This is a genomic window from Lactobacillus sp. ESL0680 (assembly GCF_029392855.1).
Classification (GTDB): domain Bacteria; phylum Bacillota; class Bacilli; order Lactobacillales; family Lactobacillaceae; genus Lactobacillus.
On the sequence record NZ_CP113945.1, the window covers coordinates 1,153,124 to 1,210,794 of the forward strand.

57 protein-coding genes, 1 tRNA gene, 1 riboswitch and 1 other annotated feature (2 of these 60 running past the window's edge) are annotated in these 57,671 nt (G+C 39.3%); of the genes, 9 read left to right on the forward strand and 49 right to left on the reverse strand.

Features of this window, described 5'->3' with window-relative positions:
* The 30 genes from OZX58_RS05440 to OZX58_RS05585 form a co-directional block, all read right to left on the reverse strand.
* Positions 1-1,224 carry the start of an SLAP domain-containing protein gene (locus OZX58_RS05440; protein WP_277140578.1) on the reverse strand. It extends 5,082 nt beyond the left edge of the window, so only the first 1,224 of its 6,306 coding nucleotides appear in the window; its start codon is at positions 1,222-1,224; its stop codon lies off the left edge, out of view.
* Positions 1,225-1,751: 527 nt separating this feature from the next.
* Positions 1,752-3,314 carry a HAMP domain-containing histidine kinase gene (locus tag OZX58_RS05445; RefSeq protein ID WP_277140579.1) on the reverse strand — a complete coding sequence of 521 codons (1,563 nt, stop codon included), beginning with the start codon at positions 3,312-3,314 and terminating at the stop codon, positions 1,752-1,754.
* Entirely contained in the window at positions 3,292-4,005 is a 714-nt protein-coding gene (locus tag OZX58_RS05450) for a response regulator transcription factor (RefSeq protein WP_277131508.1), read from the reverse strand. Before OZX58_RS05450 ends, OZX58_RS05445 begins: the two co-directional genes overlap by 23 nt.
* A gap of 154 nt (positions 4,006-4,159) precedes the next feature.
* Positions 4,160-4,720, reverse strand: coding sequence for a DUF177 domain-containing protein (locus OZX58_RS05455; protein WP_277140580.1), 561 nt, complete (start codon positions 4,718-4,720; stop codon positions 4,160-4,162).
* 2 nt (positions 4,721-4,722) lie between these two features.
* Positions 4,723-5,877, reverse strand: a complete 1,155-nt coding sequence (locus OZX58_RS05460; protein ID WP_277140581.1) for a nucleotidyltransferase — start codon at positions 5,875-5,877, stop codon at positions 4,723-4,725.
* A gap of 6 nt (positions 5,878-5,883) precedes the next feature.
* Entirely contained in the window at positions 5,884-6,231 is a 348-nt protein-coding gene (rsfS, locus tag OZX58_RS05465; RefSeq protein ID WP_277140582.1) for a ribosome silencing factor, read from the reverse strand.
* Positions 6,232-6,241: 10 nt separating this feature from the next.
* Positions 6,242-6,841 (reverse strand): bis(5'-nucleosyl)-tetraphosphatase (symmetrical) YqeK, encoded by a 600-nt coding sequence (gene yqeK / locus OZX58_RS05470; protein WP_277140583.1) that lies wholly within the window; start codon positions 6,839-6,841, stop codon positions 6,242-6,244.
* Entirely contained in the window at positions 6,834-7,472 is a 639-nt protein-coding gene (locus OZX58_RS05475) for a nicotinate-nucleotide adenylyltransferase (protein WP_277140584.1), read from the reverse strand. The genes yqeK and OZX58_RS05475 overlap by 8 nt, the downstream gene beginning before the upstream one ends.
* 9 nt (positions 7,473-7,481) lie before the next feature.
* Positions 7,482-8,594, reverse strand: a complete 1,113-nt coding sequence (gene yqeH / locus OZX58_RS05480) for a ribosome biogenesis GTPase YqeH (RefSeq protein WP_277140585.1) — start codon at positions 8,592-8,594, stop codon at positions 7,482-7,484.
* Positions 8,587-9,111 carry a YqeG family HAD IIIA-type phosphatase gene (locus OZX58_RS05485; protein ID WP_277140586.1) on the reverse strand — a complete coding sequence of 175 codons (525 nt, stop codon included), beginning with the start codon at positions 9,109-9,111 and terminating at the stop codon, positions 8,587-8,589. Before OZX58_RS05485 ends, yqeH begins: the two co-directional genes overlap by 8 nt.
* A 105-nt stretch (positions 9,112-9,216) precedes the next feature.
* The gene (gene rplT / locus OZX58_RS05490; protein WP_277131488.1) at positions 9,217-9,573 is read right to left on the reverse strand and encodes a 50S ribosomal protein L20; all 357 of its coding nucleotides are present in this window, start codon (positions 9,571-9,573) and stop codon (positions 9,217-9,219) included.
* 44 nt (positions 9,574-9,617) lie between these two features.
* Positions 9,618-9,818 carry a 50S ribosomal protein L35 gene (gene rpmI, locus OZX58_RS05495; RefSeq protein ID WP_122018520.1) on the reverse strand — a complete coding sequence of 67 codons (201 nt, stop codon included), beginning with the start codon at positions 9,816-9,818 and terminating at the stop codon, positions 9,618-9,620.
* Positions 9,819-9,846: 28 nt separating this feature from the next.
* Positions 9,847-10,371: a translation initiation factor IF-3 gene (gene infC / locus OZX58_RS05500; RefSeq protein WP_277131516.1), complete on the reverse strand. Its 525-nt coding sequence runs from the start codon at positions 10,369-10,371 to the stop codon at positions 9,847-9,849.
* 23 nt (positions 10,372-10,394) lie between these two features.
* Positions 10,395-10,506 (reverse strand) — a sequence feature (ribosomal protein L20 leader region).
* Positions 10,507-10,636: 130 nt separating this feature from the next.
* Positions 10,637-11,290 carry an amino acid ABC transporter permease gene (locus OZX58_RS05505; protein ID WP_277140587.1) on the reverse strand — a complete coding sequence of 218 codons (654 nt, stop codon included), beginning with the start codon at positions 11,288-11,290 and terminating at the stop codon, positions 10,637-10,639.
* Between the two features lie 14 nt (positions 11,291-11,304).
* Positions 11,305-11,943: an amino acid ABC transporter permease gene (locus tag OZX58_RS05510; protein WP_277140588.1), complete on the reverse strand. Its 639-nt coding sequence runs from the start codon at positions 11,941-11,943 to the stop codon at positions 11,305-11,307.
* On the reverse strand, positions 11,940-12,755 hold the full coding sequence (locus OZX58_RS05515; RefSeq protein ID WP_277140589.1) for a transporter substrate-binding domain-containing protein: 816 nt from the start codon (positions 12,753-12,755) through the stop codon (positions 11,940-11,942). Before OZX58_RS05515 ends, OZX58_RS05510 begins: the two co-directional genes overlap by 4 nt.
* A 12-nt stretch (positions 12,756-12,767) precedes the next feature.
* Positions 12,768-13,505: an amino acid ABC transporter ATP-binding protein gene (locus OZX58_RS05520; protein WP_277131478.1), complete on the reverse strand. Its 738-nt coding sequence runs from the start codon at positions 13,503-13,505 to the stop codon at positions 12,768-12,770.
* A 182-nt stretch (positions 13,506-13,687) separates the two neighbouring features.
* Positions 13,688-15,619 carry a threonine--tRNA ligase gene (gene thrS / locus OZX58_RS05525; protein WP_277140590.1) on the reverse strand — a complete coding sequence of 644 codons (1,932 nt, stop codon included), beginning with the start codon at positions 15,617-15,619 and terminating at the stop codon, positions 13,688-13,690.
* A gap of 295 nt (positions 15,620-15,914) precedes the next feature.
* Positions 15,915-16,814, reverse strand: a complete 900-nt coding sequence (gene dnaI / locus OZX58_RS05530) for a primosomal protein DnaI (protein WP_277140591.1) — start codon at positions 16,812-16,814, stop codon at positions 15,915-15,917.
* Between the two features lie 8 nt (positions 16,815-16,822).
* Positions 16,823-18,172: a DnaD domain protein gene (locus tag OZX58_RS05535; protein WP_277141759.1), complete on the reverse strand. Its 1,350-nt coding sequence runs from the start codon at positions 18,170-18,172 to the stop codon at positions 16,823-16,825.
* Positions 18,165-18,644: a transcriptional regulator NrdR gene (gene nrdR, locus OZX58_RS05540; protein ID WP_277131473.1), complete on the reverse strand. Its 480-nt coding sequence runs from the start codon at positions 18,642-18,644 to the stop codon at positions 18,165-18,167. The genes OZX58_RS05535 and nrdR overlap by 8 nt, the downstream gene beginning before the upstream one ends.
* Positions 18,631-19,245: a dephospho-CoA kinase gene (gene coaE / locus OZX58_RS05545; protein ID WP_277140592.1), complete on the reverse strand. Its 615-nt coding sequence runs from the start codon at positions 19,243-19,245 to the stop codon at positions 18,631-18,633. The genes nrdR and coaE overlap by 14 nt, the downstream gene beginning before the upstream one ends.
* Positions 19,242-20,072, reverse strand: a complete 831-nt coding sequence (mutM, locus tag OZX58_RS05550) for a bifunctional DNA-formamidopyrimidine glycosylase/DNA-(apurinic or apyrimidinic site) lyase (protein WP_277140593.1) — start codon at positions 20,070-20,072, stop codon at positions 19,242-19,244. The genes coaE and mutM overlap by 4 nt, the downstream gene beginning before the upstream one ends.
* 12 nt (positions 20,073-20,084) lie before the next feature.
* On the reverse strand, positions 20,085-22,757 hold the full coding sequence (polA, locus tag OZX58_RS05555) for a DNA polymerase I (RefSeq protein WP_277140594.1): 2,673 nt from the start codon (positions 22,755-22,757) through the stop codon (positions 20,085-20,087).
* 131 nt (positions 22,758-22,888) lie between these two features.
* Positions 22,889-24,205 carry a UDP-N-acetylmuramate--L-alanine ligase gene (gene murC / locus OZX58_RS05560; protein ID WP_277140595.1) on the reverse strand — a complete coding sequence of 439 codons (1,317 nt, stop codon included), beginning with the start codon at positions 24,203-24,205 and terminating at the stop codon, positions 22,889-22,891.
* A gap of 135 nt (positions 24,206-24,340) precedes the next feature.
* Complete coding sequence (gene ytpR / locus OZX58_RS05565; RefSeq protein ID WP_277140596.1) at positions 24,341-24,988, reverse strand: YtpR family tRNA-binding protein; 648 nt, start codon at positions 24,986-24,988, stop codon at positions 24,341-24,343.
* Positions 24,989-25,004: 16 nt separating this feature from the next.
* A complete protein-coding gene (locus OZX58_RS05570) occupies positions 25,005-25,325 on the reverse strand; it encodes a thioredoxin family protein (protein WP_277131460.1) in 321 nt (106 codons plus the stop codon).
* 35 nt (positions 25,326-25,360) lie between these two features.
* Positions 25,361-26,020 carry a tRNA (guanosine(46)-N7)-methyltransferase TrmB gene (gene trmB, locus OZX58_RS05575; RefSeq protein ID WP_277140597.1) on the reverse strand — a complete coding sequence of 220 codons (660 nt, stop codon included), beginning with the start codon at positions 26,018-26,020 and terminating at the stop codon, positions 25,361-25,363.
* A 3-nt stretch (positions 26,021-26,023) separates the two neighbouring features.
* Positions 26,024-27,223 carry an ABC transporter permease gene (locus tag OZX58_RS05580; protein ID WP_277140598.1) on the reverse strand — a complete coding sequence of 400 codons (1,200 nt, stop codon included), beginning with the start codon at positions 27,221-27,223 and terminating at the stop codon, positions 26,024-26,026.
* On the reverse strand, positions 27,216-27,956 hold the full coding sequence (locus OZX58_RS05585; RefSeq protein ID WP_277140599.1) for an ABC transporter ATP-binding protein: 741 nt from the start codon (positions 27,954-27,956) through the stop codon (positions 27,216-27,218). Before OZX58_RS05585 ends, OZX58_RS05580 begins: the two co-directional genes overlap by 8 nt.
* 91 nt (positions 27,957-28,047) lie before the next feature.
* On the opposite strand from OZX58_RS05585, the gene OZX58_RS05590 reads away from it, so the two are divergent.
* From OZX58_RS05590 to OZX58_RS05610, 5 genes are all read left to right on the forward strand, one after another.
* The gene (locus OZX58_RS05590; RefSeq protein WP_277140600.1) at positions 28,048-28,479 is read left to right on the forward strand and encodes an HIT family protein; all 432 of its coding nucleotides are present in this window, start codon (positions 28,048-28,050) and stop codon (positions 28,477-28,479) included.
* Positions 28,480-28,489: 10 nt separating this feature from the next.
* The gene (locus OZX58_RS05595) at positions 28,490-28,822 is read left to right on the forward strand and encodes a hypothetical protein (RefSeq protein WP_277140601.1); all 333 of its coding nucleotides are present in this window, start codon (positions 28,490-28,492) and stop codon (positions 28,820-28,822) included.
* Between the two features lie 115 nt (positions 28,823-28,937).
* Positions 28,938-29,837 (forward strand): peptidylprolyl isomerase PrsA, encoded by a 900-nt coding sequence (locus OZX58_RS05600; protein ID WP_277140602.1) that lies wholly within the window; start codon positions 28,938-28,940, stop codon positions 29,835-29,837.
* 260 nt (positions 29,838-30,097) lie between these two features.
* Positions 30,098-30,259 (forward strand): hypothetical protein, encoded by a 162-nt coding sequence (locus OZX58_RS05605; protein ID WP_277140603.1) that lies wholly within the window; start codon positions 30,098-30,100, stop codon positions 30,257-30,259.
* Positions 30,260-30,694: 435 nt separating this feature from the next.
* Positions 30,695-30,856 carry a hypothetical protein gene (locus OZX58_RS05610; protein ID WP_277140604.1) on the forward strand — a complete coding sequence of 54 codons (162 nt, stop codon included), beginning with the start codon at positions 30,695-30,697 and terminating at the stop codon, positions 30,854-30,856.
* A gap of 303 nt (positions 30,857-31,159) precedes the next feature.
* On the opposite strand, the gene OZX58_RS05615 is transcribed toward OZX58_RS05610, so the two are convergent.
* From OZX58_RS05615 to OZX58_RS05635, 5 genes are read right to left on the reverse strand one after another with little or no spacing between them, the layout of a single operon-like run.
* The gene (locus tag OZX58_RS05615; RefSeq protein WP_277131444.1) at positions 31,160-32,137 is read right to left on the reverse strand and encodes an HD domain-containing protein; all 978 of its coding nucleotides are present in this window, start codon (positions 32,135-32,137) and stop codon (positions 31,160-31,162) included.
* Positions 32,130-34,625: an AAA family ATPase gene (locus OZX58_RS05620; RefSeq protein ID WP_277141761.1), complete on the reverse strand. Its 2,496-nt coding sequence runs from the start codon at positions 34,623-34,625 to the stop codon at positions 32,130-32,132. The genes OZX58_RS05615 and OZX58_RS05620 overlap by 8 nt, the downstream gene beginning before the upstream one ends.
* On the reverse strand, positions 34,612-35,823 hold the full coding sequence (locus OZX58_RS05625) for a DNA repair exonuclease (protein WP_277140605.1): 1,212 nt from the start codon (positions 35,821-35,823) through the stop codon (positions 34,612-34,614). The genes OZX58_RS05620 and OZX58_RS05625 overlap by 14 nt, the downstream gene beginning before the upstream one ends.
* An 8-nt stretch (positions 35,824-35,831) precedes the next feature.
* Entirely contained in the window at positions 35,832-36,182 is a 351-nt protein-coding gene (locus tag OZX58_RS05630; protein WP_277140606.1) for a YlbF family regulator, read from the reverse strand.
* Positions 36,183-36,199: 17 nt separating this feature from the next.
* The gene (locus OZX58_RS05635) at positions 36,200-38,257 is read right to left on the reverse strand and encodes a PBP1A family penicillin-binding protein (RefSeq protein WP_277140607.1); all 2,058 of its coding nucleotides are present in this window, start codon (positions 38,255-38,257) and stop codon (positions 36,200-36,202) included.
* 87 nt (positions 38,258-38,344) lie between these two features.
* On the opposite strand from OZX58_RS05635, the gene OZX58_RS05640 reads away from it, so the two are divergent.
* On the forward strand, positions 38,345-39,199 hold the full coding sequence (locus OZX58_RS05640; RefSeq protein WP_277140608.1) for an RluA family pseudouridine synthase: 855 nt from the start codon (positions 38,345-38,347) through the stop codon (positions 39,197-39,199).
* Between the two features lie 69 nt (positions 39,200-39,268).
* Here the strand turns inward: OZX58_RS05640 and OZX58_RS05645 are convergent, their stop codons facing one another.
* The 10 genes from OZX58_RS05645 to OZX58_RS05690 all read right to left on the reverse strand — a co-directional run bounded on the left by OZX58_RS05645 (position 39,269) and on the right by OZX58_RS05690 (position 49,245).
* Entirely contained in the window at positions 39,269-39,973 is a 705-nt protein-coding gene (locus OZX58_RS05645; RefSeq protein ID WP_277140609.1) for a hypothetical protein, read from the reverse strand.
* On the reverse strand, positions 39,966-40,607 hold the full coding sequence (locus tag OZX58_RS05650; protein WP_277140610.1) for an ABC transporter ATP-binding protein: 642 nt from the start codon (positions 40,605-40,607) through the stop codon (positions 39,966-39,968). Before OZX58_RS05650 ends, OZX58_RS05645 begins: the two co-directional genes overlap by 8 nt.
* On the reverse strand, positions 40,607-41,362 hold the full coding sequence (locus OZX58_RS05655; protein WP_277140611.1) for a hypothetical protein: 756 nt from the start codon (positions 41,360-41,362) through the stop codon (positions 40,607-40,609). The genes OZX58_RS05650 and OZX58_RS05655 overlap by 1 nt, the downstream gene beginning before the upstream one ends.
* A 207-nt stretch (positions 41,363-41,569) precedes the next feature.
* The gene (locus OZX58_RS05660) at positions 41,570-42,115 is read right to left on the reverse strand and encodes a histidine phosphatase family protein (protein ID WP_277140612.1); all 546 of its coding nucleotides are present in this window, start codon (positions 42,113-42,115) and stop codon (positions 41,570-41,572) included.
* Entirely contained in the window at positions 42,093-43,301 is a 1,209-nt protein-coding gene (locus OZX58_RS05665; protein WP_277140613.1) for an MFS transporter, read from the reverse strand. Before OZX58_RS05665 ends, OZX58_RS05660 begins: the two co-directional genes overlap by 23 nt.
* 135 nt (positions 43,302-43,436) lie before the next feature.
* Positions 43,437-44,351, reverse strand: a complete 915-nt coding sequence (gene fba / locus OZX58_RS05670; RefSeq protein WP_277131422.1) for a class II fructose-1,6-bisphosphate aldolase — start codon at positions 44,349-44,351, stop codon at positions 43,437-43,439.
* Positions 44,352-44,458: 107 nt separating this feature from the next.
* Complete coding sequence (gene argS, locus OZX58_RS05675) at positions 44,459-46,144, reverse strand: arginine--tRNA ligase (RefSeq protein WP_277140614.1); 1,686 nt, start codon at positions 46,142-46,144, stop codon at positions 44,459-44,461.
* A gap of 258 nt (positions 46,145-46,402) precedes the next feature.
* Positions 46,403-47,047 carry a L,D-transpeptidase family protein gene (locus OZX58_RS05680; RefSeq protein WP_277140615.1) on the reverse strand — a complete coding sequence of 215 codons (645 nt, stop codon included), beginning with the start codon at positions 47,045-47,047 and terminating at the stop codon, positions 46,403-46,405.
* Between the two features lie 63 nt (positions 47,048-47,110).
* On the reverse strand, positions 47,111-47,953 hold the full coding sequence (locus OZX58_RS05685) for an NAD(P)H-hydrate dehydratase (protein WP_277140616.1): 843 nt from the start codon (positions 47,951-47,953) through the stop codon (positions 47,111-47,113).
* Between the two features lie 2 nt (positions 47,954-47,955).
* Complete coding sequence (locus OZX58_RS05690) at positions 47,956-49,245, reverse strand: serine hydrolase (protein ID WP_277140617.1); 1,290 nt, start codon at positions 49,243-49,245, stop codon at positions 47,956-47,958.
* A 100-nt stretch (positions 49,246-49,345) separates the two neighbouring features.
* Between OZX58_RS05690 and OZX58_RS05695 the strand changes: the two genes are divergently transcribed.
* Together OZX58_RS05695 and OZX58_RS05700 are read left to right on the forward strand one after the other, a co-directional pair.
* Positions 49,346-49,429, forward strand: a tRNA-Leu gene (locus OZX58_RS05695).
* Positions 49,430-49,515: 86 nt separating this feature from the next.
* Complete coding sequence (locus OZX58_RS05700) at positions 49,516-49,737, forward strand: PspC domain-containing protein (protein WP_277140618.1); 222 nt, start codon at positions 49,516-49,518, stop codon at positions 49,735-49,737.
* Between the two features lie 125 nt (positions 49,738-49,862).
* On the opposite strand, the gene OZX58_RS05705 is transcribed toward OZX58_RS05700, so the two are convergent.
* Both OZX58_RS05705 and leuS read right to left on the reverse strand, forming a co-directional pair.
* Positions 49,863-51,506, reverse strand: a complete 1,644-nt coding sequence (locus OZX58_RS05705) for a polysaccharide biosynthesis protein (RefSeq protein WP_277140619.1) — start codon at positions 51,504-51,506, stop codon at positions 49,863-49,865.
* Positions 51,507-51,604: 98 nt separating this feature from the next.
* Positions 51,605-54,019 carry a leucine--tRNA ligase gene (gene leuS, locus OZX58_RS05710; protein ID WP_277140620.1) on the reverse strand — a complete coding sequence of 805 codons (2,415 nt, stop codon included), beginning with the start codon at positions 54,017-54,019 and terminating at the stop codon, positions 51,605-51,607.
* 287 nt (positions 54,020-54,306) lie between these two features.
* Here leuS and OZX58_RS05715 point away from each other — a divergent pair, with 287 nt between their 5' ends.
* Positions 54,307-54,945 carry a phosphatase PAP2 family protein gene (locus OZX58_RS05715; protein ID WP_277140621.1) on the forward strand — a complete coding sequence of 213 codons (639 nt, stop codon included), beginning with the start codon at positions 54,307-54,309 and terminating at the stop codon, positions 54,943-54,945.
* Between the two features lie 42 nt (positions 54,946-54,987).
* Here the strand turns inward: OZX58_RS05715 and OZX58_RS05720 are convergent, their stop codons facing one another.
* Both OZX58_RS05720 and metK read right to left on the reverse strand, forming a co-directional pair.
* A complete protein-coding gene (locus tag OZX58_RS05720) occupies positions 54,988-56,439 on the reverse strand; it encodes an MDR family MFS transporter (protein WP_277140622.1) in 1,452 nt (483 codons plus the stop codon).
* Between the two features lie 17 nt (positions 56,440-56,456).
* Positions 56,457-57,656, reverse strand: coding sequence for a methionine adenosyltransferase (metK, locus tag OZX58_RS05725; RefSeq protein WP_277140623.1), 1,200 nt, complete (start codon positions 57,654-57,656; stop codon positions 56,457-56,459).
* Positions 57,654-57,671, reverse strand: a riboswitch (SMK box riboswitch); it runs 70 nt beyond the window's last position. Its footprint overlaps the gene before it by 3 nt.

Genomic DNA, 57,671 nt, shown 5'->3' on the forward strand with positions numbered 1-57,671 from the left:
TGAGGAAGCATTCATACTTTCTTCCGTTACTTTTTGACTAGTAGACAAATACCATGCACTCAATGATTTACTGTTTGAAACAAGCTTTGAATCAGTAACGCTGCTCGCACTAGCATCTGAGGCACTAAGACTTTCAGCTTGACTAATTCCAGCACTTTGCGAATCTGAATCGGCAAAACTCTTATTCTTATAAACTGACAAACTAATGCTTTGACTATTCAGCTTACTAATCGTGTTTGATCTAGACAAACTGTTGGCAAAACTTTGCGCGGCATCACTAGCTAAACTTGCCGAATGTGAGTAACTATCGCTTACCCAGTTTTGGAATGAACTGCTACCAAAATCCGCTCCTGAAATAAAGCCTGAATCAGCTTGCGAGTTATTAGAAGCATCTTCTGAGTTTCCCGCAATTGTTATACTATCAACAATATCATTACCATCGGCATTAATTTGTGATGTTTGACTGGCATCCATACTGCTGGCTAATGAATTAGCCAAAGAAGCTGCTAATGAACTCTTATCCGTTAAGCTCCTGGATGCGGAAGTATCACTGGTATTATTGGCAAAACTCTTCGACTGTGAATTAGATACATAATCCGTCAGTGATGAATGGTTGGCACTAGTATTAGTAAAATCATTGGCAATTGAATTAGCCTCTGAATTAATGTCATACTCATCCTGCACATTAACCTGTGAACTTACAGTTTCCTTAGTTTCTTTAGCTGCTTGCGACTGCACAATTTCTTGCGCCCGGCTTGCTTGACTAGTCGCACTCGTTGAAGCTGATTCTGTCTTAACTGCCTGTGAACTAGCAGTTGTTGTCTTAGTTTTAGCAGCTGAACTCTGCGCTTTTGTTTCGTCAGTTGTCTTCACTGCCTGACTTTGAGCAGCCTTAGTTTGTTTTTGGCTGACTGCTTCCGCATTACTATTGGAATTAATTGTTTCCTTAGTCTTCGTTGTGCTTAATTGGGTTGCACTTTGCGAAGCCGGAATTTCTGCCGAGTTGGCATTAACCAATAAATGTTCAAAACTACTTGTCTTGACCTTAGGCACTGTAGTTGCCGCATGGGCAACTTGCGGTGAATTCAATAACCCACCTAAAATACCACCGATTCCGGCAGTACCTGCAACTAATAAATTACGTCTAAATGCTTTCGCCTTATCAATTCTCTCCTTTTCAACTATTTCCTTCTCTAACTTTTTCTTTTGATCTGAATTTACCATCTTATACACCTAACTTAATAATAGTTAACCCGGATTTCATGACGGTTACCCATTTAGCACTAACTTACATTAATCCTAATTAGACCTGAAAAAGTAGCTTTACTATTATCTCTAGCAATAATCATAAAACCACATTATCTGTTATCTTTTTGATAACAATCACTTTTACTAAACACTTTTTATAAGCCACATATTAATGACCTAACTGTAACTATTATAATAATTAATTTAATAAATTCAATGGCAATTCTTGCACAATAGCAGTTTTGATTAATAACAATTTTATTAAATAACATTTATGTACAACAGTTTTTCTTCTTTTGATTTATTTCTGAAAACCATGTAATTACTTAATTTTATTTAAATAACATATATGATGATTATATATAAAGATAATTTTGAAAAATATTTTAAAAAAATATATAAAAATAAAAATATATAAAAAAGCATTATAAGCTAATTCTTGTAATAGCCTATAATGCTTTTAATGTTATTTAATTTTTGTTACATTTACCAATTATTTAATATCATTTATCATCACGTTTACGCAGCTTAGCTGCCTGCTGCTTAGTTAGAGCTGGAAAGACGATTTTAAATTGACTGCCCTGTCCCTCAACGGATTCAACACTAATTTTACCGTGGTAGCTGGTAACCAACTTCTGCGCAATTGACAAGCCCAGACCATTACCACCTTTTTCTCGAGTACGAGCCTTATCAACCCGGTAAAAGCGATTAAAAATCTTGTCTTGATCGGCCTTAGAAATCCCTTCACCAAAGTCCTGCACAATAATATTGACCTCATCTTGTGAAAGTCCTGCAGAAACATTCATCTGCTTGCGATCAGTTGAATATTTAATACCATTATCAATTAGAATTACAAGCAATTGCTCCAAATGTCCCTGATAAATTTGAATTTCTGTATCCTGCGGTAGATCATCCATGTCAAGGCTAATAGTAAAGTCTTGATGAACCAGTGACATATCGCTGACAACCCGATTTAAAACTTCAGAAGCCTTGGTCACCGCATTAGGATATTGCACATTAATCTGCTCAGCTCTTGTTAAGTCCAGCATTTCTTGAATTAAATGCTGCATCCGTTTTGCTTCTTGCAGTGATGCCTTAATTGATTCATTCAAAATCTCGGGATCATCCTTGCCCCAACGCTCAAGCATATTTAAATGACCCTCAATTACTGCCACAGGTGTGCGCAATTCATGCGAAACATCCCCAACAAACTCCTTTTGCTGGTCAATATAGCGCTGCATTCGATCCAACATTTGATTAAAGGAAACTGCTAATTCCTGCAGTTCGTCATGACGATGAAAATCAGCAATCCGTGCGGTGCTATTCGGATCATCATTAACTTCACGTGCCACCTTAGACATTTCCTTAATCGGCTTCACAATATCAAGCACAATAATAAAGGCAATTGCCGTAAACAATACAATTGCAATAATTGAGATCCGCACCATCCATTTGAGCAAATTTTTCATCAGGCCGTTGTAATACGACATCCGATTAAGAACAACGATATACCCAGTTAACTTACCAGTCCTAATCGAGCGTACCTTTTGGTACGTAATTAGCACTTGGCGATGATTGCGAAAGGTCTGTTCCTGCTTATATTCACCCTTAAAGTTTTTAAATGCCGGAATCATATCTTCACTGCCATTGTCAAAAACATCTTCCTGCTGCAAATTATAGACGACCACGTTCAAATCTGGATTAGTTAATGACGACAGTAAATTATCATTGAAAGCATTAGTTGAGCGGCCATCCTGACTAATTACCGGATCACCCTGCAGGACTTTTTTAGCAGAAGGCGTTAGTGCAGGTACAACATTCGCAATTTGTAGTTCGGTTGGAATGGAACTCAAATTACCATTCAGCTGCACAACCATTTGGTTAGAAGTTTCTTTCTGCTGGCCAATTGATTGCTGACCAACAAACGTATAAATAACTACTGAAAATACAATAAAGGAGACCATAATCGTCAAACTGACGATACTAACCCACCGTACAATTAGCGATGAGTGCTTGGTCCCCTTTTTATTTTGATCTTGCTGCTTAGTTCTTTTCATCATCTTCATCTCTTACCATATATCCAGTACCACGAACGGTCTTGATATATGATGGTTGTCCTGGTACATCAATCTTATTACGAAGGTAACGAACATAGACTTCCACAACATTAGTTTCAATGTTTGAGCCAGGTCCCCAAATCTTAGCAAGTAATTGATCCCGGCTGACAACATTATTCTTGTTCTTGATTAATGTCATGAGCAAGTTGTATTCCCGCTTAGTTAAATCAACAGTCTTACCATCACCACGACGAACAATACGGTTAGCTGTTTCAATTGTCATATCTTTAAACTTGATGACCTTCTTTTCAATTGTGTCATCAGAGGCTTCTTTTTCAATCTTAACCCGGCGTAAAACTGCACGAAGACGAGCTAATAACTCCTCAATTGCAAACGGCTTAACAATGTAATCATCGGCACCGTGATCCAAACCAGAAACACGATCAATTACAGAATCACGAGCTGTCATCATAATGATTGGTGTTGTCTTAACTTGACGAACACGCCGGGCAATCTCTAAGCCATTTAAGTCTGGCAGCATTAGGTCAAGCAAAATAGCATCAAAGTCTTCATTTAATGCTGTTTCTAGCCCTTTACGGCCATTACCTTCAACAACTGTTTCATACTTTTCATGTTTTAATTCTAGCTCGACAAACCGAGCTAAATTTTTTTCATCTTCAATTATTAATATCTTTGCCATCTTATTCATCCCTTTTAAAATTATTATTCACACCAAAAACTAAAATATTTTTAAACTTAATTTAATAACTAAAGGATACTGTAAAAAAGCATACAAAACAAGCTTAAGCACCTAAGTTACCTCAACCTTAATTATCTTAAAATATTCAATTTAATTAATCTTTATCTTGCTGGTTGTCCTTTTGGTCTAATAATTCTTTTAGTTTGGCAAACGCTGGATTAACCTGATTCTTTTTGCCCTCATCAAATTCAGTTTCTGAAATAACGGCCCAACCTTGACCTTCTGGATAAATATCTTGGTCTTCTTCTTCAGGCGTCAAAATCGTCGTTGGAATATGCAGCAGCAAATTATCCTCAATTGCCGTTTGCAAATCAATTTGGTCATTCTCAATCTGCACAATTGGTGTTTCACTTGCTTCTAATTCTTCTTTAGCTACCTGATCCTCAGAATAATTTTCACTAAAATGAAAGTCTTCGTGGTAATTCACGGGTGCCAAACTTCGACTTGACGGTACAACTAGATCAGCTGTTACATGCAAATCACAGGTAACATATGGCTCGCTGTAAAAAGCATCGCCAACTAAATGAACATTCTCCACCTTATATAGCAGCTTCTGGCTACGCTCTAAAAATTCCGGCCGCACTGTAACTTCACGTTCAATATGCATTAGCGGCGATTTGCTATTTTCTACCTGCGAAAAACTAATCGTAAACATCCTTAAACCTCCAACGGTCTACGACCAAAGTTTTGGTCAACTTGCAAAATTTGCTCAACCAAGCGATCCACACGCAATTGTAAGTGCATTGACCCCGTACGTGTATTTTTCTGGTCAACTTTTGAAATAATGTCAGTAGTTGTATTTTTTCTGATTTTTTTTAGATAACGGCGGCCCAACTTGCTATAACCAAGCAAAAATAATGATTCATGATTAAAGCTATCGAGCATATCATCCTGAGTAACATTTAATAAAGTATACAAGCTTAGTCGACGCAAGCGTGAATAAGTATACCGCTTAGACTTAATATAGCGCAAGAATTCCGTAAAATTACGTGCTCGATGAATTTCTTGCTTCATTTTATATTCAAGTCCCTCGCTCATCTGATAAATTTGCCGCAATTCTTCAACTGAAGAAGACTCAAGACGATACTTCAAAAACGGAAACAGTAAATTCCAATTAGGATAAACCGGCTGCTGGTAAAGTTGTGCTACTTCAGGCTTAGGCAGCCATTGTTCCAGCTCTGCTCCTGTTTTTTGGTGCAAAATAATATTCCGAATTGCGCTAGCACTCTGAACCACACCTTCTCGCTGCAGTAAGTCATCATGACCAGCGCCAATTCGATTAACTGGATGCAAAGTAAGTGGCGTTCCCAAGTTATAATTGGCAACCGCATAAGCTAAACCGAGAATTGCATTTGGCTGGCTGACTTCATAGCCTACTTCACGGGCAACCATTTCATTATATTGGGTGGAATATGTCTGGCTATAATCATTAAAATTCATGTGATTTGGCGGAATTTCAGCGATTTTACTGCCAAGATAGGCAAAGTTAAGCGTTGCATCTTCCACACCAAATATCAAATCACTAACACCTAATTTGGCTAGTTGATTAATACTTCCCAGTGAAAAAAGATCTGCAGGTTCAACCGAAGTAGAAAAAGGCATTTCAAAAACAAGATCAGCCCCACTATTTAACGCAGCCTGCGTCCGTGACCACTTATCCATAATGGCCATTTCGCCGCGTTGAACATAATTCCCCGACATTAAAACCACAATCGGATCTTTACTGCCGGCCAGCAGCCGTGCCTGATTTAACAAAAATTCGTGGCCACTGTGCAATGGATTAAATTCGGCAATAATCCCCACTACACTCATTGTCAGCTAGTCTTCCTTTATTTCTAATTGCTTACCTTCTGACCACAATTTTTCAACATTATAAAAATCGCGTGCTTCTTCGGTAAAGACATTGACAACGACATCGCCTAAATCAAGCAATAGCCAGTTAGACTCGCTTGACCCTTCAATGCGGTAATCATAGTAGTCAGCCTGGTGCGCTTCATCAACAATTGCATTGGCAATTGCGTGCAGCTGGCGATTTGAGCCGGCACTAGTTGCAACATAATAATCAGCTAAAATACTAATTCCTTGCATGTCATAGGCAATTGTATCTTCACCATGACGGTCGCTGATCGCTTTTAATACAAAAGCTAAAATTTCTTTACTAGTCAAATTTTTCTCCTTAATTATCTTTAATACTCCACACGTTATAAGCCTTAAAAGTGCGGGGATAAATCTTATTTCTTTTTTCAGCTAAAAAACTGAGACTGTGTGCTAACTGGTAGCCTACACCAGCATCTAAATTGGCAAAAGTAATCTGACGCGCTTCTTCGACACCCGGAAAATCTCGTCCTGGCTCAATAAAGTCTGCCATAAAAACAATCTTATCTAAAGTTGTCATTTCGACATCACCAGTTGTATGCCGGTCAACTGCTGTCAGAATTTCACTGTCAGTAATTTGCAAATCACGTTTAATAAAGTATGTCCCAACAATTCCGTGCCAAATTGCCCGATTCCAATTTAAAAGGTCTTGGTCAAAGCCCTGCGTCTTAATCACTTCACGATATTCAGAAACAGGTACCTGTTTAGCATAATCATGAACAAAGCCGGCTAAAGCTGCCTTATCCTCATCATAATGGTTAAGACGAGCCAATTTTTGTGCTGTTTGACTAACACGTACGCAATGCTCAAATCGTGGTGCATCCATGTTAGCTTTTTCTTTAGCAATAATTTCCTGACTTGATAGCGGTGAATAAGTGTTGGCAAAAAATAAATCAGTCATAATACAGTCCCTTTCGATGAATATAATCGCGCACTAGTTCTGGAACTAAATATCTAATTGAACCACCCATTGTAATTGTTTGCCTAATTAAGCTTGAGCTGATGTCAATTGCTGGTACATCAACCCAAATCATTGGCAATTGCGGCTTTTGCTCATAACCAGGACGCCTAATGCCAACCAAAGTTGCCAATTGGGCTAACTTAAGTGGCTCTTTCCATTCACCTAAATTATTCACCTGATCGCTGCCCATAATCAAATAATAATGATTTTGTGGTGCTTTTTCATGCAAATAAGTCAGCGTATCAACCGTATAAGAAACGCCGCCGCGAAGCAATTCGAATAATTTCACCCGAAAGCGCGGATTATCCTGGGTTGCTAATTCTAGCATATTTGCCCGATCTTCTGCAGCTACAGTCGGCTTATCTTTCAAAGGCGGGATATTAGTTGGAATAAACCAAATCTCATCCAAATGCAGCTTCGTCAGAACCTGTTCGGCAACCACCAAATGGGCTAAGTGAACCGGATTAAAGGTGCCGCCCATAATCCCAATCTGCAATCCATGAGCTTGCGTAATTTCTTCTTCTTCAACTTGAATTATCGGCTTTTTTTCAATACTTTTTGCAAACGTCATTCTTCGCCTCTAAATTAACGCGCGTCTAATTCCCAATCCAATCTTATCAGGCGTGTATATTTTAACTAAACAATCAGCTGGAACTGTAATAAAACCAATTCCACCAAATAAGACGTCACTCTTATAAGTCGTATGCATTTCTTGACCCTTAAGTGCCGGCAAATTCTCACCCTCTGACGGAGGCGTTAATAAGTCGCCTACATGCTTTTGGTAAAATTCATCCGCATTCTCTGTCTTTGTCCGGTGAACATACAAGTCACGGGCAACATAAACCGTAAAGCTAGTTGGTTCACCCTTTAAGTAATCAATCCGGCCCAGACCCGCCAAAAAGAGCGTATTACCCGGCTTTAACTGGTAAGTAGCTGGCTTAAGCGGCTTTTGCGGTGAAATTGCAGCCAAATCTTGCGGATTAAGGTGGGTTGCCAATTGATTTTCTGACATAATCCCCGGTGTATCAACCAAAAAATGACCATTTTCTAGTGGAATTTCAATTCGGTCAAGCGTTGTTCCTGGGAAACGTGATGTCGTAATTAAATTTTTAATGTCGCCCATCTTGTCAATAATCGCGTTTAATAGCGTAGATTTACCAACATTAGTCATCCCAACAAAATAAACATCTTCATTGCGTGATTTTTTATCTAAATAAGCAATTAACTCAGTCAAATTTTTCTTTTTGGCAGCACTGACTAAGAAAATCTTCTTCGGAAACAAGCCAACCCGGTTTGCTTCCTGCCGCATCCAATCTTTGATTTTACTTTCGCGTGAATTAAGTGGAAACAGGTCAAACTTGTTGCCGACTAAAATCAACTCATTATCACCGACAAACCGTTTCATTGATGATAAGAGTGAATTAGTAAAGTCAAACAAGTCAACGACATTAACTATTAATGCCTTCTTTTCAGCTAGAGAGTTGAGCAACGCCAAAAAGTCATCGTTATCAACATCAACCGGCATGATTTCATTATAGTGTCTTAGCCGAAAGCAGCGTTGACAATACAGGTCATTAGCCTCATCTTCACTTTCAAGTGCCTTTTTAAGCCGCGAAGCTGGCAAGTAGCCGGCTTCTTTGGGGTCATCAGATTGCAGCTTGGCGCCACAACCGATACAAATAATATCATCCATTTTTTAATGTCTCCTTAAAAGTTACACGGTGAGAAATTGCTAAAAAGAAAAAGATGATTTTTTCAAAAAAGCGGTTAATCCGTGTGTTCCACTTGTCCGTCTTAATTAGTGGCTTAACTAGTACTGATTCAACACCAGCCAAGTTACCGGCTTGAATATCGGTGATTAGCTGGTCACCAACCATCATGACCTGCTTCTTAGTCAAACCCATTTCCTGCCGCTTCTTCGTAATTGCAAAAGGCATCGGCTTTTTGGCTTTGGCAACAAACTCAATATGATATGGGTTAAGTACCTTGCCGACTCTAGCTGCATTATTATTTGAAATGACAACTAGCGTAATACCAGCAGCAGCCAGCCTGCGATTGAGCTGATCCATTTTCTTAGCCGTCTCAAACTCATTCCATGCAATGAGCGTGTTATCTAAATCCGAGAACACTGCCTTAACATCCATTTCATGAAGTACATCAGTATCTAAATGATAGATTGTATCAATTGTGTAACGTGGCCTGAATATCATCTGGCTCCCCTTTTCTAGCATATTCTTAGTCTAATATATCAAAAAATAGCGTCAAGGTCATAAATTTTGACATAAAAAAACGGCGCCATAAGCGCCATTTTTGAATTAATTTAAAGCTTTTTTAGCAGTTTCTGCTAATTGTGCAAAAGTCTTTGAATCGTTATAAGCAATGTCAGCCAACATCTTACGGTTAATGTCAACACCAGCTACTTTCAAGCCGTGCATTAACTTAGAATATGAAATATCATTTTGTCTTGCTGCAGCATTGATTCTGGCAATCCATAACTTTCTGAATTCGCTCTTACGTCTTCTACGGTCACGGAATGCATATCTGTAAGATACAAATAATTGTGTACTTGCAGCCTTAAATTGCATATGCTTTGCGCCACGGTAACCCTTGGCAAGCTTCATAACCTTCTTACGACGTTTACGTGTTACTGTTCCACCTTTAACTCTTGGCATCTGAAATTCCTCCTAAATATCGTTGTTCTCGTCTAACTTGATAATTAACGCATTTGAGAGAGCATCTGTTTGATGCGCTTCAAGTCGCTGCGTGAAACTAATGCAGCCTTTCTCAAATGACGACGTTGCTTCTTGGTCTTACCGTGGAAACGGTGGCCAGTAAATGCGTGATGACGCTTTAATTCACCAGAAGCTGTTCTCTTGAAACGCTTTGCAGAAGCGCGGTGGGTTTTCATTTTAGGCATTTTTCAATTCCTCCAAATTAACTAGTTTTTACTTTTTGTCACTCTTAGGAGCGAGTATCAAGAACATTGAACGACCTTCCATCTTCGGCTTGCTAATCACAGTAGCAATATCCGCAGTGGCTTCAGCCATCTTCTCCAGCACTTCACGTCCTAATTCCTTGTGGGTGATTGCACGACCTCTGAACCGAATCGAAACACGAACCTTAGCGCCCTCTTTAGTGAGGAACTTTTGCGCGTGCTTTAACTTAGTGTTAAAGTCGTTACCTTCAATGGTTGGACTTAAACGGATTTCTTTAACACTGACAGTCTTGGACTTCTTACGAGACTCTTTGAGTTTCTTTTGTTGTTCAAAACGGTACTTACCATAGTCCATGATGCGAGCAACTGGTGGCTTAGCATTAGGCGAAATCAGAACTAAATCTAAATTCGCAACACTTGCTTGCCGTAATGCTTCAGTCTTAGTTACTACACCAACTTGATCACCATCTGCATTAATTAAACGAACTTCGCGTGAACGAATTTGATCGTTTAATATTAAATTCCTTGGTATAATTCTTCACCTCCGTGTTAATTTGAGGACAAGAAAAAGGACGGGTATTAAGTTACCCGCCCATAATCAACAGAAAATATCGATTAGCCCAGAGGTCAACTTAACTTAGGCGAGAAGCGGGAGCTTCTTCTTGTTCTCAACTAATAAATTATTATAGTACTGCTGCGGCATTCTTGTCAATAAGTTGACGATAACTTTTCGATATTTAAGTAAAAAATGCACCCAGCAATGATTAAAACTAATCGTCTGAATGCATTTCTATTCAAAATCAATTTAACTGTTTACCAACTAGATTGCCCACTATCGACAAAGTAAAGCAAACCACAAAATAAAGTAGCGCCAGAGCCACAAACATCGGCAATGTGAAGTTAGCATTTTGACCGTAAACAATTTGTGCTTGCTGCGTCATTTCAGGAACAACAATGATTGTTGCTAGTGACGTATCTTTAATTAATGATACTAATTGACTGACAAGCGTTGGGATCATGTGTTTATATGCCTGCGGCAAGACCACATGCCACATTGTCTGGGCAAAATTCATCCCTGTCGAACGTGCACCCTCCATTTGTCCGGTTGCTACCGATTGAATCCCCGAACGTACAATTTCTGCAATCATTCCAGATTCAAAAACTGTCATCGCAATGATTGCTGCCGGAACAACATCGGGGCGAAAGCCAAAGTTAGGTAAACCAAAATACGTAAAGAAAATAATTAATAATAACGGCAAGTTTCTGACAATATCAACAATAAAGCCAACAATTGCCGAAACGTACTTAATTTTAGCAAACCGTAAAATTCCCATTAATGAGCCAATAATAAAACTCAAAACCATCACAATTAGGGAAATATACAGTGTAACCTTTAATCCAAGTAATAAAAAGCGAATATTAATCCACGAAAAAGCATTAGTCCAAGTTTGCATCTCTCTTCCCCCTCCTAGCTTAATTTCTTTTCTAAATAATGCATGTAGTAACTTAATGGCATTGTTAAAAGTAAGTACAATATACCGACCACCAAATAACTATTGATTGTATCAAATGTCTTTGACGCAATCGCATTGGCTTGATAAAGCAAATCAAACCCAGCCACAAAGGCCAAAATAGAAGAATCCTTAATCAAATTGACAAATTGATTGCCAAGAGATGGAATAACGATTTTAAAAGCTTGCGGCAAAACCACATAACGCATTGCCTGCCAGTAAGTCATCCCAGTTGAACGGGCACCTTCTAATTGACCCGCTTCGACTGACTGGATTCCAGAGCGGATAATTTCTGCAATGAATGCTGACGTGTAGAGCGTCAAGCCAATTGTCCCTGCAGTGAAACCGTTAATCTTAAAGAAGTATAACGGAATAATCAAGTACAAGAACATTACAATGACTAGTAACGGAATATTACGAAAGACTTCAATATAGATTCGGCACAACAAATGAACTAATTTGCTCGGCAGCATTTGCAAAAGTGCAAGTACTGTTCCAATGATTGAACTAAAAACTAGGGTAATCAAGCTGCATAATAAAGTCCAACCTAGACCAACTAAAAGCTGACTACCAAAATGGGTAAAGATATTAATCATCGTTGATACATCTCCTTGTAGTTAAATCCGGGAACTTGACCAAACCATTTTTTAATCAAGTGATTGTATTCCCCACTATGCTGCAGCTGGGCAATTGCGCGATTAACAGCCCGTTCAAACGGCTTTTGCTGCTTATTAATCGCAATGCCATACGGTTCTTTAGTAAAAGTGCCGCCAGTTACAACCAAACTAGGATTTTCAACTGCCAAGCCATACAGCACCCCATTATCTGACACTAAGGCATCACCTTGGTGCGATTTCAAAGCATTTACAGCTTGACCGTAGTTTTGCATCCCAATTACTTTTGCCTTGGGAGCAAACTTTTTAACTACTTCAGAAGAATTATCACCAACAATTCCAATAACGGTTTTCCCATTCAAATCATGCACGTTTTTAATGCTTGAATGAACTGGCACGAGCAAGGACTCGCCCGCATTGAAATACGAATTAGAAAAGTCAATTACTTTTTTACGCTCAGGAGTGATCGACATTGTGGCAATCACGGCATCCACATTACCATTTTTGAGCAGCGGAATCCGAGATTGAGCAGTTGCGGTCACAAACTTAGCTTGACCACTTGGCCCTAAAATCTGCTTAGTAATTGCTTTGGCAAGGTCAATTTCAAACCCCTTATGGACATCGTCACGCACGTCAATCAGACTAAAGAGTTTCATATCTGCTTCTACGCCCCAAGTAATCGTCTTGGAGCTTTGCGCATTTTTCAAAACTGCCTGATCGGCAACTTTTTGCCGGCAGCCTGACAAAAACAACATACAAAACAAAACCGGAATTAACCAAAATTTCTTTTTCATGATGGTCACTCCTTAATGCGCAATAATTTTACTTAAAAATTGTTGTGCACGTTCAGTTTGCGGCTGCTGGAAAAAGTCTTGGCTGGCGTCATCTTCGACTATATGACCCTGATCCATAAAAATCACGCGGTTAGCTACTTCTTTAGCAAAGCCCATTTCATGCGTCACAATTAATGAAGTCATGTCACTAGCTGTCGTGACTTTTTTGATAACCTGCAGCACTTCATCAATCATTTCTGGATCAAGTGCTGATGTTGGTTCGTCAAAGAGCAGTAATTTAGGACGCATTGCCAAAGACCTTGCAATTGCAACCCGCTGCTTTTGCCCGCCGGATAACTGACGCGGCATGTTTTCAGCCTTATCAGCTAGACCAACCATCTTTAGTAAAGCTAGTGCTCGCTGCTTATTTTCAGCTTCTGGCACATGGCTTACAATTCGCGGTGCTAACATAATGTTTTCCAAAACATTTTTATTCGCATAAAGATTAAAATGCTGAAAAACCATTCCAACGTCGCGACGCAAAAGATTGGCATCAGTCTTAGGGTCTGACAAATCGCGATTATTAACGATTAATTGCCCGTCCTCAATTGATTCTAACTGGTTAATTGTCCGAATTAACGTACTTTTACCAGAGCCAGAAGGACCAATCAAGACAACGGTCTCTCCTCGATCAATTTTTAAATTAATATCGTGTAAAGCATGAAACTTACCATAAAATTTCTGCACATTGCGGAATTCGATCATCGACATAAATTTCTCCTCATTAATATTAGTAGAAAGTTTAAGTATCAAATTGAACACTCAGCTAGCTAAAATCCAGTAAAGCCAATCGTCTACACTACGTTTGTAACTCGACAGACAATACCAACAGATTTTTTAAATTTAAAAGTGCCGAAATTAATAATATGTTTTCTAATTCTTAATTATCTTTTTTATTTTTCACGTGAATATGACTTAACGTCAGCGTCAATTTCTTTAATAAATTCGTCTAAACTCTTAGCAAGTTCTTTGTCGGTACCATAAGGACGAACATTGACACTATTGTCTGCCATTTCCTTATCACCCAAAACAAGCGTGTAAGGAACTTTTTGGGTTTGAGCTTCACGAATCTTGTAACCCAATTTTTCATTTCTAAAGTCAACTTCTGCTCTGAAGCCGCGCTTGTTCAATTCGTCGCGAACCTTCTTAGCATAATCGCCATGAGCATCAAGGTTAACTGGAATAATTTCTACTTGAACTGGAGCCAGCCAAGTTGGGAATGCACCCTTGTAAATTTCAATTAAGTAAGCAATGAACCGTTCCATCGTACCAACGATTCCACGGTGAATCATAACTGGACGATGTTCCTCGCCGTCTTGACCAATGTAAGTTAAGTCAAATTGTTCTGGCAACATGAAGTCAAGTTGAATGGTCGACATGGTTTCGTCGCTGCCCAAAGCTGTCTTAGTTTGAATATCAAGCTTAGGACCGTAGAATGCTGCTTCGCCTTCTGCTTCAACATAGTCAAGGCCCATGTCATCCATAGCACCTTTAAGCATTGATTGACTTCTTTCCCACATGTCATCATTAGCAAAGTATTTTTCGGTATTCTTTGGATCACGGTATGACAAACGGAAGTAGTAGTCAGTAATGTCAAAGTCTTTGTAAACATCCATGATTAATTGTAAAGTTCTCGCAAATTCATCTTTGACTTGGTCTAAAGTAACGAAGGTGTGACCATCGTTCAAGGTCATTTCCCGAACCCGTTGCAAACCTGATAAAGCACCTGACTTTTCATATCTGTGCATCATTCCAAGTTCAGCAATCCGCACTGGTAATTCCCGGTATGAACGAATATGATGCTTGTAAATTTGAATATGTGATGGGCAGTTCATTGGTCTTAATTCAAGCATTTCACCATCACCCATGTCCATTGGTGGGAACATGTCATCACGGTAGTGTGCCCAGTGACCAGAAGTCTTATAAGCATCCAAGTTCATCAATACTGGTGTGTAAACGTGTTGGTAACCACGAGCAACTTCTTTATCAATGATGTAGCGTTCAATCACGCGGCGAATAGTGGCACCCTTTGGCATCCAGTAAGGAAGACCAGCACCAACCTTAGGGTCAACGAAGAACAAGTCAAGGTCACGGCCGATTGTCCGGTGGTCGCGTTCCTTAATTTCTTCACGACGCTTAATGTCGGCATCAAGGTCAGCCTTCTTGAAAAAGGCAGTTCCAGAAATCCGTTGCAGCATTGGGTTAGAAGATTGACCTTGCCAATAAGCACCAGCAACACTGAGCAACTTAAATTGCTTAATCTTACCAGTATTTGGCAAAAGTGCACTGAAGCCAAAGTCAACGAAGTCACCTAACTTGTATGCAGAAACTGTATCATCTTCAGCCTTTAACAATTCAAGCTTGAACTTGTCATCTTTGAAGATGTCTTCTAATTCGCTCTTGGACATTTCTACTTGTTCAATCTTGGCACCGCTCTTAACAGCCTTCTGAATTGCCTTTTCTAATTGTGGTAATTCACCAATTTTAATTTGGTTTTCTTTATCAGTGTCAACGAAAAAGCCATCACTATCTGCAGCGTGCTCACCCAACCGTAATTCTGGATAAGCCTTTTTAGCTACTGCTTCAAAAACAAAGGCAACAGTTGCACGTAAAACGTTCAAGCCGTCTTCATCTTTATCAGTAATAATTGCTACATCTGCATTATCATTTAATTCGTAATCAACTGGCTTTAATTCGCCGTTAACTTTTCCGGCCAAGGCAGCCTTACCAAGTGAAGTTGAAATGTCATGTGCCAAATCGGCAATTGAAATAGCTTTGTCATAGTCACGGTTTGACCCATCAGGCAAAGTAATTGAAAAACTCATGTTTACCTCCATAAACAAAAAAAGTCCCAGTGCAATTAAGCACTGGGACGTATATTAGCGCGGTTCCACCCAAATAGATTAGAGTATCTCTAACCCTCTCTTAAGATCGATAATGGAATCCAGCCTTTGTTAAAACCTTTATTAGTAGAATGAGTGGGGTCTTGCTCATGAAGGACTTCCAGAAAAGCGTCCTTCTCTCTGAGTTGAGCAACATCATGTTCATTCGTTGCACTTAATTATACGCAAACGACATTTAAATGCAAGAACTTTTTAATAGAAATTGCTTAAAAATAAATTAATGACGCCGATTAGGACCTGCCACTACTACCTCTTTGGCGAGTGTCCGTACACGCTCCATCAGGCGCTTTGCCTTAATCGGATCAATTGCATTCTTGGTCTCTTTGAAATGTTCTTCCAAGTCCGCCATCGCAAAATTAGATGAGAAAAAGGTCGGCAGCACATTGTCCATTCGTGCCTGCAGAATTACGCCCAACACGTCATCACGTGACCATTGGCTCAGAGTCTCGGCACCAATATCGTCTAATAGCAATACATCAGCTTGACTAACGCGGTCAATTTCTTTTTGCAGGCTGTTATCTTCAAAATGACTGGACAGACCAGCAATAAATGTAGGCACGTGTAAAAAGACCACCTGTTTGCCCATCGCCGCAACTTGATTAGCTAATCCAGCTAATAAGTAAGTCTTACCCACACCAAAGCTTCCTGATAAGTACAACCCTTTTTGGTGAGGATTTTGGGGATAAGCAGCTAAAAATTTACCAATAGCTGTCAACGCCGAAGACCGTTCCGACGTTGCATCCGCTTGACTTAAGCGCACATCGTGCAGAGTTTGCGGCAAATTAATCAGGTGCAAATGCTTTTTGGTATTGGCACGCAAATTTTGCTCAATTTTGCTTTCATCCGGCACATAACGCAAGTCAATGGCATGATGATTCAAAAATAATTCGGGCCGATAACCTGCTGTTACTGGGTCTTGTTTATGCTGAGCCGAATAATACTCATAAAGGTTAGACCAGCTCTTTTTAATCATTTCGGAAGTAATTTGGTCCTTGTGCTGGTTCAAAAATTGCTGAATACTCTCATCCGCCAAAACCTGCTGGTAAATTTGTTCCAAATTATGCTTCTTAGCAATTTCCGGATTCAAATTATTAATAATATCACCAATTGACTGCATAAACTCACCTACTTCATGCCATTTTTATCTTCTAAATCTTTAAAGAATTTTTTCAAGTCGGCAGAAGAAACATCTGTATTTTGCTCTGCTGTCTTTTTACTCCAGTCGGTACCCTTTTCAACCTTTTTAGCTTTTGTCGAATAACGAGGATAGTAACTCTTCTTCTGCTGACGCTTCTCCATATATTCCAAAGCCTGGCTGCCGGTCTTGACACCATGCTGCAGCCAATCATGCAAGATTGTATTAGCCAAACGGTAAGACACTGACGGCCCACTGTTTAAGCAGGCATAGGTCAAGATATTGAGTAATTCTGCTGGAATATCTTTTTGATTATACAAATTATCCAGCACCTTATACTCACTGGCGTCAACATAGTCATGCTTGTCAGTCTTCAAGCGGTACAAAAATTGCGCCGGCGACTTCGTCTGCGCTAGCTGCAAAATCCGCTGGTCACGCAAACTCAAACTAGAATTTTCATGAATTGGGGCTTGTTGGTCTTGTGTTTGCTGCAGATTCTTTCGTGTACCTTCAGCGTGAATATTTTCCGCAATGGTTCGCTTAATCAGTGGCATATTAAGCTCGTAGCTATCATGCAGGCAAGGCAAAGTTTCGTCGACAAATTCCTGCTCCGACAAGCCATAAGTACGCATTATTCCCCTAATCGCTGCACGATTTTTATCAATTTCACTTGCAGCAATTTGGTAAATTTCAAACTGCTCCTTCATAAACTGCCAGTCAATCGTATCTTGCTCGTTAACACTGGCCTTAGCAGCCGGCCGAGCTTGATTTTCCTGGGCTGCTAGCTGAACATCTTGCGAAGGACTAATTGCCTCCTCATCCGGCAAACGAAAAACATCCATAAATGAGGCAGAAACATCCTTAGCGCTCTGCATGCCATTAACCTGATTCTCACGCCTTTTATTTTCTCGGGCAAAAGCATGGCTCAATTCTTGAAAAGTTGTCACGCCAACTTTTTCTTTTAGCAAGCTGGCTAAAAGGGCTGTCGCAAAAAATTCACTGCTAGTTGGCACGCTAGTTAAAGAAAACAACAGCACTTGCCCCATGATTTTATTCTTAATAATACGCGTCTTAACAAGTCCCACTGCTTCTAGTTTATGCAGTGCTTGAAACAATTCTTTCAAACTGCAGTCAAGCTGTTCTTGCAGATGGTAAATGCCCTTACTGTCAGATAAAATTGCCGCCGCATCATAATCGGCCATCAAAGTTAAATAGAGAGCAATGCCACTAGCACCAACGAGCGGCTGGTACAATTTAATTAAAACTTGCAAATCCTGCGGGAAAACCGTCACTTGATTAATAATAAAAAAAGGTTGTTTGGGATTAGCGGTCTCAAACATCATTAGTCCCCTTTTCCTCACGTTTAGCAATCATGTCTTCCATGGTCTTCATAAAACTGGACATATCTTTAAATTCCCGGTAAATCGAGGCAAATCGAATGTAAGCAACATCATCAATATCAGCCAATTCGTCCATCACAATTTGACCGATTTTCTTTGATGAAATTTCGCTGATGCCTTGTTTTCTAACCTTGTTTTCAACATGGTCAACCAGCTGTTCAAATTGGGCACTCGTAATTGGACGCTTTTGCCCAGCAGCCATCACACCATGCAAAATCTTTTTGCGGCTGAACGGCTCCCTTGTACCATCATTTTTAATGACTAACAATGGGGTCGTTTCCATGCGTTCAAAGGTTGTAAACCGAAAACCACAATTTTCACATTCACGTCTGCGGCGAATTGCCCGATTTTCATCACTAGGACGAGAATCAATTACGCGTGAGGCATTTTGCCGACAATTAGGACATTCCATTCTTCTCTCCTTTTAATTTAAGTAGCAACTGGGCCAATTGGGCCTCTAATTCTTCTATTGTACCAGTATTTGTAATTACATAGTCGGCCAACTTGACTTTTTTAGCAAGTGGCATCTGACTGTTAATCCGATTTAGCGCCGCCTTACGCGTTAAGCCATCACGCGCCATCAGCCGCTTAATCTGCATTTCTTCAGGAACTGTAATTAGCAACGTCTTGTCGCAATACTTTTGCGCGCCCGATTCAAATAAGACCGGAGCATCCAGAATAACCAGCTGCTCACCAGCTTGTTTATTTTGCGTAATTTTAGTCTGAATTATTTGAAAAATCAACGGGTGGGTAATTTTATTCAAGATACTCAATTGCTTAGGATCACTGAACACCACTTCGCCAAGCTGATGACGATTAATCGTTTGGTCCGGATTTAAAAAATTGCTGCCAAATTGCTGGACAACTTGATGATAACCAGCTTCACCAACATTCAAAATATCATGAGCAATCAGGTCACTGTCAATAATCGGCAACTGCTGCTTTTTAAAAAAGTCATCTGCCGTACTTTTGCCGCTGGCAATTCCGCCGGTTAAGCCCAACACTAGTGTCATTTGTAAACCACCTGGCACTTAGGACAAAAAGTCGTCCCGCGACCATTAACTTTAATCTTTTCAAGTGAATTGCCACAGCGCGCACACGGTTCACCCTGATGACCATAGACCCGCAACATTTTTTGAAAGCCGCCGGTTTCACCATTAGCATCAAGATAAGTATGCACAGTAGTGCCGCGTTTTGCAATCGCTAAAGTAATTAGCGCGTTAATATTGTCATGCAGTTCTGCCACTTTTTCCCTAGGAATTTGACTAGCAACACTTAACGGGTGAATTTTCGTTTCCCACAAGACCTCGTCAACATAGATGTTGCCTAACCCGGCAACAATAGTTTGGTCAAGCAAAGTACTCTTGATATTTTTCTTCTTGTGGCTAAGTCCAGCTGCTAAAAATTCCACCGTAAACTCGGTAGAATTAGGTTCAAAACCAAGTTTACTAATTCCAGTGACGATCTTTTCTGTTCCCGTTGCAACCAGCTGCATGCGGCCAAACTTGCGCACGTCGTTATAGCGTAAGGCCGTATCATCAGTGAAAGCAAACTGCACGTGATCGTGTTTATCCTTAGGTTCGGCAACTGCTGTCAGCCGATATTTACCTTCCATACGTAAGTGCGACACAATCGTTAAATCGCCACTTAGACGAATTAATAAGTACTTAGCATAGCGATCAATGGTTAAAACCTTCTGACCAGTAACTTGTTTGACAAACTCGTCATGGTCGCTGGCAATAATTTTAGGATACCACAACGTTACCTTTTTAATTGTTTTTCCTTTAATCAAGGGAAGCAAAGTGCGGCGCACTGTTTCAACTTCCGGCATTTCTGGCATTAATTTTTCTCCTTATTTTGCATCGTACCAATTGTGACCCCAACCGGAATCAGCAATTAACGGAATATCAAGCTGGACTGCTGACTGCATAACCTCAGGAACGATCTTCTTAATCGTTTCTAATTCATCCTTAGGCACATCAAAAATCAGCTCATCATGAACCTGAACTACCATCTTCGTCTTGAGGTGTAATTCATCCAGCTTCTTCTGCATGTTAATCATGGCAATCTTAATAATATCAGCAGCTGACCCCTGAATTGGTGAGTTTATTGCGGTTCTTTCCGCAAATGACCGCACATTGAAATTCTTGGCATGAATATCAGGTAAGTAACGACGACGGTGCATAATTGTTTCGGCATAGCCCTTTTCACGCGCTTCTTGGACAGCCTTGTCCATATAATCGCGAATTTGCGGATATTGCTCAAAGTAATTATCAATAAATTCCTTAGCCTGTTTTCGACTGATGTTCAAATTCTTAGACAGGCCATAATCGGAAATTCCATAAACAATCCCAAAGTTAACTGCCTTTGCTCGGCGACGCATTAATGGCGTCACTTCATCTGGAGAATCTAAGTGAAAAATCTTCATCGCCGTGTGTGAGTGAATATCATAGCCTGTCTTAAAGGCTTCCTGCATGTTTTCATCACCAGAAACTTGCGCCAAAACCCGCAATTCAATTTGCGAGTAGTCACAAGAAAAAATGTAGCCATCAGGCGTGCTTGGAACGAAGGCCTTTCTGATTTGCTTGCCTTCTTCGGTTCTAGTAGGAATATTTTGCAAGTTAGGATCAACTGAAGACAACCGTCCTGTTGCCGTCAACGTCTGTAAATAACGCGTATGAACGCAACCATCCTTTTGGATAACATCAAGCAGGCCCTTAACATAAGTCGATTGAATTTTGGCAATCTGCCGGTAAGTCAAAATTTCATCAATAATTGGACTCTGGTCTTTTAACTGGTTCAAAACGTCAACTGATGTTGAATAACCGGTTTTGGTCTTTTTAATTGGCGGCAAGCCCATCTTTTCAAACAGAATATGCCCTAATTGCTTAGGAGAATTAAGGTTGAAACGTTCCCCAGCTTCTTGGTAAATCTTGTTTTCAAGGTCTTGCAATGCCACAGCAAATTCATTCTGCAGTTGAATTAAAGTGCTTGCCTGTACCTTAATGCCGTTCATTTCCATCACTGCTAAAACGCGCGCTACCGGAATTTCAATGCTAGCAAACAAGTCATCCTGTTCATGATCCTTGAGCTGCTTTAATAATTCATCCTTCAACCTAACAATCGACTGGGCTTTGCTGGCAAGGTGGCTGAATAAAATCTGGTCATCATCAGGAACGTGCTCCTTTTTGCCCTTGCCATAAACTTCAAAGTCACTCTTGACAGAGTAGTCACCATACAAATGGCAAACTTCGCCCATGTCATTGGAATTATTCTCATTATTAACCAAGTATGATGCCAGCAGCATATCATAATCAATTCCCTGAACTTGAATATCCAATCGATTAAGACCAACCATTGTTCGTTTAAGGTCAAAAACATCTTTTTGAATGTCGGCATTTTCTAAAATTTGCTTTAATTGCTCAGTCTGCAAAAGTTCAACATCGCGACTGACATAGGTTTGCTCGCCAATTTTAAGGGCAAAACCAATAAATTCTGCCAAATGATAATTTGCACCCAGCATCCCCAAATAAAAGCTGACAGTATCCCCTTCAGCAACCTTAATTTGTTCTAGCTGCTCTTTAGTAAGTTCAACATAGTCAATCTTAACTTCTGCTTCAGGAGTATTTTCATCAGAAGCAGTATCTGACGTGTCCAATTGATTTAAAAATTTACGAAAATTCATCTTTTCATAAAACTGCCGTAATTTTTCTTGGTCAACTTTTTGCCGCTTAACACCTGCTAAGTCGATTGCTACTGGACTTTCACGGTTAATGGTTGCTAACTTTTTAGCTAAAAAGGCCTTATCCTTGTCGTTAATTAAGTTTTCCTTTAGCTTGGACTTTTTCATATCATCTACATGCTCGTAAAGTCCCTCAACTGAACCATACTGCTGGATTAGGCGTGAAGCCGTCTTTGGACCAACCTTAGTTACTCCGGGATAATTATCGGAATTATCCCCCATCAGTGCCTTCATATCAATAAATTCAGTTGGCGTCACGCCATTGACTTCCTTCATGTGTTCAGGTGTATAGGCTTCTAGGTCTGAAACGCCAGACTTAGTCACCATGACCGTTGTCTTTTCTGAAGCTAATTGGGTTAAATCCTTATCTCCAGTAACGATTGTCACCGCCATATTTTGTTCTTCACCAAGACGCGCGAAAGTCCCGATAATATCATCGGCTTCATAATTCTTTAGTTCATAAGTCGCAATGCCCAAGTCATGCAGCATTTCTTGAATATACGGCAACTGCTCCAATAATTCCGGCGGTGTTTTCTGGCGGCCGCCCTTGTAATCATCGTACATGCTATTTCTAAAAGTTGTCTTGCCGGCATCAAACGCAACCAAGACATAGTCCGGCTGAACGTCTTTTAATAGAACATCCAGCATATTTTTAAAAGTATAAATGGCATTAGTGTGCAGACCTTCAGCGTTTTTGAAGTTTTCAAGCTGCCGGTAGAGTGCATAAAACGCACGAAAGGCAACGGAATTACCATCAATTAAAAGTAATTTTTGATTAGCCATAATTCTCCTCGTTATTAATTCGTCAGTTAATTCACATACCATTCTAACAGTTTTAACGGCTTCTAGCAGGTTACTGACTTACTTATAATTTAAAAAAACTAGTCGCGTTGCAACTAGTTTCTTAGTTAATTTTATTTTTGCAATAATTTTGCGAAGGCATCTTCGTATTTTGGTATATCACCGGCACCCATGAAGACAATAACACTGTCATGGTTCTGGGTTAGATCAGCAATATTAGCCAAATCAAGAACTTCCGAACCCGGAATTTGCGCAGTTAAATCTTCACTTGATATATCGCCAGCACTCTCACGAGCAGATGCATAGATCGGTGTTATATAAGCCTTATCAACATCACGCAAAATTTCTTCGAAGTCTTTAGCATATTTTTTAGTCCGAGAAAATGTATGCGGCTGAAAGACAACAACTAGCCGTTTGCCTGGAAATTTTTGGCGGGCAGCTTGAATGGTAGCCTTCATTTCGGTTGGGTGGTGAGCGTAATCATCAATTACATTAATATCACCGTAGTCAGTTTCAGTAAACCGGCGTTTGGCACCACGATAAGTCAACAAACCTTCTTGAATATCTTCTAGCGGAATTTTTTCAGTATAAGCAACCGCCACAACTGCCGTCGTGTTCAAAATATTATGGTCACCAAACAAGTGAACTGTGAAGCGGCCAATGTTTTTACCATGAGCTAAAACATCAAAAGTTGAACCAGTCGTTGTCCGGTCAATATTAACTGCTTGGAAGTCATCAGTGTCTTCAAAACCATAAGTATACTTAGGAATACTGGTCTTTAAAGCTTGCAAACGATTGTTGCCGCCCCAAACAAACAACCCCTTCTTAGTTTGATCAGCAGCTGTTTGGAAGGCTGAAGTATAATCGTCCTGATCTTTAAAGTAATCAGGGTGATCGAAGTCAATGTTAGTCATAATTTGATAATCTGGATGATAAGCCAAGAAGTGACGGCGGTACTCATCAGCTTCATAAACAAAGAAGCGCGAATCTTGGACGCCCTTACCTTCACCATCACCAATTAAATAAGAAGTTGGTGCAGCTTCACCGAGTACATGAGCTAATAGGCCTGTTGTCGAGGTCTTGCCATGAGTTCCAGAAACACCAATGCTGGTATGCATTGCTACGACTTCTTCAACCGTGTCAGGATAACTCTGCCAAGTAATACCCTGATCTTCACATGCCTTGACTTCAACATTATCGTCTTTAAAAGCATTACCCTTAACAATTATTTGTCCGCTAGGCTTAATATTAGTAGCCGCAAAGTCAGCAACTTCAATTCCAGCTTTTTCTAGCGGTACTTGCGTAAAAGTGTATTTAGCAATGTCACTGCCGGCAACCTTATAGCCTAAGTCGTGCAACAACAAGGCCAAAGAAGCCATCCCTGTACCCTTAATTCCAATAAACCAAATTTGTTTGTTCTTATCTAACATTTCATTTGCTCCAAATTTTATTCAATAATCGTTTATTATTTTACCATTATTACAGGCAAAAGAGCAGAGGCTAATTGGAAGCTAAAGAAATTTTTTACAAAGAAAAAAGACCTTCCTAAAAAGGTCTTTTGCAGATTATAACTTAATCTTGCCACTAGCTAGCAATTCATCACAGACTTCTGGATCAAAAGCAGCGCCAATTGTAAAGTCATCAGGTACAACCATAATACCGCGCTTTTGCTCTGCATGTTCTAAGCCTAATTCGCGAGCTGAACAAATCATGCCGTATGAGTCAACTCCACGCAAATCGCCAGGCCAAATTTGTTGACCATTAGGCATCAACGTACCAGGCAAAGCAACAACTACCTTTTGACCTTGAGCAATATTAGGTGCACCACAAACGATTTGGTGTTCCTCGCCATCGCCGACTTCAATCGTGGTAACATGCAAGTGGTCGGAATCTGGGTGCTTGTCACAAGTCTTAACTAAGCCATAAACAAGAGTTGGCTTGCCATAAGCTAATTTTGTATCAAAGCCAGCTTCAGTCAGCTTTTGGTTCAAAGCTGTCAGCTCAGCATCTGTCAACTTAACTTGACCATCTGGCAATTTAGCATAGTCAATTACCTTGTCAACGTTAAAGAAGTTGTAACCAGTAACGTTACCTTGCTCATCAATAACTTGAGTAATGTCGCCCTTTTCCACGTATTCGCTCTTACCGTGATCTTGACCCAAAATCACGATTAATGTATTAGGATAACTGCGTTTATTAATACTAGTAATCATTAAATAATCTCCTTAATTAGTCAAGTGACCGCAAAAAGTCCTCAACTTCATCTTTGGTCTTACGATCCTTATTTACTAGTCTACCAATTTCTGCGCCATCTTGGTAGACAACAAATGATGGAATTCCCATAATATTTAATTCTTTAGCTAAATCAATTGAGCCATCACGATCAATTTGATAAAACTTGCTATCGGCAAAATCTTGCTCAATTGCCGGCATAAATGGATCTAAAAAGCGGCAGTCTGGGCACCAATCAGCAGAAAATTCCAAGACAGTACGACCATTTTTAGTAATTTCAGTTAATTTTGTTTGCGTTAATTCTTTAATTTGTTCCATCAGTAAAACCCCTTTTATTGTTAACCGATACCTAATTATTTTACTCCAAAATCAGCATGAAGAGCATAAATTGGATTACCTTTAGCCGCAAATTTGTGTTCGTATTCAGTTTCCACATTTTGCGCCACAATCTCTTCTGCTTCATGGTGCAAGTCAACAGACACAAAGTCAAAGTGCATCCCGTAATTATTCATACTCTTGAGTGAATACGCAAATAGCCCCGCATTATCCGTCTTAAACTCAATCTGTCCGGCATTAATCAAGACCTTTTCGTACTTGTTTAAAAATGACTGGTATGTCAGCCGACGTTTTTCATGCCGGGTTTTTGGCCACGGATCACTAAAGTTAAGATAAATTACATCAGTTGAATTTGGTGCAAAAAAGGCATCAATTGCGGCTGCATCTGCACATAAAATCTGCAAGTTATCGAGCTTTTTATCAAGCTTCGTCCGCAAAATAATGCCGGCAGCCGTAATTTGTAATTCAACTGCCACAAAATTTTTCTCTGGGTGCATTTCAGCCAGAGTAGTAATGAAGTGACCCTTACCTGAACCTACTTCAATTTCAAGTGGCTGCTCAGGCTTAGGAAAGCGGGCGGCCCAGTCAATCTTCACATCTGGATCTGGTCTGTCAAGAACACTCTCCGGATGGTTCTTCACTAACTCAACCGCCCACGGCTTATTTCGTAATCTCATTTATTAAATCTTCCTTTTCTTAATCTTGTATGGTAAATACAGCTGCACAACCAAAATGCTAAAGCAAATTAGTAATCCGATTGCCTCCCACAGCTGCAAGTTAAGCGGCAACAATAACAACCACGACACGCTTATAATCAGCCATTGTAATAACATCGGCACTGACAAAGCAACAATTAGGTCGCGGCCACGATCTTTGCGCGTAATCGGCGCTACCCGATACATAATATTATCATCAAATTCGTCGGCCATGGGTAATAATTGATAGGCTGTTAGAAAAATCACTAAGCAAGACAATCCAAGTGCCCATGCCCAATTTTGAACCAACCACGAAATCAGTACCGCAAATGCCGTCATTCTAACTAATAAATTTAAATTCTCAGGATTTCGAAGCAATGAGCGCCGATACAAAAAGCGGTTGGGATTTTCTTTAGCTAGCGACCTTGGCAACAAAAAGTCCAGGTACTTACGCCGCTTGATCGTTACCTGCTTTTCTTTAACGTCGGTAAACATGCTAAAAGCTGTATAGACCCGATTCTTACGTTTTTCTTCTTGAGCTACCGCATAACGCCAATCAAATAATGTTTTGCGTTTAAGTATAAAGTGCATCGCAATAATGCCAACTACCAATAAAACTAGCAATACCCAGATTAATACTGGCTGCAATATTGCCAAACTCAGTACAACCAATAATACTAAATTAACTAAGACAAGCGAAAATTTTCTGCCAAAATAAAGATTCTGCTGAGTAATTTTTAATTGTAAAAACTTAGCCAGCCAAATGGTAACTGCAAACAGCAAATAATTTGCTGGTGCTAGTCCTGCCTTAAGTGTCGCAAAAGGAAACAAAATTCCTGCCAATAAGGCAATTAATAATGTTGGCAGCACCATACTGTACTTAATTAAGGGCGTTAGGTACTGGCCCATCTGCTCATCTTGCGGCAATAAAAATTGTAAATCTGCCTCTTGCAGGAGCGTAACTAGGTTACCCGTTAATAACGGCAGCCATAATAAGACAGCGACTAACGGACGGTAAAACCAGCGCCCCTGCGGCATCGTCTTCATGCTTTGAGCATACCAATACATCAAGGCACCAAAAAGAAAAATTAACGCCAAGATAAAGAAGTCGTTGAACACCAGCATTAAATATTTGAGAGATTGCCGCAAATTATCCTGAAGTCTATTTTGAGCCAATTTACGCATGTTGCTGCTCCTGATTCAAAACCTGATAAAGTTTATCAAATGCATCACTTGACTTCAAACCATAATGAGCCCGAATCTCATCAAGACTGCCAATTACCTCAATCGTGCCATTATTCAAAACTGCATAATTAGAAATTGCCTGTTCGGCATCTGCTAACACGTGGGTCGTCATTAAGACCATCTTATCATTCGCAATTGCCTGTTTGATTAAGTCTATCAGATTGGCAACAGCTAACGGATCAAGACCCGTAAATGGCTCGTCAATCACTAGTAAGCTAGTATCAGCCAAAAAGGCCGTCACAATCATTACCTTTTGTTTCATTCCCTTAGAAAAGTGAACGGGTAGCCAGTCCAACTTATCATCCAAACGAAACAGCTTTAACAATTCCTTTGCCCGTGACCAAGCTGTTTGCTCATCAAGCTTATAAGCCAGCATTGTCAATTCCAGATGTTCTGCCAAGGTCAATTCCGGATACAAAACTGGCGTTTCTGGAATATAAGCAACCTGCTGCTTAAACTTAGTCGGCTGCTTAGTTAATTCCACATCGTTAAGGATAATTGTCCCCTTCTGCGGTCTTAACAACCCCAGCAAATGCTTGATTGTCGTTGATTTTCCCGCACCGTTAAGCCCGATTAAGCCTAATGCCTCACCCGGTTTAATTTCTAAGTTAATATCTTTAATTACTGGTACTCCTGTGTAGCCACCAGTTAAGTGTTCAATCTTAAGAACCATATTTCCTGTCTTTCTTTTAATGAATTTACTCATTTTATATGATAGCATGATATTAAAAGAAACTAAATTTTGAAATAAAAGAGGTAAAAAAATGAATCAATTAGACGAAGATTGTTTATTTTGTAAAATTATTCGTGGGGACGTGCCCAGCTACACTGTCTTTGAAAATGATGACGTTAAAGCTTTTCTAGATCTTTCGCAAGTCAACCCTGGCCACACCTTGATGGTTCCCAAAAAGCATATTACCAACCTATTTGACTACACAACAGAAGATGCCAGACGCTTTTTGCAATATATCCCAGAAATTGCTAACGCTATTAAAAAGTTTGATCCAAAAATCACTGGCATGAACATTAACACTAATAACGGTGCTAGTGCCAACCAAGTTGTCATGCACTCACACATTCACTTTGTTCCTCGGTTTGAAAGTGACGGTCTTAAACTTGCTACCCGCAATAATGCCGACAAGTATAGTGAAGCAGATTACCAAAAGATTGCTGATGAGATTAAGGCTCAATTCTAAGGAGTGAATTATGAAACATTTTAGTTTAGGTGCTGCTGCAGGTGCCGTGATTGGTATTGTCTTATCATTATTAACGGACAAAGAAGGCAGCCGTTTTGGTGCGCCAATTAAACGTGAAGTCGACGAGACTAAAGAAGATACAAGTAACTTTTTAACAGCTATTGCCAATTTGAAAGATGCTAAGCAAGAATTAGCTGATGCTATTCCCCAGGCAGAAAAGTCAATTATTGCCTTGCAAAAAGATATTGAATATTACCAAATGAAGTTGGACCGCTTAATCAAGGATTTGAAAGCACAAAATAACAATTTAACTAGTGATTTAGCTGCTAAAACTAAAAAATAGTAAAGAAAGTTTGAATTTTCTGTGAAAATACGAAAATAGAAAACGTTGCTAGTTAATTTATGTTATATTAGTTGTCGATGACTTAATTTTATTAAGGATGTGGAGAAGTTATTTTATGAAAAAATATTTGAAAAAGGCAGCTGCAGTAATCGCTGTAGCTGGAATCGCATTATCAACTGCTGCTTGTTCTAACGGCGGCAAAACCGTTGCTTCATACAAGGGTGGTAAAATTACTCAAAATGATTACTACAACGAAATGAAGAAGTCGCAAGCTGGTCAATCAGCTTTGGCTAACATGATTATTAACCATGTTTTGGACCAACAATACGGCAGCAAGGTTTCTAAGGATCAAGTTAACAAACAATTTAACAATTATAAGAAACAATACGGTTCTCAATTCAGCGCCGTTTTGCAACAACAAGGCATGACTGAATCAAGCTTTAAGGATAACTTGAAGACTACTCTGCTTTCCGAAGCAGCTTTGAAAGACATCAAGAAAGTTTCTAAGAGTCAAGAAGACAAGGCTTGGAAGTCATACCAACCTAAAGTTACTGTTCAACATATCTTGGTTACTAAGAAGTCAACAGCCGAAGACATTATCAGCCAATTAAAGGATGGTAAGAGCTTCAAGACTTTAGCTAAGAAGTACTCAACAGATACTGCTACTAAGTCAAATGCTGGTAAGTTACCTACATTCGATTCAACTGATACTAGTCTAGATGCTGGCTTCAAGAAGGCTGCATTCCAATTAAAGACTGGTGAAATCACCAAGACTCCAGTTAAGTCTCAATATGGTTACCATATTATCAAGATGATTAACCACCCAGCTAAGGGTTCATTTGCTTCACACAAGAAGGAAATTGATGACCAAATTTACCAATCAATGTCACAAGACCAAGAAACAATGCGCGATGTCATCGCAACAGTCTTAAAGAAGGCTGATGTTTCAATCAAGGATGATGACTTGAAGAATGTTTTGGCATCTTACGTTTCTAAGAGTGATTCAAGCAAATAATCTTGAATTATAAAAGTAAAATATTAAATAAAACCCCGAGATTAGTTATCCTAGTTTCGGGGTTTTACTATGGCTAAATTGAGTGAAATAGTAATATATATCCCCTCTTGCATTAATGATTAGCTTCCAGTTATAATTGACAGTGAACATGAATTGAAGCTAGATTGCGGTGACTAATTTCTAAACTGAGGAAGTGGTGCTTATGGTGTAACAACTGTAACTCCTAGAATTTTGCAGAAAGGATTAGTCAGGTATCCACCTTGGATATTGTTATTGCTTTTGGTTTATCATTTGCGGAAATTATCTTGGTATTGACAATAGTAGTTAAGCAGTTAGATTTGCTAATTACCGAAATTACCAATTTAGTTAATGCTTTTAATGAACTGAAAGCTGCCTTCAAAAAATTTAAGGCAAAAAAATAACCGCTCTAGTTTGACGACTAACGGTTATTAATCAATAATTGTCAAGTCACCGCTTTATGCGGAAACTCATGTCGAGAAGTCCTATTCCAGTAGGACTTCTTTTTTATTTACATTGTCATTCTAGCATTTTTACAAATATAGAGCAATTACAACGCAAAATAAACTTCCGTGATATGATTAAGGGGGCTACTGTCTTTGTCTACTTGGATAAATGAATTTTTGGCATTGCACTTTGTAGAAACACATCACCATGATTTTAGTAAAGCATTATTTTCCTTTTTATTCTTGCACTAGTGATTAGCATCAAGTTATAATTAATAAGCATGAGCAAAAGCTAGATTGCGGTGACTAATTTCTAAACTGAGGAAGTGGTGTTTATGGTGTAACAACTGTGACGCTTAGAATTCTACAGAAAGGATTAGTCAGGTATCCACCTTGGATATTGTTATTGCTTTTGGTTTATCATTCGCCGCAACTATTTGGGTGCTGACAGAAATTATCAGTAGTTTAATTAAATTAACTGATAATGCCACCAAATTAGTTAGCGCACTTAATGAACTAAGAGCTGCTTTAAAGAATTTTAAAGTTAAAAAATAACCGCTCTAGTTTTATCGGACTAGCGGTTATCATTAACTTATAGTTAAGTCACCGCTTTTATGCGGAAACTCATGTTGAGAAGTCCTATTTCCAGTAGGGCTTCTTTTTTATTTACATTGTCATTCTAGCATTTTTACAAATATAGAGCAATTACAACGCAAAATAAACTTCCGTGATATGATTAAGGGGGCTACTGTCTTTGTCTACTTGAATAAATAAAAAAGGCAGTAAATATGGTTGCTTTCGTGCCTCCAACTTGCTTAGTCAACAAAAAAAGAAGTTCCAGCGAACTTCTTTTTTGTTTTATTCCAATTTATGCGACTTGCTTAAAGCTTCATCAACCTTCGGCCGGTAAAATTTGCGTCCACCTTGGCTCATAATATTATCAGTAAAAGTACCCGGACGCGTATGCTGCAAGGCATTGGTAATGGCATAAACCGCCGCATCCATGTCATCAATGCGGTGCAATAGTTCCGCTTCAAGCAAAGCTGGTAATTTTGGCGAACCATATTCAAACTTGCCGTGATGCGACAGCACCATGTGCCGCAATAGCAACAGGTCTTCTGATTCTGGATCAATCTTCATCTCTTGAGCCGCCATCATTATTTGCTCATCAATCAGTACCAAATGCCCAACCAGATTGCCTTCTGTCGTATATTGGGTTGCTGCAGGTCCAGTCAGCTCCAAGACTTTACCCATATCGTGCAAAATACAGCCAGCATAAAGCAGCGACCGATCAACCTGCGAATAATTATCTGCAATTCCTTTAGCATCCCGCAGCATTGACACCGTATGGAAGGCTAACCCGCCACGAACAGCATGGTGGTTGCTCTTACCTGCCGGATAATCAAAGAACCGTTTATCCCACTTTTTCAATAAATAACGCACAATCCGATTCCATGTTGGATTCAGGATTTCAAACACATATTGGTTGATTTCTTCCTTCATGTCCGCAATTTTTTCGGGAGCCGACTTAATAAATTCCTGAAGATCATAACCTTCTTCAGGACCAACGACCCGTAAGCTATAAATCTTAATTTGCGGCTGGTCTTGATATTCCTCACGTCTACCATTAAGTTCAACAAGTGTTCCAGCACTGAAAGTCGCGGCATCTTGATTATTTGCATCCCAAAAATTACCACGGATTTCACCAGAACTATCCCCAAAAGACATTGCTAAGTACAACTTGCCCTTTTTTGTGTGGCGCAATTGGGAATTTTTAATTAAAACTACTAACTCTAATTCTTCACCATCATTGTAATCCAGTAGGCGTTTAAACATTTTCGGTTCCTTTCGTAAAAGTCAGCGGTTGCAGCTGTAATTGTTCAACTAACTTGTTTTGTGCCGTAAAAATCAAAACTTGAGTAGTTTGCGCAATTTGCTTTAAGAGCTGTTCAATTTGGCCCGTTCTTTGATCGTCAAAATTAACAAACGAATCATCAATTAGGATTGGTAATTTAATTTGGTCCTTAATCTGCTGTACAAAAACTAATTTTAAGGCAAAGTAAAGTTGTTCCTGGGTACCGCGCGAAAGGTATTTTACCTTGATAGATTTGCCATCAGCGCGCGTGACTGACAATTTTTTGTCAATTTTAATATTATTATACCGGTTATTTGTTAACAGTCGCAAATATTCTTTTGCATCCGTCAGCATTTTTGGAAAACGTTCGTTGGAGGCAAGATCAAGGGCTCGCCCAATCCACTTGCTGGCAAATAAATCAGCTAAATATTCAACACTTTGATTGCGAAACAGCGTTTGGGTATTGGCTAATTCCTGTTTAGCCGTAAATACAGCCGTTGAACTGGCAAGATTTGCCATTTGCACATTGCTTTCAGCTATTTGACCTTGCAATACATGATTTTGTTCTTCAGCAGCCGCAATTTCTTTTCGCAAAGCTGTTTCTTTTTCTTGAACCTTTGACTCATTTTGTAAAAATTGTTCTAACTCTGGCAAGTCTTCTTGCAGGTTAGCGGTCAAAGCTACAATCTGCGTTTTAATTGTTTCCTGCTGCTGCTTAGTAATTTGCAATTGCTCGTAATCAGCTAACGTCTTAACACCAGCTTCTGCTAATACAGCCTTTAACTTTAATTGTACCTGCTGCAATTGCCTTGTATCTTCTGTCAAATTGTTTTCAAGTGATGCTTTTTTCTCTTCTTGACGCTGCTGTTGGGACTTTTGTTCAGCCAATGAATCAATTGCTGTAATTACTGAAACAAAGTCAGTAGCCACATTTTGGTGCAAAGCAATACTGAGCTCTTGAGCCAATTGGTCCACCTGTTCCTGTAAACTGCCTAGCTGCTCTTGGTTAGCTTGCTCATTTTGTTTCTGCAATTGATACTGGCGCCACTGATTGAGCAAATTAGCTAAATCCAAATTCTCTGGATTAAGGCCGTATTTTTGACTGAAGGCCGCTTGTTTTTGCTTAATTTTAGCTTGCTTTGCACGCAAAGCAACCTGCTTCTGCTGTTGTTGCTTTTTCTCCTTTATGCCCCAACCTGCACCGATAATTCCGCCGACTAATAACAAACCGCCGATAATCTTAGAACCAGTAACTAGCAAAATCATGCCAATAATTGCCAAAGCGCCACCTGCAAGTAGCCATCCCTGATTGGTGCTACTCTTTTGCGCTACTGGCTCCTTTGGCGGCAATTCTTGGTAATCTTGTTGCAATTTAACAATAGCTGCTTGATTAAATTCAGCAATCTTTGCTAAATCTGGACTGAGCGCCAGTAACTGCTGCTTAGCCTGCTCTATTTGCTTTGCTTTTTGCACACATGCACGATATTCTGCCTGCCATTGCAGTAATTCGGGCTTTTTTTGAATTAATTTAGCTGCCGCAGTGTCTTCCGCAACATCCGTTAACTGCGTTAGTTGCTGCTTCAATTCCGCAATTGTCTTTTGTAAACTTTGCTGCTGCATGTCCAATCTTTGCGCTATTTGATACTGTTCCGGATCAAACTTCACTTCTTTTACCTGCTGTTTCAAAGCCTGCAATTGTTGGTAATTAGGCAGCTGCTTGCGTAATTGTTCTATTTGATTTAACTCACTTTGCAATTTACGCAATTCAGTTTCACTATTTTCTTGCAAATTTTTTTGCTTAGCTGCACTAGTTTCTAATGCTTGATAATCCGTAAATTCATCTTCTACTGCAGCCAAGTCCGCTTTTTGCTCCTGCATCTTTTTCAGCAGCTTATTAACTGGCGGCACAGATCCGCGGCTTTTAAATAATTTATCAGCTTCCTTGGCAAATTTGTCACGCAAGTCAATCAATTGGTCGCTGTTGGCAGCTCCTAAATAATATATCCGCTCCAGTAAATCTGTCTGGCTAATATCAATTACCTTGGCCAGCATATCCTGATTAAAAATAAAGCTTGAGGCATAGAAGTCACCATCAATATTTTTAATTTGGTCAAAGAAAACACTTTCGGGAACAATTTGCCCATCACATTTCACAGTTAGTGTTCCCAGCTTAGACCCCTTGCCACTGGCATAAAGACGCTCCAATTCAAATTGCTGACCATTATCAGCGATAAAAAACAGGGAACCACCCATCGGACTTACACGTGCTAACGGCTTGTAATCTTCAAAAAAATCACTCTTGCGTTTATCCAAGTGAAAGCCGAACAAAATTTGCTTAATAAATGCCACGACTGTACTCTTGCCTGCCTCGTTAGCACCAAAAAAGACGCTCAAGTTTTCATTTCCTAAGTCAAAGGTAAAATTCGAAAACTGACCAAAATTGACAATTTTTATCTTAATCAGCTTCATCATTAATCCCCTTTAACTCATTATTCAATTTAACCGCCGCCAACTCCTTCACTTCTTGTAAAAATTCGGGATCTTGTGCAAGTTTAGCAGCTAATTCATCCTTTTTAAACCAGTCTTGACTTAACTTAGCAAATGTTGCTGGCGTAAAAAGCTCACTTTCTGCCTGTGTAAAATAAGCCTGGTCATTAGCAGCAATCTCCAAGCGGCTATTAGCCGTAAAACGCACATCCACTAGTTGCGAATCAAAAGCTAATTCTTGCGAAACTGACTGCCAATAATCGGTATCCTGCATCAATTCACGTTCCTGCTCATTTAGATATTCCGCACCAATAATTTGCAAGCTATAATAAGTTGTTGTCTGTGGTTTAATGCTTGCCAAAAGATGCGTATGCAAGTCATTAGGGCTAATTTCGGCTGTCAAAGTCAACTCAGCTTTAGCCCAAGTAATCGGACTAGTTGGGACAAATTCAATTTGGGTCTTCTTGGTTTGCTCATTAACTGTTCCCATATAGCAACCCTTAGCACCCAACTCGTTAATGTGGCGGCCCTGAATATTACCGGGATAAACAATTAACGGCTTTTCCGACAAAACTTGCCGCAAATGAATATGACCAAGGGCAAAATAATCATAATTCAGATTTTTTAATTCACTTAAAGTAAACGGCGCATAAACATTTTGATTAGCCTGTCCCGCCTTTTCTTGCGCATGCATGATCCCAAAGGTATAATGCGCAGTTTTTGCAGGGAAATCCGGCACAAGATCAGAAGTAATATGATTATTAAGATATGAAAAACCGCTGATCTCATAGTCAAAGCCGCTTTTAGTCTGATAAGACACGGTTTCAACCTGCTCGCCATCACCCAACAACTTAAAGTAAGGACTGGCTGCCACTAACAAATCGGCCGCATGCATGTGGTCGTGATTACCAAAAATCATCACAACTTGAATTTCTGCCTTTGTCAAACGTTCAATTTGTTTAGCAAAAAAAAGCTGACTGCTAGGATTAGGTCGATTGCTATCAAAGGTGTCGCCAGCAATTAAAACCAGATCAACCTGTTCCGCTAGCGCTAGGTCAACAATCTTACTTAAAGACTGATTTGGTGCTTGCTCTATTTGAGAAAATCGCTTAGATGGCAAAAAAGATAGCCCCAAAAATGGACTATCTAAATGTGCATCCGCCAAGTGGATAAATTTCATAATTACTTCTAATTTCTAAGACCTTCATAAAGATCATTAATCGGCTTAGTAATTGCCTTTTGAACATCATCAATTGTCTTGTACAAACCTTGTTCTGCTTGCAGCAGTTTCAAAATTTGTGGATCTTTTTGTACTTTTTCGTTCAATTGGTTATATTCGTCTTGAATATCCTTTGAAATATCCTGACCTTGAGCCTGGGCTTGCATAATTTGTGCTTGCATCTTGTCCATTTCCTTAAACAGGTCAGAACTATCAGCATTCTTTTTAACGCCGTCAATTGCTTCTTCTAAAGCCTTGTATTCGTCAATTTCTTGCAAGTCAGAAGCTAATTGATTAGCTGAGTCGTAGATGTTTACCATATAAAAGTCCTCCTAAATTAATGGCCGATTAGGCCCTTGATATTATTATACCATTCATTGAGCTTTTGACTCGCCGAACCAAAACCTTTTTCAATTTTATCGCCAATACCACCGGTCCAATCCGTTCCAGAACCATTTTGCTTAACAATTTGGTTAGGAGCCTGCTCGGTAAATTGATTTTGCGCGGTATACGGCAGAATGCCTTCCATCTCGGCCTTATACAGCCTTGTAATTCCCGTTTCCGAAATACCATGCATATAATGCTCTCTGTTAGTTCGATCAAAGCCAACCCAAGTTGCAATGACGACATCAGGAGTGTAACCGACAATCCACTGGTCCTTAGTACCAAAACCATAAGAATTAGGTACTTCCGTTGACCCAGTTTTGCCCGCAACTCGATAACCACTAGGCTGTGCCGAAGCCCCAGTACCATTACTGAAAACGCCAAGAAGCATGGTTGTCATTTCCTTGGCAGTATTAGTTGAAATTATGCGGTGGGTGCCTGGATTATGATTTTCAGCCAAAACCTTGCCACTAGCATCAGTTATCTTGGTGATAAAGTATGAATTATTGGGCAAATTTCCCTTATTAGCAAAGGCAGAATAGGCCCTAGCCATTTGCAACGGCGAGACACCGCTAGACAAACCACCAAGAGCCAAAGCCAGATTTTGGTCAGACTTAGGTACCTTCAAACCAAAATTATTTGCCGACTGAACACCCTTGGCAACCCCAATCTTATCTAAAAGCCAAACTGCCGGTACATTCTTACTTTGGGCCACTGCCGTATACATTGGAATCTTATCAGAATAACCATTATCTACATTGTGTGGCTCGTAGCCGTTCTTCCCAAATCGCTGGAGCTTGTTAGATAACGACGAATCATAGTGATAACCCTCCTGCAGGGCTGGCGCATACGTAACCAGCGGCTTAATGGATGAGCCAGGCTGGCGCTTCATTTGCGTTGCTCGATTGTATCCACGAAAGACATGCTTGCCGCGTCCGCCAATAACTGCTCGCACAGCACCAGTTGCTGGGTCCATCACTACACTTGCTCCCTGCGTTTGGGTGCCATCAGCAGCGTTAGCTGGGAACAACCAATCCTGGTTAAACTTATCCTGCAGCTGTCCTTGATAATTCTGGTTCAGTGTCGTATAAATCTTCAGCCCCTTGTTCATTACGTCTTCTTCTTTTAAGCCGTAACGGTCAATGGCCTCATCAACCACAGCATCAAAAAAGTATGGATAACGGTAACCATCTTGGTTATGGTAAGCATCAACTAAGGTTAGACCTTGCTTTTGCGCCGCACTAGCAGCTGATTGCGACAACTTTTTGTTAGCAACCATCAAATTCAAAATCAAATTTCGCCGCGACAATGCATAAGACATGTGGTCAATTGGATTATATTGGCTAGGATTACGCAGAATTCCAGCCAGTGTTGCACCCTCGCCAACAGTCAACTGACTGGCATCTTTACCAAAATATTTTTTACTGGCATCTTGAACTCCCCAGACACCGTTACCAAAATAGGCATTATTGAGATACATTGTTAAAATATCTTTTTTGGAATAAACATGAGTAATCTCAACGGCAAAAAATAATTCTTCCAACTTACGTGAAAATGTCTGTTGCTGGGTTAACAGCGCGTTTTTGGCAAGCTGCTGGGTAATGGTTGAACCACCACCAGAAATCTGCCCATGATGAATAACAAGGCCCAATGCCGCCCGTGCCATTCCTTTAGCACTAAAGCCGGGATTAGTCCAAAATGTCCGATCTTCAGTCGAAATCACGGCATTCTTGACATTTGGCGAAATTTTATTATATTCGACAAAGGAACCTTTTTGAGAATACAGCGAGCCTGCCTTCTGACCTTTATAATCATAAATGGCAGTCGTTGTTGACAAAGAGGCCTTTAAATTAGATATATTCGAAGTTTTTACTTTAACGGTATAATACGTACAAACCAAAAGGATCACGCTAAGCAGGATTAAAATAATCCAGCGACCGATATAAAAACGGTTGTCAAAGCGATGCCACGCCCTACTTAAACCGTTTTTCTTTGGTTCATTATTGTCCATGAATTCTGCTCCTTTTTAGAAACACTTAGAATTGTATCATATTAGAAGAGGATTAGTTTTATTTACAAAAAGACTTAATAAATATTTATGAGCTATTATTTTACACTTAATTATCCCAAAAATCTCAAACCATGTTCTGTCAGTGACCTGTTGCGCCAACTTTTGGTGCCGCGCAAGTGGCGACATTTCTTGCGAATTGAACAAAAAATTCGCGTCAATGGCAATTACCGATATTTTAGTCAGTTAGTCTATCCCGATGACAAAATTGAATTGGAATTGGATTGTGTTGATTCCCAGCAAGGTATCTACCCAGCAAGCGGCAAATTGCCCGACGTCATTTATGAAGACCAAGACTTATTAGTAATTAACAAGCCAGCTGGACAAAAGACGCACCCAAATTTAGCTGAAACCAACACTGCACTAAACGACTGTGCTACTTACTTAGGCTTCAGTCCCTTTGTCGTCCACCGGCTAGATATGTTAACCAGTGGCTTACTGCTAGTCGCAAAAAATCCAGCGGTTGTGCCAATTCTTAATCGCGAATTGACCACCAAAATTTTTCATCGTGAATATCTCGCAGTTGTTAATCACCCAGAAAAATTGCAAGCAAGTGGTACAATCGCTCTGCCGATCGGTCATGACCCCAATGACCAACGCAAAAGAATGGTTCGTGAAGATGGGTTGGCATCAATCACCCATTATCAAATTTTAAGCCAAACATCTGGCGAAGCACTAATTAAATTGCAGCTTGAAACTGGCCGCACACACCAAATCCGCGTCCACTTAGCCGCCATTGGCTGCCCAATTCTTGGCGATCCGCTCTATAATCCAGACTGCAATCCAGATGAGCTTTTGCACTTAACTGCCTACCAGATGGCATTTAATAAGCCTTTTTCGTTTGATAAAATTCAAGTTAAGTTGCCACTAGAAAAAAATCGCTAGACAAAAGTCTAGCGATTTTTAATATCTCATATTTTTTGTAATTTCACTTATATTTACGTTACAGCTTGGTCATTTTTCATAAAGTTTAATTGCGGTAAACTTAATTGCAATTACCATTATTATTAACCAAATTAATCCTAAGAATGAATATGCCGGACTAATTAACTTACGCGCTAAAAAGAACAATTCTGTGCCAGCAATTATTGGATGATTAAAAGGTAAAAGACCTTTTAAACTGCCAAGCATTAATATTGTATATACAGAACCAAACAAAAAAGTTAAGCCCGTCTTTTTAAAAATCAGTTGAATTAACAACATAAATAATAAAAACACATATATATCAATTAACTGCAGCCAAAATTCAATTAGAGCTGTAACCAAATACTTAGAATCAGCACTAGTACCAGTTAATACCCCCTTAATAACTACAGTTACAAGAAATGTTAATTCAATTAAAAATGCCACAAAAAATGCTAATACCATGAATGCATTTAAGTCATCTTTTCGCTCACCTGCACGAATTTCAATTACATCAAAATAACTCGTTCCGATAATTTCAAAAATACTAAACCCGACAAATAAAGTTACTAGCGGCAAGACAAAAGCCGCCATTTCCATACCTACAGATAAGTTAAAAAAAGTAGACCAGATACTCGGTTTGCCATAAATAGGCCCAATATAGCCAAAAATGCTAGCACAAAGGGCTATTAAAACCAATCCAATAATCAATCTAGCAATCTTTTTGTGACTTGTTTTAATTAAGAATTTAAACATTTTCGGCAACTTCTTCCCCATTAATTTCAAAAAAGCGATTGGCTACCGTATTGAAATAATTATCATGGGAAACAATTATAAAAGTTTTTTGTGGGTTTTCTGAATGAACTTTTTCAACTAAATCAACAATTTTTTGTTTTGAGCTTTTATCTAAGCCATTTAATGGTTCATCCAACAAAATTAAGTTCTCATCTTCCATTAAAGCTTGTGCTAAACCTAGTTTTTGGTTCATCCCTAATGAATACTTTCTTACCTTTATCTTACTTGTAGGATCTAATCCTACACGATCCATCCATAACTTAACTGTTTCTTGACTAATCTGATGCTTAATCTGTGCCAATGCCCACAAGTTATCAAATCCTGACATATCATTAATAAATCTAGGAGAATTAATTAATACTGCAGTTTGCTGTGCAAACTTTCCAGGACCTAATTCTTTTCCAAATACATTAACATGACCACTATTAGGCTGCCTTAGTCCACATATTACTTTTAGTAAAGTTGATTTACCAGAACCATTTTCACCACTAAGTAATGCAATATCTCCTTCAGAAATTTTAAAATTAACCTTAGTTAATAAAGGACGATTTTTAAAAGAAATGGCAACATCTTCAAGTATAACTGCTTGATTCATTAATAACTTGTCCTTTCACGATATTTATTTACCAAATATAATAATATTATTTCTATCATCAATACTAAAAATAAAAAGCAAAAAGGTGCTTGCAATTGACTTACTCGCTCAGCATTATCAAAAAGTCCGATCAAGTTATAACTAACCCATTGCTCTGGTATGATTCCTAATCCAAATAGCAGTATCGGCAAAAAAGTAACTATAGAAACAGAAAACGCAAATACTTGCCATTGCTTTTTGAAGCAGTAATTACTAATCAAAGGAACCATCATTATCTCAAAATTAATAAGTATTACAATTAATATCGTAAGAAATATTCCCATACCATGACCAAAAATATATAATAGGCCATTACTAAAAGTAAAAGTCTCTTGATAGTCTTGCGCAGTTATCCCAATAAATGATGTTAACTTAACAAATGGCATTGTAAGAATCCAGCTAATTAATGTGAACAATACTGCAACTATAAATAATCGCTTTACTTGCTGCCAACAATACTTCTTTTTATTTCTTAAAAGTTGCCACTCTCTAAAACTAGAAAACCAATATCTTGATGTCATTTGCCAACCCATAAAGATAACAATTAACGGAATTAAATAAGTTACGACACTGTTAAAATAAAAATTCTGCTCAATTGCCTTGTAATACACAGGCTCTTGGGGAATTCCAATTTGACAGAACATAGAAATCAAAATATATAGTAATACGCTAGCCCAAAAAGTAATGCATTCAGGTTTATTCAAAGACTTTTTCATTTAAATTCATCTCTCTATGGTCTCCATTTAAGATTAGCTTCTGTGGTACGAAGATTATATCCATTGGTTCTAAACCCTGCTCTCAATTTGCTACCTTTTAAATTTGTTTTCATCTTTCCTCCTAAATATATTTATAAATAATTTATTATAAACATATTTTTAAAAATATATCAATAATAAATTCATTGATTTTAATAGTTAGGATTTTTAAATAAAGCTTGTATTAACAATGCTATTTTTAAATACCTTTAGTTTTAAAATAGCCGTATATAGTAAATTTTTCCACACACTAAAACCTTTGCCGTGATATACCGCATCATAAACTAAACTCATTACCGTTCCATGAGTACCAATTGCAACTGTCCCCGATTCAGGTATTTTCTTTAAAAAATCAAGATACCTTGTCTGTGCTTCTGCCAAGGATTCACCACCCTTGGCAGCAAAAGTAAAGTCCTGCCACTGCCGCTTAGTATATTCATCAAAAGCTTGAGCATCACTAAACCACTCAGGCATTCTGCGCTCAACTAACAAGTTACTTGTTTGTACTATTAAATCTTGTTGCAGTGCCAAAGGTGTTACCGTTGCCACTGCTCTATTAAGCGGACTTGAATATATGGCAGTCAACGACACATTCTTAAATTTGTCAGCAATTTTTTGTGCCTGCCGTTGTCCTAGCTTAGTTAATGGTCTTGTCCAATCATCATGCACGCTTGTGTCAGGTTCACCATGCCTAATTAAATAAATTGTAGTCATCTTTATTCTTACCTTTTTTCAGTAATGGAACAGCCAATAAAATTAAGGCAAAATATGCAGCTGAAACCCAGTACATAATAGTTAAATTACTGCTAGCAGCGATAATTTTATCATCAACAATTAGGGACAAACTAACAACAACTTCTACCCCAAATGAAACAGTCGACAACATCAGTGACTTATTATTTTCACCATAAATTGCCCAATTGCTAAAAGCAGAAATTTGACCAGATAGTAGCCCCATTAATAATTCAACAAGTAAAAATATGACCAGTAACATATACCGATTGCTAAAAATGGAGCTGCTGCATAATAGCAGCATCATGCATAATGTACTGATAATTGTTAATTCCTTAAGATTTTTTCCAGATATTTGTTGCAACAACCATGCTCCAAAAATTGTTGCACACATAAAAGCCGTATACACAAAGGATAAGTTAAAACCTAACTGTTTAACATAAATAATCGACCAATAAATCATTAAAAATTGCGTTCCACAATCATAACCAATATTAACTAAAAATAAAATCCAAAATGATTTTTTCTTAATAATAGTTGCCACTGCACTTAAAAAATTAATGCGATTAGTTAAAGGCTGCGCTCGATTATCATGGAAATGCATAATTTTAATAAAAATAATGACAAACAAAGGATATAGAGCTAAGCCTAGCAGTCCAAACCAAACAGGGGCAGTCATTTTAACGCCAAAGAGCCATGTTCCAATATTACCGCCAATCAGCGTCGCGATATTCAAAATCGCTGTTTGCTTACCCATTAACCTACCATCAGGCTTTATTTTGTTTAATTCTTGTAAGTCAGTAATATACGCCAGCAAAGTTCCAGAATTAAATGCTAAGCCAATACCATATAGGAATTCTGCTAGAGAAAATATTATAAAACACGGCTTTAAGATCAATAAAAAGAAACTAAAACTAATTATTATCGCTGACAGGTTTAGCACTTTAAGTCGGCCTATTCTATCTGCCAAAAATCCTGACGGCAACATCCCAATTAAAATACCAACACTTTGCCATGATTTAATTGTAGAAATTTGTGCATCAGGAATACCATTATTCGCATAAAATAAAGAAAAAATTCCCGCCATAGAAGAACGAAATAAAGTAAAAAACGCAGTAAATATTAAAAAAGTTACCGCAATTTTGCCAGCAATAGTTCTAGATTTCATTTTATTAATCACCTCTTTTTAATATTTTATTAATATAGCATAAGCAATACTTATTTTCAAAAACAGCTAAAATATCAAAAAAGCCCTACCTGACTTCATTAGTCAAATAGGACTTTTATTGATTATTAAGCTAAATTATTCTTCATTCAATGAGCTTCTGTCAAAAGCAGCATTCTTAAGTTCTTCATCGATTGAAGGAGTTCCAAGCCAACCAATCATTTCTTTCATGGCATCAGTAATGGCTTCAGTACCTGGCAACAACAACTTACGAGGATCGTAACCCTTGTTAGCTTTATCTTCATCATGATGTTCTTCAAAGTACTTACGAGTGGCACCTTGGAAAGCCAGTTGGAATTCAGTGTTAATGTTAACCTTAGAAATACCAAGAGAAATAGCCTTCTTAACTTGGTCTTCAGGAATACCTGAACCACCGTGCAAAACAAGTGGTACAGGAACAGCATCAGCAATTTCCTTCAAACGGTCAAAGTTCAAGCCCTTCCAGCCTTCTGGATAAACGCCGTGGATATTACCAATACCACAAGCAAGCTTATCAACACCAGCAGCAACGAATGCCTTAGCATCTTCAACAGATGCTAATTCACCACCATCGGTGCCTTGGTTTTCACCAATTTTACCAATTTCTGCTTCAACAGAAATGCCGCGTTCATGAGCTAACTTAACGATTTCCTTAGTTTTAGCTAAGTTTTCATCAGTTGGAAGTGCATGACCATCAAACATAACTGAAGAGTAGCCAAGTGCAATACATTCCTTAGCTGATTCAAAGTCACCGTGGTCCAAGTTCAAAACAACTGGAACAGAAATGTTCATTGCATCCATTGTGTCTTCAACAATGTCCTTAACAATCTTGTAGCCACCCATGTACTTAGCAGCACCAGTTGAAACTTGAATTAAAACTGGAGTTCTAGTTTCTTCAGCAGCACGCAAAATTGCACGAGTCCATTCCAAGTTGTTAGTGTTGTATGCACCTACTGCATAATGGTTTTTACGAGCGTCTTTAAAGATCTGATTACCATTATCTAAATAAGCCATTAAAAATACCTCCTATATAAACTTACACTGCTATTGTACCGTAATAATTAATCATTGAACAATCTTTTATTTTATGTAAGCGCTTGTTTTAGAAAAATATTTTTCAACTACATTTCCTTAGGTGCGTTAACTCCTAACAGACAAAGAGATTCAGTCAAAACAATTGATGTTGCTTCTACTAGCGCTAAGCGGGAAGCGATTTGCTCATCATTGGTCAAAATCTTGACATTGGCATAATACTTGTTGAATTTTTTAGCCAAATCTAGTGCATACTTAGCAATAATTGATGGCTCAAACTTATCACTGCTGCGGGCAATAATTCGAGGGAAATCAGCTAAGGCTTTAGCCACACTAAAGGACCAGTCATCATTTAATTTCAAGTTGCTTAAGTCAGGTTTTTGGTCCATCTTTGCAGCTTTGCGCAATACGCTTTGTGCCCGAGCATTTGTGTATTGTACATAAGGACCAGTATCACCTTCAAAGCGGACAACTTCTTCTAAGTCAAAGTCAAAGTTATCTGTCCGATCATTCTTTAAGTCATGGAAAATAACGGCACCAACACCAACATCATGAGCAACTTGCTTTTGCTCTGCTAAGTCAGGGTTCTTTTGTTCGATTTGCTTTTGGGCAAGTGCAACTGCATCTTTTAATACCTTATCAAGGAAGACGACGTTACCCTTACGTGTTGATAGCTTTTTACCACCCTGCGTAATTAAGCCAAATGGAACATGGTAAATTTCATCGGCCCAGTCATAACCCATCTTCTTTAGAACTGTCTTAAGTTCCACAAAGTGTTGTGCCTGCTCATTTCCAACCACATATAGCATCTTCACAAAATTATAGCTCTTCATCCGGTAAAGTGCTGCAGCAATATCACGTGTCAAATATACACTAGTACCGTCTGACTTAACAATTAAAGCTGGATTCTCATCCTCGCCCATGTCAACAACCTGCGCGCCTTGAGATTCATGCAATAAGCCCTTTTGCTTCAACTCATCAATAACCGGTTGCATCTTATCATTGAAGAAGGCTTCACCCTTGTAAGAGTCAAATTCAACACCTAAATCTTTGTAAATACGCTTAAAGTCAACCAATGAAACTTCACGGAACCATTGCCATAACTCAACGGCTTCTGAATCACCATCTTCTAACTTCTTAAACCAAGCACGACCTTCATCGTCAAGTTCTGGATGCTTTTCAGCTTCAGCGTGGAACTTAACATAGTACTTGAACAAATTCATGATTGGGTCTTTTTTAACGTCTTCTTCATTACCCCAATGCTTATAAGCCGCAATCAATTTACCAAATTGTGTACCATAATCACCCAAGAAATTGATCTTTACTGGTGTATAACCAACCTTTTGCAAGGTTTTAGCAATTGAATTACCAATTACGGTTGACCGCAAGTGACCCATTGACATCGGCTTGGCAATGTTCGGGCTGGACATATCAATCGGAACATTACCTTTACCCAATTCTTGGTCACCAAAATGTTCTTTTTGGGTTAAAACTTCAGTCAATGTTTGTGAAATTAATTTTTCATGATTAATTGCAAAGTTGACATACGGACCAACTGCTTGAATATTAGAAAAAGCTGGACTAGACAATTGCTCTGCAATTTCTTGGGCAATTTCAGCAGGATTTTTATGCATCACTTTAGCTAATGCAAAAGCTGGAAAGGCATAATCACCCATTTTTTCATTTTTTGGTCGTTCGATTAACGCCGCAATTTTTTCCTTTGGCAAGTCAACTTTTGGTGCCAATAACTCGACTACTTCATTTTTGAAATTCATTTTTACCTCACTTTACAAAAAAAGTCTCTTTCTGCTCATTCAGAAAGAGACGAGTTCTTACCCGCGGTACCACTCTATTTGATACAAAGTATCCGCTTATTAAATTTACTGAATTATCGGTTAGACACGCCTTCATACAATTTTACCAACCTGCCTTACACCAGCTGCAGACTCGCTAAATGGGAAATTGCCTACTACTTCTAATCGTTCTCAGCACAAATTATAACAGGAAAAAGAGTCTTCGCCAACTCTTTTTGGCTAATTATTCTTCACAATTACTTTGGTACCCGACTTAATATTTTTCATTATCCATTGCGAATCAGGTACGCTTAGACGAACACAGCCATGTGACCCCTGCTGCTTCCCCAACTTCTTAGCTTCTTTCAAATTATATTGACCATTATCTTTAGTTGGCACTGAATGGAACAAATAAACGTCATTTTTATCCCAACTGGTCCAATTGTTGGCGCCCTCGTTTAAATTAGGATTATAAAACGATTCCCCGCGATTATCTTGAATCTTAAAGGTACCTGTTGGTGTTAACGACTTGCCCTTTTTGAATAATCCGCCACTAGCCAGCATAGTATAGACACGCCGGTTATTACGCAAAATATATACTCTGTTGCCCTTAAGCGAAACACGAATCGTAATATCGTTTTCCAATCGCTTAATCTTAGGATATGGTTTACGTTCGCTTGGCTTGCGCCAATTGTACGGTCGACGCAAATCGCTAGGATCTTGATAAGGACGAAAAGAAGCAGCTGTCTTTTTAACTACAGTTTGGTTTGCCTTGGCATTACTTGTTTCTTCATGAGTTTGCGGCATTGAAATTCGGGCCAAACTAATGACGCAAATTAAAATTATAAAACAAAAAGTAAGCGGCTTTAGTAGACTTTTTTTCATTCTCATCCTTTCTTTCTAACACGTAGTCCTATTTTACAACAAAACCAATTCTATATAACTATTTTAATTTGCATATTTTTTCATTATCTGCGGCAACAAGCTGCTGACTTTGGTCGGTCGGACCACATAATCTGTCCGGGCAATCTGATCGCCAGCCAAAGAATGAATGTAAACGGCAGCCATAATCGAATCAAGATTATTACCAAATTGAGCGCAAAAGCCGCCAATAATGCCGACAAGCGTATCACCCATGCCCCCAGTTGCCATCCCTGGATTGCCTAATGGATTAACAAAGATTGTCCCATCCCCGCAATAGACATGCGTGTGATTAGATTTCAAAACCAAAGTGGCATTTTGCTGTGGAAATAACTCATTTAGCGCCGTTAAATTAGCGCTATCAGTCTGAAAAGCAATTTTAATCTGACTCAAGCGCTGCCATTCCATTTGGTGAGGTGTCAAAATAATTTTACCAACATGCTGGGGAATTAAACTTCGCTTCTCAGCGATTAAATCAAGACCGCTGGCATCCAAAACCAGCGTTTGCTCACCAGTTAAAGTTTTACACAACATTTGCATTAACTCTTGCGCAAAACTACTTAGTCCCAGCCCTGGACCACAAACAACCACATCCATCTTTTTAATTAACGCTGGCAAACCATGGTCGTGCCAATCAATATACATTGCCTCTGGGTCACGCGCATGCAATGCCGAAAGATTAAGCGAGTGCGTTGCCACTGCTACTAGACCGGCACCACTATTTAGAGTGCCCTCAGTAGCCATAATTATTGCCCCACCATAATTCTCACAGCCGCCAATTAATAACACACGGCCATAATTGCCCTTATGAGTCTCACTTGATCTTTTTTTAATAACTTTAGTTAAAATATCTGCAGGAATTGCAATCATCTTTAACCTCCAAAAAGCCAGCGCCAGAAGCGAACTAAAAAGTTGACCCGCGTTGTCCCCTGAAATGACTTAGCTGGCAGGTGCATCCCAGCAGGATTAGTCAGTGAAATCAATTGTTCTGATCCTGCCTTAAACTTGTAGTCTGTCACTGTTTGTCCAGCCGTTACAGGTGCTTCAACCTGTTTATCAGCTAGTTCAACATGCAATTTAGCACCCGTCATTGGTGCCCAAATTTCACTATTCTCTTTCATTCCAATGTTAACCTGACGCGCCTTGCCGTTATGAACTTTCATACTAGTAAGACCAGTGATTACTTCATTTTTATTAAAAATAATCGGTCGATAATTATGGTAAAGATAACTTAATAAGTTCTTGGTCTGGATGAACCGCGACGGATCGGTGCCATCACGGTGCTCAGCTCCCATCACGACAGTAATAATCCGTGCGCCGTTATGCTTGGCCGTTGCGATAAAGCACGCACCAGCCGCATCGGTTGTACCAGTCTTTAAGCCATCAACCTTTAATTGCGGATTGTATTGCGATAAGCCCTTAAGCATCCAGTTAAAGTTAGCCATCGGCGTCTTGGTATTCTGATCGACAAAAGCCAAGTGAGCAATCTTAGTTGTCTTAATTACTTGAGGAAAGTCCGCTATCAAATGCTGCCCCACAATTGCCATATCCTTAGCTGAAAGTTCATTTTCTGAATTACCAGAAGCACCAGGATAAGCATCTGCACCCACATTTTTATTTGGCAGTCCACAAGTTGTATAGATTTGCGCATCAGTAATGCCCCATTTGGTTAATTGCTGCCGCATCTGCTTGACAAACGGCTCTTGGGCGCCACTGACAGCTTGGGCTAAGAGCATTGCAGCACCATTGGCTGACTCAATCAAAGTCGCCTGATAGAGCTGCTTAATGCTATACTCGTGGCCCACATGCAGCGGAACATTAGAAAAGTCCTTATTGTTGGCAACCCGAATAATTGCATCGGTTGGTTTTACCTTAGTTTGCCAGGTTATCTTTCCCTCTTTGATTGCTGTCAAAGTCAAATAAACCGTAATCAGTTTGGTCATCGAAGCAATTGGCAGCGGCTGATTAATGTTTTTACCATATAATAGCTGACCAGTCTTACTATCAATTGCAATCGCCGACTTAACATTTAACTTCAGCTGATTAGCGTGATAGTCATTTGGTACTTGAGTTGCCGCGGAAACTGGCGTTACCGGCAAAATAAGTACCATCGCCGCTATCAGAGCAACAATAATTCTGTTAAATTTATGCTTAAAAGTCATAAATCCTCCTTAATCAGAAAAAATTTTTAGATATTTTTCGTTTTATGCTTACATTTTACCAAATTTTTGGTATTATTATTACTGTGTTAAAAATATTTAAGCCCCGATGGCGGAATTGGCAGACGCGCAGCGTTCAGGTCGCTGTTTAGGTAACTAAGTGAAAGTTCGAATCTTTTTCGGGGCATCAGTAAAAGCTAATCTATGATAGATTAGCTTTTTTTATTAAATAAAATTGTAAATTAAATAAAATTGTAACAAAGGAGCAAAACAATGCATAAGCATTTAACAAAATCACGCGATAAAATTTTGACTGGTGTCTTAGGTGGAATTGCCGAATATTTCGGTTGGGATAAAGCATGGACAAGAATTATTGGTGGTGCTCTGATTTGCTTCACTGGTTGGGGACTAGTACTTTATATTGTTGCTGCCTTCGCAATCCCAGAAAAAGGAACACATGATGATGTCCTAAATGGTGAATACACTAAGCGTTGATTTAGCAATTAACGCTATAATTATGTTACAATAAGGTTCCTTGGCAGGGGCGTACAAAAATAGCTTATCAGCTACTTTTGTAACCAAAAAAGACGCTATCACAATTAAGTGATAGCGTCTTTTTTCTATGCTTGAATATGTAATTTTCTTAAAATCGGTACAATCTTGTCACCCAAAATCTTCTGGGCTAATTCAGACTTGATTGCCGCAAAGACATAGAAGATCCCACCAACAAGAACAGCTACGGCAACAAGTACTAATGCCTGCCAGCGAACTGCCGGATTTAACACTAACTCCAAGCCCTTTTCAACTGCTAAAACAAGCAGAAACATAATGATAGAGAAGGAAGTAATGCCAATAAAGCGGCGACTGGTTCGACTACTATTAAAGTTATAGCTTACCTGCAAATGCTTCAAAGCCAAGAAAATAATTACCAGCATCCCCAAGTTGGTTGCTACCAAAGGTCCATAGACTTTGAAGATGTAGACCATCGGGTACTGCGCAATTATCTTAATAATTAGTCCCAGCACAAGGTACTTTATTGCCAAACCATTTTCTGATAAGCCTTGCAAAACAGACATTAAAACCGTAAATAACCCTAGCGATATCGCGGTAAAAGATGACAAATACAAGATATTCGAACCTAATTTATCATAACCATAGAAGATTGTATAAATCGGTGTCGATATTGCTGCCATCCCGAATGACGCTGGTATCATGACAAACAAAAATAAGTCTAGCGTGTTGCCAATCTGCTCAGAAATACCGTGAAAATCATGCTTAGCATGAGCTGCTGAAAGTAGCGGAATCGCGGTAACTGCCATTGCACTAGCAAGCGACACAATTATCATAATTAACTTGTTAGCGTTGAGTGAAAACAAGGCATACCAAGTTTCAATCGTGTTATAACTTACCTTCACTAAACTGGCAATCATTGGATGAAAAGTATACTGGTCAACTAAATAAAATAACTGAATCCCCGCATCAATGATAATAAACGGAATTGCTTGAGCGATGATTTCACCAAACAAGCCCATTGTTGAAACTTCAATTTCATTATTTGAGTTAGCAACAAGGTCATTCAGCTTATGTCTTCGTGAAAACAAAAACCAAACTAGAATTGCAATTCCAAAAATCGCACCAATTGCCGCTGCTAAGTTTGACTGCACAACCGCGTCAACAAAAGAGCCATGCTGCACCTGCATAATCACATAGGCAGTTAACAACATCCAGACAACGCGAGCAAGCTGTTCCACAAATTGCGATACTGCCGATGGCATCATATCCGCATATCCTTGGAAATAGCCCCGCATAATACTCAAAATTGGGATAATCAAGATGGCGTAAGACAAGCTGCGCATCACCGCAACTTGGCGCGGATCACTGCGTGAACCGTTAGAAGCCAGCAGTGGCGATGCAACATACATAATAATTGCCGAAACAATCCCTAGCGCCACCATTAGCATTAGACCCTTACGAAATAATTTGCGGCCAACACCGTATTCATTAAGAGCATTATACTTGGCAACCTGCTTAGCTACTGCCCCAGGAATCCCTGCCGTTGAGATCAAGATAAAAATACTGTAAATATTATAACTTCTAGCTGTCAGCGCGTTAGCAATGTTGCCATACGGCTGCATCCAGATGAACCACGGAATGATGTATAGCGCACCCAAAATCCGCGACGTAATCGAGCCAAAAGTCATCCATGCACTACCCTTAATAAAGGTATCCTGCGTGTTTTGCTCTTTTAAATTATTTTCTTTCATTAAATTTTCCCTAAATCTAGTGTACTAACCATACTATTTTGCAAGCAAAACTGATAATTCTCAATCAGATAACTATCCATTTTAGGAAAAATTAAATTTTATTTTGCAACAATGTTAACAATCTTGTTAGGAACAACAATTACCTTCTTAACATCTTTGCCTTCCAAGAATTTTTGGACATGTGGCAATGCTAAAGCCTGTTCTTGCAAATCATCTTTAGCAGTATCCTTAGCAGCCTTGAAGTTGCCACGTAATTTACCATTTACTTGAACCATAATCTCAACTGTTGATTCAACTAACTTGGCTGGATCATAAGTTGGCCATTTGGCAAAGGTAACTGATTCATCATGACCCATAATTTGCCAGATTTCTTCCATCATGTGTGGTGCAACTGGTGCCATTAAGGTAATGAAGCCTTCTACATATTCTTGTGGAATCGTCTTAGCCTTTTGGGCGGCATTAACAAAGACCATCATTTGTGAAATTGCAGTATTAAAATGCAGTGCCTCAAAGTCTTCGGTTACCTTCTTAACTGTTTCTGCATAAACTTTATCCAGCTCACCATCGTTCTCTGGAACAATATTTTCTTGTGGAATTGGCTTCAAATCCAAATCATTGACAAATAAGCGCCAAACACGATCCAAGAACTTCTTAGTTGAAGCAGGACCATTGTCATCCCAATCGATTGAAGCATCAAGAGGTCCCATAAACATTTCATAAGTTCTCAAGCTGTCTGCACCATATTCGTCAATCACATCGTCTGGATTAACAACGTTGCCCTTTGACTTAGACATCTTCTCGTGGTTCTTTAAAATCAAACCTTGGTTATATAGACGTTGGAATGGCTCTTCATTTGGTACAACACCCAAATCATAGAGAACCATGTTCCAAAAACGAGCATAAAGCAAGTGCCGAACCGCGTGTTCTGCCCCACCAATGTACAAATCAACTGGCAGCCACTTTTTAAGCAAGTCATAATCAGCAAGTTTTTGATCATTATGCGGATCAACGTAACGGATAAAGTACCATGACGAGCCAGCCCAGTTAGGCATTGTGTTAGTCTCACGTTTACCCTTGCGGCCATTTTCATCAACCACGTTAACCCAATCTGTCAAGTTAACAAGCGGACTTTCGGGCGTACCAGATGGCTTAATATCAGTTGCATGCGGTAAAACTAGTGGTAATTGGTCTTCTGGAACTAAGGTTGTTTCGCCATCTTCCCAATGAATGACAGGAATTGGTTCACCCCAGTAACGTTGACGGCCAAATTCCCAATCACGCAGTTTGTAGTTGACCTTCTTTTCACCAACATTGTGGTCTTCCAGCCAAGCAACCATTTTCTTCTTGGCATCATCAACATTCAAACCGTTTAAGAACTCGGAATCAAAGTGGACACCATCACCGGTATAAGCTTCCTTAGTAATGTCGCCGCCCTTAATTACAGCCTTAATTGGCAAGTTGAATTTTTGGGCAAATTCGTAATCACGGTCATCATGAGCTGGAACTGCCATAACAGCACCCGTACCATAAGTTGCTAAAACATAATCTGAAATCCAAATTGGAATTTCTTCATTGTTAACTGGGTTAATTGCATACGCACCCGTGAAGACACCAGTCTTATGCTTGTTCAAGTCAGTTCTTTCCAAGTCAGACTTAGATTCAATTTCCTTAACGTAAGCATCAACATCAGCCTTGTGTTCAGCTGTTGTAATTTCTTCAACCAACTTGTTCTCTGGAGCTAACACAGCATAGCTGGCACCAAACAAGGTATCAGGACGAGTTGTGAAAATATCAAAGGTCTTGTCAGAATTCTTAATCTTGAAGGTAACTTGCGCACCAACTGAACGACCAATCCAGTTACGTTGCATTTCCTTGACATTTTCCGGCCAATCAAGATTGTCCAGACCAGCAAGAAGACGGTCAGCATAAGCCGTAATCTTGAGCATCCATTGCTTCATATTACGGCGATAAATTGGGTAGCCACCACGCTCAGTCTTACCATCAACAATATCCTCATTAGCAACAACAGTTCCTAAATCCGGCGACCAGTTAACTGGTACTTCAGCTTCATAAGCAAGACCGTTCTTGTACATTTGCTCAAATGTCCATTGCGTCCACTTGTAATACTTCGGATCACAGGTCGCAATTTCCCGGTCCCAATCATATGAAAAGCCCAGCTTATGGAGTTGCTTTTTGAAAGTAGCGATATTTTCCTTAGTAACAACAGCCGGATCCTTACCAGTCTTTAACGCATATTGTTCTGTTGGCAGGCCAAAGGCATCCCAGCCCATTGGGTATAAAACATTATAACCCTGTGCCCGCTTCATTCTGGCGGTAATATCAGTTGCCGTATAGCCTTCTGGGTGACCAACATGCAATCCCTTGCCTGACGGGAACGGGAACATATCCATTACATAATAATTTTTCTTTTTCGGATTATTGCCCGTTTTGAAAGTATCATTCTTGGCCCAATAATCTTGCCATTTTTTTTCGACGACTTTGTGATTGTACATCTATTCTTCACCTCATAAAAAAAGTCCTATGAAACTAATCATAGGACGAATAATCGCGGTACCACCTAAGTTTCATGCCGCAGCATGACCCTCTAACGCTCCTTAACGCGGCAGCACAACGAAAGGTTATTCTCAGGCTCAGTTCACAATTAGTTTTTTTAGTCTTGCACCAACCGACTTTTCTCTAAGGAAAAACAACCTTGCTACTAGTTCCTGACCTTTATTTTTTTATCAATAATGATTATAATTTACCACAAATGCTAAAAAAAACAAGGGGAGAAAAACATTTGAGTAATACAACACACGCCAAAAAAGATACAATTGTGCCCGCAACTATCTTTTTGGCTCTTTATACAATTTGGGCAATTCTAGTTTCTTCAGGCAATCAAATCATTCACAAATTTGACCAAGCTGTAATTGGAATTATCTGTAACACCAATCCGGCTAACATTAAATTCGCCACAACCTTTACCAATTTGGGCAACACAAGTGTTATTGTGCTTGAGACGATTATCTTATTTATTATCTTGGTCGTCTTTAAAAAGTACGCCTACGCTTTCTTTACAGCGGGAACAATGATTGCAGCCAACGGTTACAATTGGGTTATCAAACACGCGATTGCACGCCATAGGCCTTATGTGCACCACTTGGTTGCAGCCCACGGCTATAGTTTCCCATCTGGTCACTCTGTTGGTAGTGCTACGCTATTTGGAATTTTAATTGTTTTAACTATTCTAATGGTCAAAAATAGGGCTGGTAAAACTATTCTGTGCATTATTTGGGCTTGTTTCCCATTATTAATTGGCTACACCAGGATTTTCACACATGTTCATTATCCGTCAGATGTTTTGGGCGGGTTCTTAGAAGGAATTACCTTTGTTTTAATTGGTTATTCTATCCTGTATCATTACTACCTAAAAGAATAGATTGTTAAAAAAAAGCCGACTTCAATCGGCTTTTTTTATTACTTAATTTTCTTCTTGTTTTTTATAGCAAAAGTTAATCAAAATTGAAATCATAATTGCCACCATTGAAACAACATAGACACCCTTTAAGGCACTAAACAATACTTGCCGCAGCTGCGGAACAAGATTAGCAGCAAGCTCCTTAGCCTTAACTGATGAAACAATCTTATTCATCATGCCTTGTGTCAGATTTGGATGTTTAGCAAGTTGGCCAGCAACAATCGTATTGAAGGTAATTCCATAGATTGAAACCATCATTGTTTGCCCTAAATACCGCATCAGCGTATTAAAGGATGTTGCCACACCCACGTTTTCAGGGGCTACCAGGACTTGTGAGCGAACTTGTGATGCGGTTAAAATTGCCCCAAAAGCTACACCATTCATTGTTGCAATAACACAAAATACCCAAAATGGTGTTTGCAGCGGCACAATCAGCAATAGGAAGTCAGCAATTACTAGTAATCCCAGCATACCAAAGAAAGTTTTCTTAACGCCAAAACGCCCAAGCATACTGCCGATTAAGAATGAACCAACAACCCACATGACAGAACTCGGCGTAACCGCAAAGCCGGCAATTGTAGCACTTGTCCCTTTAATTCCCTGCATCCAAGTCGGAATGTAAAATTCAAAACCAATTACAACTCCGGCAATAAATAAGGTAATTAGGTTCAAAGATAAGAACTCTCTGCCTTTGAGCATCGAGAGCGGCAATATTGGGTCGTCTGCCTTCTTTTCAACTTGATAAAAGGCAATTGCACTAATAATGATTAAAGCCACTAGAGCCGCAGTTATCAGCCAATTAAGCGAACCTAATTCTTGAAGTACATACATCAGCGTTAATAATAGAATCGTTAACCAGCAAGTCCCCTTAATATCCAGCTTGACTGCCACTCTTTCTTTTGGTTCATGCAAAAAGAACACAACCAGCAAGAAGGCAATTAAGCCAATTGGAACATTGATATAGAAGACCCAGTGCCAAGACAAGTTTTGAACGATAAAACCACCCAAAAGCGGTGCAATAACAGAAGCTACACCCCAAAAACCGGAATTAAGTCCCAGCATCTTGGTTCGCTTTTTCAAAGTGTACATATCAGCAATAATTGTCATTGCAACAGGCTGAACTGCACCAGAACCAAGGCCCTGAATAACCCGGAACAAGATTAACTCCATCATATTGTGTGCCTGACCGCAAAGGGCTGAACCAATGACAAACAACGCAATACCAAACAAAAAAACTGGCTTGCGACCAATGCTATCTGCCAGTTTTCCGTATAAAGGAGTCGATACAGCCGTCATAAATAAGAAAATTGAAACAACCCAGTTCATAATTTCTAGACCATTGAGGTCAGAAACGATGGTTGGCATTGCAGTTGAAACAATTGTTCCTTCAATCGCAGCCATAAAAGTTGTCATAAAAATCGCAAGCGTAACAACTGGTACGTTTGTTTTTTTCATAATGCTCCTCCTTAAAATTATTTATTTTTCTTTACAAAATCCAAGATTGCTTGAACCTTATCAGTTTTTTCCCATGGTAAATCAATGTCAGTGCGACCGAAATGACCATAAGCAGCAGTTTGCTCATAAATTGGGCGCCGCAGATCGAGCATCTTGATAATGCCAGCTGGTCGTAAATCAAAGATTTCACGAACTGCCTTAGTCAACAGCTCATCGCTGACCTTTCCAGTACCTGCCGTATCAATCATCACGGATACTGGATGAGCAACACCAATGGCATAAGCCAGCTGCACTTCACAGCGGTCTGCTAGATCAGAAGCCACAATATTCTTAGCCACGTAACGTGCAGCATAACTAGCACTACGGTCGACCTTAGTCGGATCTTTGCCTGAAAAAGCACCACCACCATGACGAGCGTAACCACCATAAGTATCAACAATGATTTTACGGCCAGTTAGACCAGAGTCACCTTTAGGTCCACCAATAACAAAGCGGCCTGATGGATTAATCAAAAACTTTGTTTGTTCATCCAAATACTCAGCAGGAATTACCTTGTTAATGACTAAATCAATCATTGCTTGGCGAATTTCTTCATTGGTAACTTGGTCATCCGTTTGAGTTGAAATAACAACCGTATCAACCCGCTTCGGTTTGCCGGCTTTATCATATTCAACAGTAACTTGTGCCTTAGAATCTGGACGCAGCCAGGACAATGTTCCGTCTTTACGAAGTTGTGCAACTTGGCGCATTAACCGGTGTGCAAGTGAAATTGGCAAAGGCATCAACTCTGGCGTTTCCTTAATAGCATAGCCAAACATTAATCCTTGGTCACCTGCACCAATTTGGTCCAAATTATCTTCATCAGACTGATTTTCACGTGTTTCTAGTGAATGATCGACACCGTCAGCAATATCAGATGATTGCTCGTCAATATCAACGAGCACCGCACAATTATTGCCATCAAAACCAAGCTCTGGCTTATCATAGCCAATTCGCAAAACAGTTTTGCGGACAATTGACTGAATATCAACATACGCACTCGTGGATATTTCACCAAATACGTACACAATACCCGTGGTAACGATCGTTTCACAGGCTACATGTGCATCTGGGTCTTGAGCAATAATCGCATCCAAAATCGCGTCTGAAATTTGATCCGCAATTTTATCCGGATGTCCTTCAGAAACAGATTCCGAAGTAAATAAACGTTTTTCCATAATAGTCCCCCTGTA

What these genes read in the sequence shown, in the direction of transcription:
- OZX58_RS05445 (WP_277140579.1), bottom strand. Translation starts at nt 3,314, where the DNA reads ATGAAGATGATGAAAAGAACTAAGCAGCAAGATCAAAATAAAAAGGGG.
- OZX58_RS05450 (WP_277131508.1), bottom strand. Translation starts at nt 4,005, where the DNA reads ATGGCAAAGATATTAATAATTGAAGATGAAAAAAATTTAGCTCGGTTT.
- OZX58_RS05455 (WP_277140580.1), bottom strand. Translation starts at nt 4,720, where the DNA reads ATGTTTACGATTAGTTTTTCGCAGGTAGAAAATAGCAAATCGCCGCTA.
- OZX58_RS05460 (WP_277140581.1), bottom strand. Translation starts at nt 5,877, where the DNA reads ATGAGTGTAGTGGGGATTATTGCCGAATTTAATCCATTGCACAGTGGC.
- yqeK (WP_277140583.1), bottom strand. Translation starts at nt 6,841, where the DNA reads ATGACTGATTTATTTTTTGCCAACACTTATTCACCGCTATCAAGTCAG.
- OZX58_RS05475 (WP_277140584.1), bottom strand. Translation starts at nt 7,472, where the DNA reads ATGACGTTTGCAAAAAGTATTGAAAAAAAGCCGATAATTCAAGTTGAA.
- yqeH (WP_277140585.1), bottom strand. Translation starts at nt 8,594, where the DNA reads ATGGATGATATTATTTGTATCGGTTGTGGCGCCAAGCTGCAATCTGAT.
- OZX58_RS05485 (WP_277140586.1), bottom strand. Translation starts at nt 9,111, where the DNA reads ATGATATTCAGGCCACGTTACACAATTGATACAATCTATCATTTAGAT.
- rplT (WP_277131488.1), bottom strand. Translation starts at nt 9,573, where the DNA reads ATGCCAAGAGTTAAAGGTGGAACAGTAACACGTAAACGTCGTAAGAAG.
- rpmI (WP_122018520.1), bottom strand. Translation starts at nt 9,818, where the DNA reads ATGCCTAAAATGAAAACCCACCGCGCTTCTGCAAAGCGTTTCAAGAGA.
- OZX58_RS05505 (WP_277140587.1), bottom strand. Translation starts at nt 11,290, where the DNA reads ATGCAAACTTGGACTAATGCTTTTTCGTGGATTAATATTCGCTTTTTA.
- OZX58_RS05510 (WP_277140588.1), bottom strand. Translation starts at nt 11,943, where the DNA reads ATGATTAATATCTTTACCCATTTTGGTAGTCAGCTTTTAGTTGGTCTA.
- OZX58_RS05515 (WP_277140589.1), bottom strand. Translation starts at nt 12,755, where the DNA reads ATGAAAAAGAAATTTTGGTTAATTCCGGTTTTGTTTTGTATGTTGTTT.
- OZX58_RS05520 (WP_277131478.1), bottom strand. Translation starts at nt 13,505, where the DNA reads ATGTCGATGATCGAATTCCGCAATGTGCAGAAATTTTATGGTAAGTTT.
- thrS (WP_277140590.1), bottom strand. Translation starts at nt 15,619, where the DNA reads ATGAGTTTTTCAATTACTTTGCCTGATGGGTCAAACCGTGACTATGAC.
- dnaI (WP_277140591.1), bottom strand. Translation starts at nt 16,814, where the DNA reads ATGCAGTCAATTGGTGATATTATTAATAATTTGAATCCGGAAATTGCT.
- OZX58_RS05535 (WP_277141759.1), bottom strand. Translation starts at nt 18,172, where the DNA reads ATGTTTGAGACCGCTAATCCCAAACAACCTTTTTTTATTATTAATCAA.
- nrdR (WP_277131473.1), bottom strand. Translation starts at nt 18,644, where the DNA reads ATGGAATGTCCTAATTGTCGGCAAAATGCCTCACGCGTAATTGATTCT.
- coaE (WP_277140592.1), bottom strand. Translation starts at nt 19,245, where the DNA reads ATGACACTAGTGTTGGGCTTAACCGGCGGAATTGCCAGCGGCAAAAGT.
- mutM (WP_277140593.1), bottom strand. Translation starts at nt 20,072, where the DNA reads ATGCCAGAAATGCCGGAAGTTGAAACAGTGCGCCGCACTTTGCTTCCC.
- polA (WP_277140594.1), bottom strand. Translation starts at nt 22,757, where the DNA reads ATGGCTAATCAAAAATTACTTTTAATTGATGGTAATTCCGTTGCCTTT.
- murC (WP_277140595.1), bottom strand. Translation starts at nt 24,205, where the DNA reads ATGTTAGATAAGAACAAACAAATTTGGTTTATTGGAATTAAGGGTACA.
- ytpR (WP_277140596.1), bottom strand. Translation starts at nt 24,988, where the DNA reads ATGATTACTAGTATTAATAAACGCAGTTATCCTAATACATTAATCGTG.
- OZX58_RS05570 (WP_277131460.1), bottom strand. Translation starts at nt 25,325, where the DNA reads ATGGAACAAATTAAAGAATTAACGCAAACAAAATTAACTGAAATTACT.
- trmB (WP_277140597.1), bottom strand. Translation starts at nt 26,020, where the DNA reads ATGAGATTACGAAATAAGCCGTGGGCGGTTGAGTTAGTGAAGAACCAT.
- OZX58_RS05580 (WP_277140598.1), bottom strand. Translation starts at nt 27,223, where the DNA reads ATGCGTAAATTGGCTCAAAATAGACTTCAGGATAATTTGCGGCAATCT.
- OZX58_RS05585 (WP_277140599.1), bottom strand. Translation starts at nt 27,956, where the DNA reads ATGGTTCTTAAGATTGAACACTTAACTGGTGGCTACACAGGAGTACCA.
- OZX58_RS05590 (WP_277140600.1), top strand. Translation starts at nt 28,048, where the DNA reads ATGAATCAATTAGACGAAGATTGTTTATTTTGTAAAATTATTCGTGGG.
- OZX58_RS05595 (WP_277140601.1), top strand. Translation starts at nt 28,490, where the DNA reads ATGAAACATTTTAGTTTAGGTGCTGCTGCAGGTGCCGTGATTGGTATT.
- OZX58_RS05600 (WP_277140602.1), top strand. Translation starts at nt 28,938, where the DNA reads ATGAAAAAATATTTGAAAAAGGCAGCTGCAGTAATCGCTGTAGCTGGA.
- OZX58_RS05615 (WP_277131444.1), bottom strand. Translation starts at nt 32,137, where the DNA reads ATGTTTAAACGCCTACTGGATTACAATGATGGTGAAGAATTAGAGTTA.
- OZX58_RS05620 (WP_277141761.1), bottom strand. Translation starts at nt 34,625, where the DNA reads ATGAAGCTGATTAAGATAAAAATTGTCAATTTTGGTCAGTTTTCGAAT.
- OZX58_RS05625 (WP_277140605.1), bottom strand. Translation starts at nt 35,823, where the DNA reads ATGAAATTTATCCACTTGGCGGATGCACATTTAGATAGTCCATTTTTG.
- OZX58_RS05630 (WP_277140606.1), bottom strand. Translation starts at nt 36,182, where the DNA reads ATGGTAAACATCTACGACTCAGCTAATCAATTAGCTTCTGACTTGCAA.
- OZX58_RS05635 (WP_277140607.1), bottom strand. Translation starts at nt 38,257, where the DNA reads ATGGACAATAATGAACCAAAGAAAAACGGTTTAAGTAGGGCGTGGCAT.
- OZX58_RS05640 (WP_277140608.1), top strand. Translation starts at nt 38,345, where the DNA reads ATGAGCTATTATTTTACACTTAATTATCCCAAAAATCTCAAACCATGT.
- OZX58_RS05645 (WP_277140609.1), bottom strand. Translation starts at nt 39,973, where the DNA reads ATGTTTAAATTCTTAATTAAAACAAGTCACAAAAAGATTGCTAGATTG.
- OZX58_RS05650 (WP_277140610.1), bottom strand. Translation starts at nt 40,607, where the DNA reads ATGAATCAAGCAGTTATACTTGAAGATGTTGCCATTTCTTTTAAAAAT.
- OZX58_RS05655 (WP_277140611.1), bottom strand. Translation starts at nt 41,362, where the DNA reads ATGAAAAAGTCTTTGAATAAACCTGAATGCATTACTTTTTGGGCTAGC.
- OZX58_RS05660 (WP_277140612.1), bottom strand. Translation starts at nt 42,115, where the DNA reads ATGACTACAATTTATTTAATTAGGCATGGTGAACCTGACACAAGCGTG.
- OZX58_RS05665 (WP_277140613.1), bottom strand. Translation starts at nt 43,301, where the DNA reads ATGAAATCTAGAACTATTGCTGGCAAAATTGCGGTAACTTTTTTAATA.
- fba (WP_277131422.1), bottom strand. Translation starts at nt 44,351, where the DNA reads ATGGCTTATTTAGATAATGGTAATCAGATCTTTAAAGACGCTCGTAAA.
- argS (WP_277140614.1), bottom strand. Translation starts at nt 46,144, where the DNA reads ATGAATTTCAAAAATGAAGTAGTCGAGTTATTGGCACCAAAAGTTGAC.
- OZX58_RS05680 (WP_277140615.1), bottom strand. Translation starts at nt 47,047, where the DNA reads ATGAAAAAAAGTCTACTAAAGCCGCTTACTTTTTGTTTTATAATTTTA.
- OZX58_RS05685 (WP_277140616.1), bottom strand. Translation starts at nt 47,953, where the DNA reads ATGATTGCAATTCCTGCAGATATTTTAACTAAAGTTATTAAAAAAAGA.
- OZX58_RS05690 (WP_277140617.1), bottom strand. Translation starts at nt 49,245, where the DNA reads ATGACTTTTAAGCATAAATTTAACAGAATTATTGTTGCTCTGATAGCG.
- OZX58_RS05700 (WP_277140618.1), top strand. Translation starts at nt 49,516, where the DNA reads ATGCATAAGCATTTAACAAAATCACGCGATAAAATTTTGACTGGTGTC.
- OZX58_RS05705 (WP_277140619.1), bottom strand. Translation starts at nt 51,506, where the DNA reads ATGAAAGAAAATAATTTAAAAGAGCAAAACACGCAGGATACCTTTATT.
- leuS (WP_277140620.1), bottom strand. Translation starts at nt 54,019, where the DNA reads ATGTACAATCACAAAGTCGTCGAAAAAAAATGGCAAGATTATTGGGCC.
- OZX58_RS05720 (WP_277140622.1), bottom strand. Translation starts at nt 56,439, where the DNA reads ATGAAAAAAACAAACGTACCAGTTGTTACGCTTGCGATTTTTATGACA.
- metK (WP_277140623.1), bottom strand. Translation starts at nt 57,656, where the DNA reads ATGGAAAAACGTTTATTTACTTCGGAATCTGTTTCTGAAGGACATCCG.